The organism is Streptomyces sp. NPDC002328, from assembly GCF_042890065.1.
In the GTDB taxonomy this organism is placed as follows: Bacteria; Actinomycetota; Actinomycetes; order Streptomycetales; family Streptomycetaceae; genus Streptomyces.
Genome location: NZ_JBIARQ010000002.1, coordinates 534,703 through 592,373, shown reverse-complemented (window position 1 = coordinate 592,373; position 57,671 = coordinate 534,703). Strand labels below are relative to the sequence as shown.

Genomic DNA, 57,671 nt, shown 5'->3' with positions numbered 1-57,671 from the left:
GGGAGTGATGACCTTGGCACCCGAGCTGAAAGACACCAGCCCCGAGAAGCTGCTCGCACCCGTGCTGTCGGCCTTCTGGGACGAGGACGGGTCCTGGACTCTGGACGTCTACCGGAGGCACGAGGGGTACGAGGGGCTCCGCAAGGCGCTCGCCATGTCGCCGGACGACTTGATCGCGTACGTCAAGGACTCCGGTCTGCGCGGCCGCGGTGGCGCGGGATTCCCCACGGGAATGAAATGGCAGTTCATTCCCCAAGGGGATGGAAAACCGCACTATCTAGTTGTCAACGCCGACGAATCGGAACCGGGAACCTGCAAGGACATCCCGCTCCTCTTCGCGAACCCGCACAGCCTCATCGAGGGCATCGTCATCGCGTGTTACGCCATCAGGTCGTCTCATGCCTTCATCTATCTGCGGGGTGAAGTAGTCCCTGTTCTGCGGCGGTTGCACGAGGCCGTGCGCGAGGCCTACGCGGCGGGCTACCTCGGCGAGAACATCCTGGGCAGCGGACTCGACCTCCAACTCACCGTGCACGCCGGCGCCGGCGCGTACATCTGCGGTGAGGAGACCGCGCTGCTGGACTCGCTCGAAGGCCGCCGTGGACAACCGCGGCTCCGCCCTCCTTTCCCTGCTGTCGCGGGCCTCTATGCGTGCCCGACTGTGGTGAATAACGTCGAGTCCATCGCGTCGGTTCCCGCGATTCTGAACAACGGCAAAGAATGGTTCAGGTCGATGGGGAGCGAGAAGTCCCCGGGCTTCACGCTGTACTCGCTCAGCGGCCATGTCGCCGGCCCCGGCCAGTACGAGGCCCCGCTCGGCATCACCCTCCGTCAGCTCCTCGAGATGAGCGGCGGCATGCGACCGGGCCACCGCCTCAAGTTCTGGACGCCGGGCGGCTCCTCGACCCCGATGTTCACCGACGAGCACCTCGACGTCCCTCTTGACTACGAAGGAGTGGGCGCCGCGGGTTCCATGCTGGGTACGAAAGCACTCCAGTGCTTCGACGAGACGACCTGCGTCGTGCGGGCCGTCACACGCTGGACCGAGTTCTACGCCCACGAGTCCTGCGGCAAGTGCACCCCCTGCCGCGAAGGCACGTACTGGCTCGTGCAGTTGCTGCGGGACATCGAGGCCGGCAAGGGTGTGATGTCCGACCTCGACAAGCTCAACGACATCGCCGACAACATCAACGGCAAGTCCTTCTGTGCCCTCGGCGACGGTGCCGCCTCGCCGATCTTCTCCTCGCTCAAGTACTTCCGCGAGGAGTACGAGCAGCACATCACGGGCCGCGGCTGCCCCTTCGACCCGGCCAAGTCGACGGCCTGGGCCGACCGCACGGAGGTGAACGCATGACCGTGACCACCAACGCTCCCACCGGTGGGGGAGAGGCGGCGGTCCCGCCGGAGGATCTCGTGACGCTGACCATCGACGGCGCCGAGATCAGCGTGCCCAAGGGCACCCTGGTCATCCGGGCCGCCGAGCAGCTCGGCATCGAGATCCCGCGCTTCTGCGACCACCCCCTCCTCGACCCGGCCGGCGCCTGCCGCCAGTGCATCGTCGAGGTCGAGGGCCAGCGCAAGCCGATGGCGTCCTGCACCATCACCTGCACGGACGGGATGGTGGTGAAGACCCACCTCACCTCGCCCGCGGCCGAGAAGGCCCAGCACGGTGTGATGGAGCTGCTCCTCATCAACCACCCGCTGGACTGCCCGGTCTGCGACAAGGGCGGCGAGTGCCCCCTTCAGAACCAGGCCATGTCCCACGGCCAGGCCGAGTCCCGGTTCGAGGGCCGCAAACGGACCTACGAGAAGCCCGTCCCCATCTCCACGCAGGTGCTGCTCGACCGCGAGCGGTGCGTGCTGTGCGCCCGCTGCACCCGCTTCTCCAACCAGGTCGCGGGCGACCCCATGATCGAACTGGTCGAGCGGGGCGCGCTCCAGCAGGTCGGCACCGGCGAGGGCGACCCCTTCGAGTCGTACTTCTCCGGCAACACGATCCAGATCTGCCCGGTCGGCGCGCTGACCTCGGCGGCCTACCGGTTCCGCTCCCGGCCCTTCGACCTCGTCTCCTCGCCCTCCGTGTGCGAGCACTGCTCCGGCGGCTGCGCCACGCGCACCGACCACCGGCGCGGCAAGGTCATGCGGCGGCTCGCCGCGAACGAGCCCGAGGTCAACGAGGAGTGGATCTGCGACAAGGGGCGCTTCGCGTTCCGGTACGCGCAGCAGCGGGACCGGCTCGACACGCCGCTGGTGCGCAATGCCGAGGGCGTCCTGACGCCGGCGTCCTGGCCGGAGGCTCTCCAGATCGCGGCTCAGGGCCTGCTGGCCTCCCGGGGCCGCACCGGCGTCCTGACCGGCGGCCGGCTCACCATCGAGGACGCGTACGCGTACAGCAAGTTCGCGCGCGTGGCGCTCGACACCAACGACATCGACTTCCGCGCGCGCGTGCACAGCACCGAGGAAGCCGACTTCCTGGCCGCGCGGGTGGCCGGACACGGCCGCGACCTCGACGGCACGGGCGTCACGTACACCGCGCTGGAGAAGGCGCCCGCCGTCCTCCTGGCGGGCTTCGAGTCCGAGGAGGAGGCGCCCGGCGTCTTCCTGCGGCTGCGCAAGGCCTGGCGCAAGCACGGCCAGAAGGTGTTCTCCCTGGGCACGCACGCCACACGCGGCCTGGAGAAGACGGGAGGCACCCTGCTGCCGGCCGCTCCCGGCACCGAGACGGAGTGGCTGGACGCGCTGGCCGGCGGCGTCGGCCTGGAGGCCGACGGCAGCAGGGCCGCCGAGGCGCTGCGGGCCGAGGGCGCGGTGATCGTCGTCGGCGAGCGGCTGGCCGCCGTGGCCGGCGGTCTCACCGCCGCCGTACGGGCCGCGAACGCGACCGGGGCCGCGCTGGTGTGGATCCCGCGCCGGGCCGGGGAACGCGGCGCGGTCGAGGCGGGCGCGCTGCCCTCGTTGCTGCCGGGCGGACGTCCGGCGACCGACCCGCGCGCGCGGGAGCAGGTCGCGGCCGCCTGGGGCGTCGGGGAACTCCCGCACCGCCACGGGCGGGACACCGGGCAGATCATCGAGGCCGCCGCGGACGGCGAGCTCCAGGCGCTGCTCGTCGCGGGTGTGGAGGTCGCCGACCTGCCCGACCCGGCACGCGCGCGTGAGGCGCTCGCCGAGGTCGGGTTCGTGGTGTCGCTGGAGCTGCGGCCGGGCGAGGTCACCGAGCACGCCGACGTCGTCCTGCCGGTGGCCGCGGTCGCCGAGAAGACGGGGGCCTTCCTCAACTGGGAGGGCCGGGTGCGCTTCTTCGAGGCCGCGCTCAAGCCCGACCAGATGACCCGCCGCCCGGCGCCCTCCGACGCGCGTGTGCTCCAGATGCTCGCCGACGCCATGGACGTCCACCTGGGCCTGCCGGACCTGCGCACCGCGCGCGCGGAGCTGGACCGGCTGGGCGCCTGGGACGGACCGCGGGCCACCGAACCGCTCGACACCGCGGGCGTCCTGCCGCGGCCCGCCGCCGGTGAGGCCGTGCTCGCGGGTCACCGTCTGCTGCTCGACCGGGGCGTCCTCCAGCAGGGCGACGAGGCGCTCGCCGGGACGCGGCACGCCGCACGCGCACGCGTGTCGCCCGCGACGGCCGCAGAGGCGGGCGTCAAGGACGGTGACGCGCTCGCCGTGACCGGGCCGGCCGGGACCGTGGAGCTGCCGCTTCAGATCACCGACATGCCCGACCGGGTGGTGTGGCTCCCGCTGAACTCCGTCGGCGGGGGCGTCGCCTCCGACACCGGGGCGCGGCCCGGCTCCCTCGTCCGCATCGGCCCGGCGACGCTCACCGCCGAAGCCCCCCAGGAGGTGGAGGCATGAGCCCGTACTTCGCCGCTGAAGACCTCTCCATGTTCGGCCGCGACCCCTGGTGGCTCGTCGTCATCAAGGCGGTCTTCTGCTTCGCCTTCCTGATGGTGACCGTGCTGTTCTCCATCGTCTGGGAGCGCAAGGTCGTCGCCTGGATGCAGTTGCGCGTCGGCCCCAACCGGCACGGCCCCTGGGGCATGCTCCAGTCGCTCGCCGACGGCATCAAGCTGATGCTGAAGGAAGACCTCATCGTCAAGCGCGCCGACAAGGTGGTGTACGTCCTCGCGCCGATCGTCGCGGCCATCCCCGCCTTCATGGCGATCGCGGTGATCCCCTTCGGCCCGGCCGGCAACGAGATCTCGATCTTCGGCCAGCGCACCACGATGCAGCTGACCGACCTGCCGATCGCGATGCTCTACATCCTCGCGGTCGCCTCGGTCGGCATCTACGGCATCGTCCTGGCGGGTTGGAGCTCCGGATCCACCTACCCGCTCCTGGGCGGCCTGCGCTCCTGCGCGCAGATGATCTCCTACGAGATCGCGATGGGCGCCGCGTTCGCCTCCGTCTTCCTGTACTCGGGGTCGATGTCGACGTCGACGATCGTCGAACAGCAGCAGGACCGCTGGTACATCATCCTGCTGCCGGTCTCGTTCATCCTCTACATCGTCACGATGGTCGGCGAGACCAACCGCGCCCCGTTCGACATGCCGGAGTCCGAGGGCGACCTGGTCGGCGGCTTCAACACCGAGTACTCGTCGATCAAGTTCGCGATGTTCATGCTCGCCGAGTACGTGAACATGGTGACGGTCTCGGCCGTCTCGGTGACGCTCTTCCTCGGCGGCTGGCGCGCCCCATGGCCGATCAGCGGCTTCTGGGAGGGCGCGAACCACGGCTGGTGGCCGATGCTCTGGTTCACCATCAAGGTGCAGCTGCTGCTGTTCTTCTTCATCTGGCTGCGCGGCACGCTCCCACGCGTGCGTTACGACCAGCTGATGAAGCTCGGCTGGAAGGTCCTCATCCCGGTCTCGGTGACCTGGCTGATGCTCGTCGCGACCGTGCGGACCCTGCGCAACGAGAACTACGACTTCGCCGACATCGCCCTCTACGTCGGCGGCGCGGTCCTGGTCCTGCTGCTGCTCTCCTTCGTCGCCGACATGTTCCGCGACCGCGGCAAGCAGGCCGAAGCCCCCGCCGAGCCCGCCGCGTTCGACCCGATGGCGGGCGGGTTCCCTGTGCCGCCGCTGCCCGGACAGGAGCTGCCGCCGGTCCCGAGGCGCCTTCCGCGCCGGGAGCGGGAGCTGATTGTCAGTGGTGGGCCCAATACTCAGAGTGACGGATCTCTGGATGGAAAGGAGGCGTCCGATGGCTGAGGAGCCCAAGGAGGCCGGGCACACGACGCCCGGTTTCCAGAACCCGGTGGCCGGCTTCGGCGTGACGTTCAAGGCCATGTTCAAGAAGCGGCTGACCGAGCAGTACCCGGAGCAGCAGAAGACCACGGCTCCGCGGTTCCACGGACGGCACCAGCTCAACCGCCATCCGGACGGCCTGGAGAAGTGCGTCGGCTGCGAGCTGTGCGCCTGGGCCTGCCCCGCCGACGCCATCTACGTCGAGGGCGCGGACAACACCGAGGAGGAGCGCTACTCGCCGGGCGAGCGGTACGGCCGCGTCTACCAGATCAACTACGCCCGCTGCATCCTGTGCGGCCTGTGCATCGAGGCGTGCCCCACGCGCGCGTTGACGATGACCAACGAGTTCGAGCTCGCCGACTCCAGCCGCGCCAACCTGATCTACACCAAGGAGCAGCTGCTGGCGGGCCTCGACGAGGGCATGGTCGACTCGCCGCACGCGATCTACCCGGGGACGGACGAGCAGGACTACTACCGGGGGCTGGTGACCGAGGCCGCGCCCGGCACGGTCCAGCAGGTCGCGGTCTCCAAGGGCGAGAAGCCCGAGGACGAGGAGGTGGACGCATGAGCGCGCAGCTCGCCGCCTATTCCACCTCCACCGGCGAGGCGTTCCAGTTCTGGGTGCTGGGCACCGTCGCGGTGGCCGGCGCCCTGTGCACCGTCTTCATGAAGAAGGCCGTGCACAGCGCGCTCTGTCTCGCCGGCACCATGATCATCCTGGCGGTGTTCTACCTCGCCAACGGCGCCTACTTCCTGGGCATCGTGCAGATCGTCGTCTACACCGGCGCGATCATGATGCTGTTCCTGTTCGTGGTGATGCTCGTCGGCGTCACCGCGGCGGACTCCCTGAAGGAGACCATCAAGGGCCAGCGCTGGCTGGCCCTCCTGTGCGGCCTCGGCTTCGGCGTCCTGCTCGTCGCGGGCATCGGGAACGCCTCCCTGACGGAGTTCAACGGCCTCGCCCAGGCCAACGCGGGCGGCAACGTGGAGGGCCTCGCCGCCCTCATCTTCACGAAGTACGTCTTCGCCTTCGAGATCACCGGCGCCCTGCTCATCACGGCCGCCGTCGGCGCGATGGTGCTCACCCACCGCGAGCGCACCGAGCGGGCCAAGACCCAGCGCGAGCTGGCCGAGCAGCGCGTCCGCGAGGGCAAGCACCTCCCGCCGCTGCCGGCCCCCGGCGTGTACGCGCGGCACAACGCCGTGGACATCGCGGGCCTGCTGCCCGACGGCACCCCGTCGGAGCTCACCGTCAGCAAGACGCTGCGCGAGCGCGGCCAGATCCGTGACGTGTCCACCGAGGCGCTCAACGACCTCAAGGCGCTGGAACAGCGCGCCGAGGAACGCCTGGAGCGGGCCCCGATCGAACCGCCGACCTTCAAGCGGACCGAGGAGGCGTCGAAGTGAACCCGGTCAACTACCTCTACCTCGCCGCCCTGTTGTTCACGATCGGCGCGACGGGCGTGCTGATCCGGCGCAACGCGATCGTCGTGTTCATGTGCATCGAGCTGATGCTCAACGCCTGCAACCTCGCGCTCGTCGCCTTCTCCCGGATGCACGGCAATCTCGACGGCCAGATCATCGCCTTCTTCACGATGGTCGTCGCCGCCGCGGAGGTCGTGGTCGGACTCGCGATCATCGTGTCGCTGTTCCGTTCCCGCCACTCGGCCTCGGTCGACGACGCCAGCCTGATGAAGCTGTAAGGGGTCGGAAGAATCGTGGACAACCTGATTGCGCTGCTCGTCGCGGCGCCCCTGCTCGGAGCGGCCGTCCTGCTGCTCGGCGGACGCCGGCTCGACGCCGTCGGCCACTGGATCGGCACCCTGCTCTCGGCCGCCTCCTTCGTGATCGGTCTCGTCCTCTTCGCCGACATGCTCGGCAAGGGGGCCGACGACCGGACGCTGACGCAGCACCTGTTCAGCTGGATCCCGGTCGAGGGCTTCCAGGCGGACGTCGCCTTCCGCGTCGACCAGTTGTCGATGACCTTCGTGCTGCTGATCACGGGCGTGGGCTCGCTGATCCACCTGTACTCGGTCGGGTACATGGAGCACGACGAGCGGCGCCGCCGCTTCTTCGGCTACCTCAACCTGTTCCTTGCGGCGATGCTGCTGCTCGTCCTCGCGGACAACTACCTGCTGCTCTACGTCGGCTGGGAGGGCGTCGGTCTCGCCTCCTACCTGCTGATCGGCTTCTGGCAGCACAAGCCCAGCGCGGCGACGGCCGCGAAGAAGGCCTTCCTGGTCAACCGCGTCGGCGACGTGGGCCTGTCGATCGCCATCATGCTGATGTTCACCACCTTCGGCACCTTCGCCTTCGGCCCGCTGCTCGGCACGGAGCAGAAGGCGGGGATCGCCGGGGACGCCACCGAGGGCCAGCTCACCGCGATCGCCCTGATGCTGCTGCTCGCCGCCTGCGGCAAGTCCGCCCAGGTACCGCTCCAGTCCTGGCTCGGGGACGCCATGGAGGGCCCGACCCCGGTCTCGGCCCTGATCCACGCGGCGACCATGGTGACCGCGGGCGTCTACCTGATCGTCCGCTCCGCGGCGATCTTCAACGCGTCTCCCGACGCCCAGCTCGTCGTCACGATCGTCGGCGCCGTCACGCTCCTCTTCGGTGCGATCGTCGGTTGCGCGAAGGACGACATCAAGAAGGCGCTGGCCGGCTCGACCATGTCGCAGATCGGCTACATGGTCCTCGCCGCGGGCCTCGGCCCCATCGGCTACGCCTTCGCGATCATGCACCTGGTCACGCACGGCTTCTTCAAGGCCGGCCTGTTCCTCGGCGCCGGCTCGGTCATGCACGGCATGAACGACGAGGTCGACATGCGCAAGTACGGCGGCCTGCGCAAGTACATGCCGATCACCTTCGTCACCTTCGGCCTCGGCTACCTCGCCATCATCGGCTTCCCGGGTCTGTCCGGCTTCTTCTCCAAGGACAAGATCATCGAGGCGGCGTTCGCCAAGGGCGGCACCGAGGGCTGGATCCTCGGCGGCTGCGCGCTGCTGGGCGCGGCCATCACCGCGTACTACATGACGCGCGTGATGCTGATGACGTTCTTCGGCGAGGAGCGCTGGCGGAACCAGCCCACCCGCTCCCCGCAGGCGTCGAGCGCGGAGCCCGCCGCCGAGCACCACGGCGACACCGCGTCCGGCCATGCCGCCGGCGCGACGGGCGAACCGCATCCGCACGAGTCACCCAAGGTGATGACGATCCCGATGATCGTGCTGGCCTTCGGCTCGGTGTTCGCGGGCGCCTTCTTCAGCATCGGCGAGCGTTTCGTGCACTGGCTGGAGCCGGTCACCGGCTTCGAGCACGGACACCCGCCGGTCAGCGCCCTCACGGTCACGCTGTCCACGGTGGCGGTGATGGTGATCGGCGTCGGCGTCGCCTACGCCCAGTACGGCCGCCGCCCCGTCCCGGTCGTCGCCCCGCGCGGGTCGCTGCTCACCCGGGCCGCCCGGCGCGACCTGCTCCAGGACGACTTCAACCACGTCGTCCTGGTCCGCGGCGGCGAGCACCTCACGCGGTCCCTGGTCTACGTCGACCACACCCTGGTCGACGGCGTCGTCAACGGCACCGCGGCCTCGGTCGGCGGCCTCTCCGGGCGCATGCGCAAGCTCCAGAACGGCTTCGCGCGCTCCTACGCGGTCTCGATGTTCGGCGGTGCGGCGGTCCTCATCGCCGCGACCCTGCTGATGAGGGCGGTCTGATACCGATGTCCTTTCCTCTGCTGACAGCGACGGCCGCGCTCCCCGCGATCGGGGCGATCGCGACGGCCGCCGTGCCCGCGGCGCGGCGCAACGCCGCCAAATCCCTGGCACTGCTCTTCTCACTCGCCACGCTCGCCCTGGCGATCGTCGTCCTGGTCCGCTTCGACCCGGGCGGCGACCGCTACCAGCTCACCGAGTCCCACTCCTGGATCGCGGACTTCGGCGTCCGCTACGAGCTGGGTGTGGACGGCATCGCGGTGGCGCTCATCGCGCTCACGGCGCTGCTGATCCCGTTCATCATCCTGGCGGGCTGGCACGACGCCGACCCGCTGGAGACCGGCAGCGGGCGCTGGCGGCCGACGCAGGGCTTCTTCGCCCTCATCCTGGCCGTCGAGGCGATGGTGATCATCTCCTTCGAGGCCACCGACGTCTTCCTCTTCTACATCTTCTTCGAAGCCATGCTCATCCCGATGTACTTCCTCATCGGCGGCTTCGGGGACCGGGCTCATGAACACGGCGAGGAGACGGCGGCCACGCAACGGTCGTACGCGGCCGTGAAGTTCCTGCTCTACAACCTGGTCGGCGGACTGATCATGCTGGCCGCGGTGATCGGGCTCTACGTGGTCGCCGGGAACTTCTCGCTCACGGAGATCGCCGAAGCGCGGGCCAACGGCTCGCTCGACATGGCGACGAACACCGAGCGCTGGCTGTTCCTGGGCTTCTTCTTCGCCTTCGCGGTGAAGGCGCCCCTGTGGCCGCTGCACACCTGGCTGCCCAACGCCATGGGGGAGTCCACCGCCCCGGTCGCCGTCCTCATCACCGCGGTCGTCGACAAGGTCGGCACCTTCGCGATGCTCCGCTTCTGCCTCCAGCTCTTCCCGGAGGCGTCGAAGTGGGCGACGCCCGCCATCCTCGTCCTCGCCGTGATCAGCATCATCTACGGCGCGCTGCTCGCCGTCGGCCAGCGGGACATCAAGCGGCTGGTGGCGTACGCGTCGATCTCGCACTTCGGCTTCATCATCCTGGGCATCTTCGCGATGACCAGTCAGGGCCAGTCCGGCGCGACGCTCTACATGGTCAACCACGGCATCTCCACCGCCGCGCTCATGCTGGTCGCCGGCTTCCTGATCTCCCGGCGCGGCTCGCGGCTCATCGCCGACTACGGCGGGGTGCAGAAGGTCGCCCCGGTGCTCGCCGGCACGTTCCTGATCGGCGGTCTGGCGACGCTGTCGCTGCCCGGACTCGCCCCGTTCGTGAGCGAGTTCCTGGTCCTGGTCGGCACGTTCTCTCGCTACCCGGTGATCGGCGTCATCGCCACCCTCGGCATCGTCCTTGCCGCTCTTTACACCCTCGTCCTCTACCAGAGGACCATGACGGGCCCGGTGAAACCCGCGGTCTCCACGATGCCGGACCTCCGCGCGCGTGAGCTCGTGGTCGTCGCCCCGCTGATCGCTCTGCTGATCATCCTGGGCGTCTACCCGAAGCCCCTGACGGACATCGTCGACCCGGCGGTCAAACAGACCCTGTCCGACGTACAGAAGAAGGACCCCCAGCCCGAGGTGGAGGCGGCCAAGTGAGCACAGCAGTCGTCCACAGCCTGTGGACAACCGCGGCCGACCCGATCTCGAAGATCGACGCGCCGAAGATCGAATACGCGCAGTTGTCGCCCACCCTGATCGTCGTGGGCGCGGCGATCCTCGGGGTGCTGGTCGAGGCGCTCGTCCCGCGCAAGCACCGTTACTACGCCCAGCTCTTCGTGTCCGTCGTCGCCCTGACCGCCGCGTTCGCCGCGGTCGTGGCGCTCGCGGCGGACGGTTACGGCACCACCAAGGCGCGCATCGCGGCGATGGGCGCGATCGCCGTCGACGGGCCGGCCCTGTTCCTCCAGGGCACGATCCTGCTGGCCGCCCTCGTGGGCCTGTTCACCTTCGCCGAGCGGCGGCTCGACCCGGAGACGCACGGCAACCGCGTCGACTCCTTCGCCGCGCAGGCCGCCTCGGTGCCGGGCAGCGACAGCGAGAAGGCCGCGGTCAAGGCTGGATTCACGACCACCGAGGTCTTCCCGCTCCTGCTGTTCGCGGTCGCGGGCATGCTGGTCTTCCCGTCGGCCAACGACCTGCTGACCCTCTTCATCGCCCTGGAAGTCTTCTCGCTGCCGCTGTACCTGCTGTGCGCGCTGGCCCGCCGCAAGCGGCTCATGTCGCAGGAGGCCGCGGTCAAGTACTTCCTGCTCGGCGCGTTCGCCTCGGCGTTCACCCTGTTCGGCATCGCCCTGCTCTACGGGTACGCCGGCTCGGTGTCGTACGCGAAGGTCGCGCAGGTCGTCGACGGCACGGTCACCAACGTGAGCCCGGCGCTCGCGGACACCATGGGCAACGACGCGCTGCTGCTCATCGGCGCGGCCATGATCGTCATGGGGCTGCTGTTCAAGGTGGGCGCGGTGCCGTTCCACATGTGGACGCCCGACGTCTACCAGGGCGCGCCGACCCCGGTCACCGGCTTCATGGCCGCCGCGACCAAGGTGGCCGCCTTCGGCGCGCTGCTGCGGATCCTGTACGTCGTCCTGCCCGGCCTGCGCTGGGACTGGCGGCCGGTGATGTGGGGCGTCGCGATCGTCACCATGCTGGGCGGCGCGATCATCGCGATCACGCAGACCGACATCAAGCGGCTCCTGGCGTACTCGTCGATCGCGCACGCCGGATTCATCCTCGCGGGCGTCATTGCGACCACGCCGGACGGGGTCTCCTCCGTCCTCTTCTACCTGGCCGCGTACTCCTTCGTGACGATCGGCGCGTTCGCGGTGGTCACCCTGGTGCGGGACGCGGGCGGCGAGGCCACCCACCTGTCCAAGTGGGCGGGGCTGGGCCGTCGCTCGCCCCTGGTGGCGGCGGTGTTCGCGGTGTTCCTGCTGGCCTTCGCCGGCATCCCGCTGACCAGCGGGTTCGCCGGGAAGTTCGCCGTCTTCAAGGCGGCGGCGGAAGGCGGCGCGGCACCGCTGGTCGTGGTCGGCGTGATCTCCTCGGCGATCGCCGCGTTCTTCTACATCCGCGTCATCGTGCTGATGTTCTTCAGCGAGCCGCGCCCGGAGGGCCCGACGGTCGCCGTGCCGTCACCGCTGACGACGACGGCGATCGCGGTGGGCGTGGCGGTCACCGTGGTGCTCGGCGTGGCCCCGCAGTACTTCCTGGACCTGGCGGGGCAGGCGGGGGTGTTCGTGCGCTGAGGCCTTCCCCGGAAACGCGCGCGGCTCGGCCCGGCTCCCCCTCCTGGGGGCCGGGCCGAGCCGCGTGTCGGGAAGCGGCGGAAGGGAGGGGTTGCTCTCGGCGGTTCGTTCGAGGCTGGCGGTCGAACACGGGGGCGGAGCGGTGGCGGCCTGTGGATAACTCCGGCGCTGTCAGTTCTGGCACCTATGGTGGAGGCAGTGGTCGAGGGACGACGTACGGGGGGCCAGGCGATGGGCGGGACGGGCGGGATCAGGGAGATGACAGGAATCAGGGAGATGCCGGGGACGGACAGCGAGGCGATCGCCACGCTGAACCGGGTCTTCGGGTACGACGCCTTCCGCGGTGAGCAGGAAGCGGTCATCGAGCATGTGGTGGCCGGCGGAGACGCGGTCGTCCTCATGCCGACCGGCGGCGGCAAGTCGCTCTGCTACCAGATTCCGTCCCTGGTCAGGCCGGGTACGGGCATCGTCGTCTCGCCGCTGATCGCGCTCATGCAGGACCAGGTGGACGCGCTGCGGGCCCTGGGCGTGCGCGCCGGCTTCATGAACTCCACGCAGGACTTCGACGAGCGGCGCGTGGTGGAGGCCGAGTTCCTCGCCGGCGAGCTGGACCTGCTGTACCTGGCGCCGGAGCGGCTCCGCCTGGACTCCACGCTGGACCTCCTCTCCCGCGGCAAGATCGCCCTCTTCGCGATCGACGAGGCGCACTGCGTGTCCCAGTGGGGCCACGACTTCCGCCCCGACTACCTCGCCCTGTCCCTGCTCGGCGAGCGCTGGCCGGACGTCCCGAGGATCGCGCTCACGGCGACGGCCACGCGCGCGACGCACCAGGAGCTCACGCAGCGGCTGAACATGCCGACGGCCCGGCACTTCGTGGCCAGCTTCGACCGGCCCAACATCCAGTACCGGATCGTCCCGAAGGCCGACCCGAAGAAGCAGTTGCTGAGCTTCCTGCGGGACGAGCACGCCGGCGACGCGGGCATCGTGTACTGCCTCTCGCGCAACTCGGTGGAGAAGACAGCCGAGTTCCTCTCCCGCAACGGCGTCGAGGCGGTGCCGTACCACGCCGGCCTGGACGCGGGCACGCGCGCGGCGCACCAGTCGCGGTTCCTGCGCGAGGAGGGCCTGGTCGTGGTGGCGACCATCGCGTTCGGCATGGGCATCGACAAGCCGGACGTGCGGTTCGTCGCCCATCTCGACCTGCCGAAGTCCATCGAGGGCTACTACCAGGAGACCGGCCGCGCGGGGCGCGACGGGCTGCCGTCGACGGCCTGGATGGCCTACGGCCTCAACGACGTCATACAGCAGCGCAAGCTGATCCAGTCCGGGGTGGGCGACGAGGCGTTCCAGCGGCGGGCCGCCGCACACCTGGACTCGATGCTGGCGCTGTGTGAGACGGTCCGGTGCCGCCGGGGCCAGCTGCTCGCCTACTTCGGCCAGGACGCCGACACGGCGGCATGCGGCAACTGCGACACCTGCCTCACCTCGCCGGAGACCTGGGACGGCACCGTCGCCGCGCAGAAGGCGCTGTCGACGGTGGTACGGCTCCAGCGGGAACGCGGGCAGAAGTTCGGCGCGGTGCAGATCGTCGACATCCTGCTGGGCCGGCGCACGGCCAAGGTGATCCAGTTCGACCACGACCAGCTCTCCGTGTTCGGCATCGGCGAGGAGCTGACCGAGGGCGAATGGCGCGGAGTCATAAGGCAGTTGCTGGCGCAGGGGCTGCTCGCGGTCGAAGGGGAGTACGGCACGCTGGTGCTGACGGAGGACAGCGGGGCGGTGCTGCGGCGCGAGCGGGAGGTGCCGCTGCGCAAGGAGCCGAAGAAGCCGACGGCGTCGAAGTCGGGTTCGTCCTCCGGCGGACGCGGCGACCGCAAGGCGAAGACCGCCGCGTCCGAGCTGCCCGAGGAACTGCTCCCCGCTTTCGAGGCCCTGCGCGCCTGGCGCGCCGATCAGGCCCGCGAGCAGGGAGTCCCGGCGTACGTCATCTTCCACGACGCCACGCTGCGGGAGATCGCCACGGTGTGGCCGAAGTCGGTGCGCGAGCTCGGCGGGATCAGCGGAGTCGGTGAGAAGAAGCTGGCGACGTACGGGGAGGGCGTGATCGCGGTCCTGGACTCCCTGGGTGGCGCCCCCGGCTCGACGCCGAAGGCCGCTGTGGGAGGGGCCGGGACGACGGACGGCGCGGACGACTGGCCCGAGCTGGCGGAGGAGCCCGAGCCCGAGGACTGGATATGAGGTCTTGATCCAGGGCCTGAACGCTCCGCGGCCGGGACGGTTCCTCAGAGGCCTCGTGCCGCGTACGCCCTGACGTCCGCGTCCGTGTCCGCCGTGGCCGTGGCGAGGGCCGCTCGGGCGGCGTCGACGGCCCGGTGCCGGGTCAGCGCCAGCACGGCGGCCTTGCGGACGTCGGCGTTCGGGTCGGCCAGGGCCTTGGCGAGAACCGGGACCGCCGTGTCGGGGCCTGCGGCGGACAGGGCGGTGGCGGCGCCGGCGCGGACCTGCCAGGCCGGGTCGCCCAGGGCGGTGACGGCGCGGTCGGCGAGCGCTGCGGGGCAGCCGGTGGTGCCCAGCGCTCCGTAGGCGGCTGCGCGGACCAGGGCGTCGGGGTCGGTGGTGAGCGCGGTGAGGGCGGTGCGGACGGGGGTGACATCGAAGGTTGGGGTTGGAGCAGGGCCGTTGGGGCCGGTGCCGGAATTGGAACCGGTGTAGGCATTGGCCTTGGAGCCGGTCCCGGGGCCGGCGGCGGGACCGGTCGCTGAGGCTTCGTCCAGGCGGCCGGCGGCCACGGTGGCGAGGGCCTTGGCGAGGGTGACGCGGACCTCGCGGGACGGGTCGGCGGGTGCCGCGTGAGCCAGTTCGGTGGCGGCGTCCACGGAGACCAGGGCGCGCACGGCCTCGATGCGGACGGTGATGTCGGCGTCCGTGAGCGCGCCCGCGAACAGACCGGCGTCGCCCAGCCGCAGCGCGCGCAGCACGTCGAGCGCGGCGGCGCGGACGACGGGGTCGGGCTCGGCCAGGGCGGCGGCGAGGCCGTCGCGCAGGGCGGGTTCGGGCGGCAGGGTCTCCACGAGCTCGCGCAGTGACGCCGCGGCGGCGGCCCGCACCTCGGGGGCGGTGTCCCGCAGCGCCTCGGCGAGAGCGGTCCCGGTGCCGGGCGGCACCGTCTCCGTGAGCACGGACACGGCCTCGCGGCGGACGGCGGGGGCCGGGTCGGTCAGGTAGGGGCGCAGGGCGTCGAGGTCGGGCTGTTCCTCGGCGAGGGCGACGAGGGTGAGGAGGCGGGACGAGGACTGCGCGGGCTCGGGCTCGGGAGCGGGCTCGTGCGGCGGAGAAGCGGGGGAAGCGGGGCCGGTGTGCGCCGGCGCGGTCTCCCCGGCGTGGGTGGCGACCGGCGCCGTCTCGCGTGAGCCGGCCGTGGCCACATCCTCCGGGTGGACCTCGCCGAGATGCCGGGAGGGTCCGCCGACCGGGGTGAACTCCTCGACCGGAACCAGATACGGAGCCACGGGACGGGCCGTGAACTCCATCGCACCAGAGGGGGACTTGTGCAGATCGAGGTGATGGAACCAGGACGCGTCGTCGCGCCGAGGGTGGTCGAGGCGGTCGTGGTAGAGGCCCCAGCGGGACTCCGTACGGGCGAGGGAGGCGCGCGCGGCCATTTCCGCGCAGTCGCGGATGAAGGTCACCTCGGCGCAGCGCATCAGTTCGTGCGGGGTGCGGGCGCCCATCGCGGCGATGTCGTCGTGCATCCGCTCGAACGCCTCCAGGGCGAGGGAGAGCCGGGCGCCCGACTTCGGCGGGGCCACGTAGTCGTTCACGAAGCGGCGCAGCTTGTACTCGACCTGGGTCTGCGGAGCGCCGTCCGGGTTGCGCAGCGGGCGGTAGACCAGCTCGTGCGCCTCCCGCAGCTGCTCCGCCGGAAGCTCGCCCTCGTACGCGCGGTAGCGGGCGGCGTCGGCGCCCGCGAGGTCGCCGTACACGAACGCGCCGATCATGTAGTTGTGCGGGACGCAGGCCAGGTCGCCGGCGGCGTACAGACGCGGGACGGTCGTGCGGGCGTGGTCGTCGACGCGGACGCCGGAGGCGGAGTGGCCGCCGCACAGGCCGATCTCGGAGATGTGCATCTCGATGTCGTGGGTGCGGTAGTCGTGGCCCCGGCCGGAGTGGAAGGCACCGCGGGTGGGCCGCTCGGTGGAGTGCAGGATCGACTCCAGCGCCGAGATGGACTCCTCCGGGAGATGGCTCAGCTTCAGGTACACGGGCCCCCGGTCGGAGGCGACCTCGGCCGCGAACTCGGCCATCATCTGGCCCGACCAGTAGTCGGAGTCGACGAAGCGTTCGCCGTGCCGGTTGACCTGGTAGCCGCCGAAGGGGTTGGCGACGTAGGCGCAGGCCGGGCCGTTGTAGTCCTTGATCAGCGGGTTGATCTGGAAGCATTCGATGCCGGTCAGCTCGGCGCCCGCGTGGTAGGCCATGGCGTAGCCGTCGCCCGCGTTGGTCGGGTTCTCGTAGGTGCCGTACAGGTAGCCGGAGGCGGGCAGCCCGAGGCGTCCGCACGCGCCGGTCGCGAGGATCACCGCGCCCGCGCGGACCGACACGAACCGCCCCGTCCGCGTGTTGAAGCCCGCCGCCCCCACGGCCCGTCCCTCCGCCGTCAGCACGCGTACCGGCATCACCCGGTTCTCGATGCGGATCCGCTCCCGCATCTCCCGCCGCCGCAGCTGCCGGTACAGCACCTTCTTGACGTCCTTGCCCTCCGGCATCGGCAGGACGTAGGAGCCGGAGCGGTGGACCTGGCGGACGGCGTACTCGCCGTGCTCGTCCTTCTCGAACTTCACGCCGTACGACTCCAGGCGCTGCACCATGGAGAAGCCGCGGGTGGCGGTCTGGCGGACGGTGGACTGGTCGACGATGCCGTCGTTGGCGCGGGTGATCTCGGCGACGTAGTCGTCCGGTTCCGCGCGGCCGGGGATGACGGCGTTGTTGACGCCGTCCATGCCCATGGCGAGCGCGCCCGAGTGGCGCACGTGGGCCTTCTCCAGGAGCAGGACGTTCGCGCCGTGTTCGGCCGCGGTCAGCGCCGCCATGGTGCCGGCGGTGCCGCCGCCGATGACGAGGACGTCGCAGCTCAGCTCCTCGGCGTCGGCGAGCGCGGGGATCCGCGCGGGAGCCTCGGCGGGCGCGGCGTGGGCAGGGGTCGTGTTGACGGGGGTGGCCACCGGGGTGCCTTTCACGTGCCGAGGGGGGTGAGGACGTCGCGCCGCAGGGCCACGCGCGCGGGGTCGTCGTGGGCCGAGCGGTCGCGGGGGCGCGGGACGTCCCGGACGGCGACGAGGCCGCCGTTGCCGAGCAGGGCGACGCGGTCGCCGAGGAAGAGTGCCTCGTCCACGTCATGGGTGACGAAGACGACGGTCGCGCCCGTGCCGTGCAGCACCTCGACCAGCAGGTCCTGCATCCCCGCGCGGGTCTGGGCGTCGAGCGCGCCGAACGGTTCGTCCATGAGGACGGCGCGCGGGCGGCCGGCCAGGGCGCGGGCCAGCTGGGCGCGCTGGCGCTGCCCGCCGGAGACGCGGTGGGGCAACTGCCGGGTCAGGTCGGCCAGTCCGACGCGGCCGAGCCAGGACTCCGCCTGCTGCCTGCGCTGCGCGCGCGGCAACCCCTGGATGGCGAGCGGGAGTTCGACGTTGGCGCGCAGGCTGCGCCAGGGCAGGAGGGCGTCCTCCTGGAAGACCAGGGCACGGTCCGCGGCCGGGCCGGTGATCGGCCGGGCGTCCTGTTCCACGGTCCCGGCCAGGGTGGGCAGCAGCCCGGCCAGCGTGCGCAGCAGCGTCGACTTGCCGCAGCCCGAGGGGCCGACGACGGTGAGGATCTCGCCGGGTGCCACGTCGAGGTCGACGTCGGCCAGGGCCGGGGCGTCGGTGCGGCCGAGCGTGGCGGCGCGGAAGGTGAGCCGGGTGCCGCGGCCGGGCGCCGGCGCGGCCGTCTCCGGGACCTGCCGGACCTTCGCGTCGACGGTAGTTCCGTCCGCCGTGCGGCGCTCGGACGACTCGGTCTCGGACGGGGTGCCGGTCTCGGTCTCAGACGAGGTGCTCATCACGTGCCTCCTCGGCCTCGGATACGGATCCCTCGCGCACGGGGGCGGTCTGCGGCGGCGGTGCCGGTGCGGTGGCCCGGGGAGCCCGCGGCCTGGCTCCGGGGTCGTACGACGTCCGGGGGAGCCAGCGGGTCAGCCGGCGGCCGAGGAGTTCCACGGCGGTGGAGGTGAGCCAGCCGAGCACGCCGATGGTGACCATGCCGACGAAGACGCCCGGGTAGTTGACGATCGTGTAGTCCTGCCAGGTGCGGTAGCCGACGCCGTACTGGCCGGAGATCATCTCGGCGGAGATCACGCAGATCCACGACACGCCGATGCCGACCGACAGCCCGCCGAAGATGCCGGGCAGCGCTCCCGGCAGGACGACCGAGCCGAGGATCCGCAGGCGGCCGCCGCCCATGGTGCGCACGGCCTCCTCCCAGACGGGGGTGAGGGCCCGGACCGCGTGACGCGTGGACACCAGCACGGGGAAGAACGCGGCGGTGAAGGTGATGAAGACGATGCCCTGCTCGTTGGAGGGGAACAGGAGGATCGCGACGGGGACCAGGGCGATCGCCGGGATCGGGCGGACGACTTCCAGGACCGGGCCGAGCAGGTCCTCGGCGAGCCGCGAGCGCGCCACGAGCACCCCCGCGGCCACACCCAGGACGGCGGCCAGCAGGAAACCGGTGATGATCCGGGTCAGGCTGTCGGTGAGGTCGGTCCAGTAGTCGCCGCCGGCGAGCCGGTCGGCGAACGCGTGGGCCACCTCGGTGACCGTGGGGAACTGCGAGAAACGCAGCCACAGGTCGACGTCCAGGCCGGTCAGCACCTGCCACAGGCCGAGCGCGGCGGCGAGGGAGAGCAGCCGCAGCACGTAGCGGCCGGCGCGCGGGACGGGCCGGCTCACGCGGCACGCTCCAGGGCCTCCGCGTACGTGATGACGCGTGCGCCGCCGTGGGCGTCGATGTAGGCCTGCGCGGTCGCCGGGGCCACGAAGGGCGCCAGGGTCGCCCCGTCCGCCACCCAGACCGCCTTGTCGGCGAACCAGAGGGTGCCGGTGGTGGCGTCGGGGACGTAGGCGGCGCGGACGGTGTCGCGGTGCGCGGCCACGTAGGCGAGGAGCTGCGCGGGCGAGGTGAACGCACGGGTCTGCGCGGCGCCCTTGGGCCACACCTCGCTCGCGGCCGGCGCGGGCGTGGCGGCGAGTCGCTGGGCGTAGGAGGCGCCGAGGGCCTTCTTGACGTACTGGTCGTCGACGAAGGCGTCGACGTCCACGTCCCCGGTCAGCTTCGCAGCCTTGAGGATCGACACGTCCTCCTTCAGGGCCGAGACGAGCTGCGGCTTGACGGACGGGTCGAAGGTGGAGATGCCGTGGTCGCCGTTGTAGAGGTAGACGACCTCGGCGGGCAGACCGGTGGCCTTCGCGACGGACTCGGCGGCGGCCACGGGGTGTGCGTCGAGGTAGTCGGTCGCCTCGGCCTGCGCCTTCAGGAACGCCTCCAGCACGGCGGGGCGCTTCTTCGCGAAGTCCTCGCGGGCGGTGACGCCGTGGAAGGTCGGCAGGTTCAGCTGGGCGCCGTCGTACAGGGCCTTCGCCTTGCCCTGGAAGGCGAGCAGGCCGGGCCAGGCCACGAACTGCGAGAGGGCGTCCGCGCTGCCCGCGGAGAGCGCGGAAGCACCCACCGCCGGCTGCTGGTTGAGCTTCTCGATGCCGTCGTTCGGGTCGATGCCGGCGCGCTGGAGGGCCCGGACGAGGGTGCCGTCGGCGGCGGATCCCACGCTGGTGGAGACCTTCTTGCCCTTGAGGTCCGTCAGCGAGGTGAGCCGGGAGTCGGGGGCGGTGACGATGGTGTTGAGGCCGCCGCGGAGGTTGTAGCCGGTGACCGAGACCAGCCGGGTGGGCCGGTCGAGCTGCTTGCCGCGGGCCGCGTTGATGAGGAGGGGGAAGTCGCCCATCGAACCGATGTCGATCTTCCCCGCGGTCATCTGGGCGGTGATCGGCGCGCCGGTGGCGAAGTCCTGCCAGTTCACCTTGTAGGTGGTGCCGTCGCCGAGGGCGTTGAGCTGCTTCTCGAAGTAGCCGAGGGAGCGCAGGAGGGTGCCGGCGGTGACCGTGTTGATGGTCTTGGACTGGTAGCCGACGGTGACGGTGACCGTGGAGCCGTCGCCCGCCTCGGCGCTGCCGCCGCAGGCGGAGAGCGGCAGCAGGAGGGCGACGGCGGTGGCGGCGACGGCCGGGCGTTTCGCGGCGCTTGCGACGCGTTTCGTGGTGACTGCGTTGCGATGCGTGGTGACTGCGTTGCGGTTCATGGGAGTTCGACCTCTCACCGGAGCAGGTAGGGCATGTTGACCGTGACGGCTCCGGTGGGACAGCGGGCCGCGCACGGGCCGCAGTACCAGCACTCGTCCACGTGCATGTAGGCCTTGCCGTTGCTCTCGTCGATGGCCAGGGAGTCCAGCGGGCACATGTCCACGCAGAGGGTGCAGCCGTCGATGCACTTCGACTCGTCGATGGTCACGGGCACGTCGGCCCGCTGGGGCACCAAGGGCATGGCTGTCTCCAGAGAAAGGCTCGCGAAGAATCTCGCGCGGCGGTGAACCGATCGGACCTCGCCGAACGATGAAGGGATGAGAGGGTACGAGAGCGGGCGAAGGGAGCGAAAGTGGGCGGTACGGGGCGAGGGGGCGGTGTCAGCGGGAGCGGTGCAGCAGCCCGCTCATCGAGATGCGGTCGCCGCGGAAGCGGATGAACTCCAGGTCGACCGGGCGGCCGTGGGTGAGGCGTTCCAGCATCAGGACGGCCGCACCGCGCGGGGCCTCCAGGACGGCGGCGGAGTGGGCGTCGGCGTTGACCGCCTCCAAGGTGATCTCCGCGTGGCCGAGGGGGTGGCCGGTGACGGCTTCCAGGAGGCGGAAGACGTCGGTGTTCTCCAGGTCGGCGCCGAGCAGGGCGGTGCCGATGTCGAGCGGGATGTAGGTGAGGTCGAGAGAGAGGGGGACACCGCCCAGGCGGCGCAGACGCTCGATGTAGAGGACGTCGGCGCCGGGCGGGACGTGGAGCCGGTCGGCCACCGGGGCCGGCGCGGGGACGGGGCCCAGGTTGCGGACCTCGTTGGTGACCTGGCCGTGTTCGTGGAGGGTTTCCGCGAGGCCCATCAGCCGGTCGAGTCCGTGCGGGTACTTCTGGGCGACCACCACCGTGCCCACGCCGGGCAGGCGTTCCACGAGACCCTCGGCCCTCAGGAGGTCCAGGGCCTGGCGGACGGTGTTGCGGGAGGCGCGGTAGTCGGTGGCGAGCACGGATTCATGGGGCAGCGTGCCGGCCGGGAAGCCGCCGGTGAGGAGCTGGCGGCGGAGGATGTCGGCGAGCTGGCGGGCCTGGTCCGCGCGCAGCCGACGACGGGCCCGGTGGGCGGCGACGGTGGTCGCGCCCTGACCGGCGTGGTCGCGGATGCGGTCGGTGGAAGGCATGGTTCGGACCATACCTATCCGGTCGGAATAGTGGTGTTGCAGGACTGTTGCGCCACCTGACGAGGCGGAAGATGAGGTGATGACCTGGGGTTTTGTGACTCCGATGAGCAAGATCTGCCACCGGGGCGGGCCGCGCGAGGCGTCAGTCGAGTGCCGTCAGTCGAATGCCGTCAGCCGAGCGCCGTCAGGCCCGGGGCGAAAGTGATCAGCAGTGGCAGCAGGGGGATGAGGGCCGCCACCGTCGTGGTCAGGGCCCGCTGCCTGCGCAGCAGCCGGGGCGGCGGCTGGAGGAGACGGTCGACGCGTTCGCCCAGGAGACGGTGGCTGGACGCGCAGGACAGCACGCCTCGGTGCTGGTTCAGCTCGATCAGGGCCAGAGCCGTGGTCAGGTGGCCGCAGCGGCGGGAGGCCGTGTCGTCGGCGGCGAGTTCGACCAGGCGGTGCGTCTGGTCGCAGAAGTGGGCGAACAGCGGGATCCGCGGGAAGCCGGTGGCCAGCGCTGTCGACAAGTGCAGCAGCCAGTCGTGGTGGGCACGGGCGTGATCGCGCTCATGGGTGAGGACGGCGTCGAGTTGATGGGAGGTGAGGCGGTGCAAGGCGCCGGTGGTCACGATCAGTTGGGGAGGGCTGCCGGGCATCCACCAGGCGTCGGGGTACTCGTCCTCCAGCACGAGGAGCGGACCTCGCGCGGAGGGCAGGCCCGCGGGGAGGTCGGGGGCGCGTTCCCGCAGATGCGCGCGGGCCCGGCCGCGACGCCGACGCGCCTCGACCAGTTCGCGGGCCAGCATCGCGGTGGTCCAGGCGGCCCCGCAGGCCAGCAGCAGGGTGAGCGCGGTCGCCCACACCGGGGCGGTGGACAGGTCGTACGCCTCGGTCACCGCCGGCGGGGCGGGGGCGAACACCTGGGCGCGGACGGTGTTGAAGACGGCGGCGGCACCCAGGACCAGTGCCGTCAGACAGCAGAGCAGGACCGTGGCGACCAGGCACTGCCACACCCACAGCGCCACCACCGGCTCCCGCTCGGGCCACTCGGCCCGGGTCAGAGCACGGGGAACCGGAACGGCGGCCGTCAGGGCGACGACGCTCAGCAGGAGCAGGCAGAAGGTCATGCCGCGGGCTCCGGATCCTGGTCGGCGGGACAGAGGGCGAGGACGGGGGCGAGGGTGAGGGAGGGCGGACGTGCGGAGACGGTGGAGGCGACGGGCCGGGCGGCCCTGCGCCGGGTGCCCCGCTTCGGGGCCCCTGGTCGGGGCGGTCGTTGCTCGGGGTGTGTGCGGCGGGTCCGGTGCGGGGACCGTTCCCGCCGCCAGTATGACGGCGGGAACGGCCGGAGTCAGCCCGCGCGGAACTCTCGTCGGGCGACCGGCCCGCTCACCGGGAGACGACTCGTCCCGTCACCTCGCCCAGTCCCACCCGCAGGCCGTCCGGTCCCGGGGCCCAGGCCGAGAGGGTCACCTCGTCGCCGTCCTCCAGGTACGTCCGCTTGCCGTCGGGGAGGTCGAGGGGGTCGCGGCCGTTCCAGGTCAGTTCCAGGAGGGAGCCGCGCTGGTCGGCGGCCGGGCCGCTCACCGTGCCCGAGCCGTAGAGGTCGCCGGTGCGCAGGGAGGCGCCGTTGACCGTCAGATGGGCGAGCTGCTGGGCGGCCGTCCAGTACATGGTGGAGAAGGGGGGTTCGGAGACGACGTGACCGTTGACGGCGATGGAGACGCGCAGGTCGTAGCCGGCGGGCTCGGTGGCGGCGTCGTCCAGATAGGGGAGGAGGGGGTGGGTGCGCTCGGGGGGTGAGACGCGGGCCTCCTCCAGCGCCTCCAGCGGGGTGATCCACGCCGAGACCGAGGTGGCGAAGGACTTGCCGAGGAAGGGGCCGAGGGGGACGTACTCCCAGGCCTGGATGTCGCGGGCCGACCAGTCGTTGAGGAGGCACAGGCCGAAGACGTGCTCGCGGAAGTCGGTCAGCGGGACCGGCCGGCCGTGCTGCGAGGGCACGCCCACCACGAAGCCGACCTCGGCCTCGATGTCGAGCCGCACGGTGGGGCCGAAGACGGGCGCGGCGTCGGTGGGGGCCTTGCGCTGGCCCGACGGGCGGACGACGTCCGTGCCGGAGACGACGACCGTGCCGGCGCGGCCGTGGTAGCCGATGGGCAGGTGCTTCCAGTTCGGCAGGAGGGTGTCGGCGGCGTCCGGGCGGAAGATCGCGCCCGCGTTCCGGGCGTGGTGCTCGGAGGCGTAGAAGTCGACGTAGTCGGCGACCTCGAAGGGGAGGTGCAGATCCACCGAGGAGAGGGGGTGGAGCAGCGGGGTGAGGGTCGCTCGGTGGGCGGGGTCCGTGACCCAATCCCGCAGAGCGCCGCGCACCTCTGACCAGACGGTGCGGCCGGCCGACAGCAAGGGGCCGAGGGTCGGGCGGATGAGGAGGGAGGCATGGGGAGAGCCGAGGGCCCGGGCCGCCGCGCCCGCGTCCAGGACGTGGTCGCCGAGACGGACGCCGACGGTCCGCTGCTCGGAGCCGGGGAGGGAGAAGACGCCGTAGGGAAGGTTGTGCGGGCCGAAGGGGTCGCCCTCGGGGAGGTCGAAGGGGGCCAAGGGGGGCATCGGGTGCTGCCTCGCTTTCGCGCTCGCCGTGCATGCGCCGCGTGTGCGCCGCGCATGCGCCATCTGTGCACATGTGTTCGCCGTGACCGGGTGCTCGCCGTACGGGAGGGCGCCGGCGGGTGCTGCGCCGGTGCTCGGCCGGTGCGCCGAACGCCGCACACGTTACGGCTGACCTCGCGGAAGGGACACCGGAGCGACACGGGAGCGGCACCGGAGCAGCGCCCCGCTTCCGGGTGGACCCGGGGAGTCTTCCGTCGGAAGGACCGCATTCTTGACGGAGCGGTGCGAACAGGGAGACTCTGGGCGGGTGCTGGAAGGCCTCGGGGGAGGGGCTTTCCTCTGGCACACCAGGGGGGCGGATGGCCATAGGGGAGGCCGGCCTCGGGTCGGCGCGACATGGTTCACGGCCGAAGCGGCTGGAAGAGACCATGCGCGGCAGACTCGGCCGGGAATGCGTGTACGTGCCGTCGTGCCGGTTCGGGCTGTTCGTGGCCCTGCGCCACTGGTGCCCGCCGGGCGGACGGGTGTTGATGTCGCCCGTCAACGACGACGTGATCTTCTTCGTGGTGCTCGCGGCGGGACTGCGGCCGGTGCAGGCCCCGTTGAACCCGCTGGACGCGTCGATCGATGTGGACGCGGTGCCCGACGAGGTGTGGGGATCGCTGTCGGCGGTGCTCACCACGAACCTGTACGGCAATCCGGACGACGCGCCGCGGCTGCGGGAGAAGTGCGACGCGCTGACGATCCCGTTGTTCGAGGACGGGGCGCACGCCATCGGGAGCCGGGTGGGCGGCCGTCCCGTCGGCGCTTGGGGCGACGCCTCCGTCTTCAGCCTGTCCAAGCATGTGGGCGCCAAGGCCGGCGGGTTCCTGTCCTGTGCCGATCCGGGGCTGCGCGAGGCCCTGGAGAAGAGCTGCGAGGACCTGTTGCTGCCGGGGCGGCTCACGGCCGAACTCGCCTTCACGGTGCGGCCGTACGCGGAGGCGGCCGTGCGGGGGCTGCGGCTGCGGCGGGCCGCGTGGGCCACCATGCGGCTGCTCGGGCTGATGGAGCGCGAGGAGATCCGGATGTCGCTGCGCGGGGAGGAGTTGGCCCGGGCGGTCGACGCGGCGCCGGACCTCACCGCGTTCGACTCCTGGGTCCGCGTCGACATGCACGACTACCGGCTGCGTTCGGGACCGCGGCGACTGGGCCGGATCGGTCGCCGGCTCGACCGGCTGGACGAGGTGCTGGCCGCCTGCCGGGCGGGCGTCGAGACGCTGATGTCCACGCCGTGGGCGAGACCGGACGGGCGGAGTGCTCAACCCCTGTTCCGTGTCCCGTTGTTCGTCGCCGACCGGGATGCCGCGATCGCGGCGCTGGCGCGGCGGGGCATCGTCGTCGGGTATCTCTACGACCCGCCGCTGGACGACTACGCGGGTGCCGCCTTCACCGACCTCTCGCCCGACCCCGCCGGGGCCCGCTGGTTCGCGCGGCACGCGTTGCCGGTGGATCCGCTGCGGGCACGGCAGGTCGTCGAGGTGCTTCAGGAGTCCGGCGCACGGCCGGCCGAGGCGCCGGGAGGGCTGGAGCGGACGCGTGGCTGAGACACAGGCCGGGACACCCGCCGAGACCGAGACCGAGATCAAGGCCGAGGCCGATACCGGAGTCGAGGGTCGGGCCGAGGGGCGGGCCGGGGCCGTGACCGGGAGGCTGAGCCGACGGCCGATCGGGAGCGCCGGGGTGGGGGAGTCGGACGGGGGGCGGGCCGTGGGGGGCGGTACGTCGGGCGGCGGCTCCGGGGACTCCGAGTCGCTGTTCAAGAACGCCTACTTCCTCATGCTCAGCACCGGCGTCTCCGCCGTGCTCGGCCTGGGCTTCTGGCTCGTGGCCGCCCGCCACTACACGGAGGAGGCCGTCGGCCAGGGCTCCGCCGCGATCGCCGCGATGAGACTGCTCGCCAGCATCACGGCGACGACGATGATCGGCGCCGTCGTCCGCTTCGTGCCGCGCGCGGGACGGGCCACCGGCTCGCTGGTGTGGCGGACGTACGCGGCGAGTTCGGTCGTCGTGACCATCGCGGCGGTCGTCTTCCTGCTCACGCTCGACCTGTGGGGAGCGTCGTACGCGCCGCTCGGCACGCCGCTCGCGGGGGCCGCGTTCGTCGTCGCCTGCGTGGCGTGGGCGCTGCTCACGCTCCAGGACGGGGTGCTGACCGGGCTGCGCAGGTCGGGGTGGGTGCCGATCGGCAACGCGGTGTTCTCCACCGGCAAGCTGATCCTGCTGGTCGTCTTCGCCGGCACGGTGCCGGTGCTCGGCATCTTCGTGTCGTGGGCCGCCGCGATCGCCCTCTCCACCCTGCCGCTCGGCTGGTTGATCTTCCGCCGGCTCATCCCGCGCCAGGCCGCCGCCGACCGCGACCTGGAGCCGCCGCGGCTGTCGGACATGGGCCGCTTCCTGGCCGGCGACTCGCTGGGCGCGCTGTTCAGCCTGGCGATGATCAACCTGCTGCCGGTGATGGTCGCGGTCCGGTTCAGCGCGGCGGAGAACGGCTACTTCTACGTGGCCTACACCGTCGGCGGCACGATGGAGTTCATGGCCATCAACATGGCCTCCTCCCTCACCGCCCACGCCTCCCACGACCCCCGGCAACTCGCCGACGGGGTCCGCGGGGCGCTGCGCCGGATGATCGTGCTGCTGGTGCCGGTGGTGCTGGTGCTGGTGGTCTTCGCCCCCCAGATCCTGCTGCCGTTCAGCGAGGACTACGCCGAGCACGGCACCACCGTGCTGCGGCTGCTGGCCGCCGGCGCGCTGCCCCGGGTGGTGGTGGAGCTGTACATCGGGGTGCTGCGCGTGCAGGGGCGCACCGGGGTGCTCGCCGCGCTCCAGGGCGCGATGTGCACGCTGGTGCTGGGCAGCGCGGCCGTCCTGTTCACCCCGGCGGGCATCGCGGGGGCGGGCTGGGCGGTGCTGCTCAGCATGTCGCTGATCGCCGTCGTCTCCGTCGTCGGGCTGCGCTCCGCGCTGCGGCGGAACGAGACCGTGCCGGCCGACCGGCCCCCGTCCGTCCCGGCCTACGGCACCGGCTGGGCGCGGCTGAACGCGACCGCCGGGTACGACGGCACGAGCCTGGCGCGCCGGGGGACGCGCGAGCGCGAGGGGGCCGACCAGGACACGGTCACCCTGTTCATCGGGCGTCCCGGGTACGAGCGCGAGGCGCTCCAGGCGGACACGCTGGGGCTGATCGTGCGGCCGCAGCCGTCCGGCGCGGGGGAGGGGAGCGCGGGGGACGGGAGCGCGGGCGCGGGCGGCGAGGGGGCGTCGTCGGACGCGGTGGCACGCGAAGACCGGGGACAGGTGGTGGAAGGGCGGGAGCGGCAGGGGCCCCGGGAGCGGTGGCTCGCGGGTGGGCTGTGGGGGCTGCTCGGCGTGGCCACCGTGGTGTTCTGGGCGGCGCTGCGCGATCTGCCGTGGCTCGACGGCGCGTCGCGGGCGATGAGCGGCCGGCAGATGCTGGAGACGTCGCCGCTTCCGGCGCTCGTCGCGGTCGGCGTGCTGCTCGTGGTGTTCGTCGGCTCGGTGACGTTGCGCGCGGCGCGGGATGTGTGGCTGCCGGGTGCGGCGCTGGGCTCGGCGCTGCTCGCGCTGCACGCCGTACCGGTGGCCCTCGGCCGGGAACCCCGGCCGGTCGGCGGGACGTTGTACGTGCGGACGGCCGAGGTCCTCGCGCAGGGGGCGGGGCTCGACGGTCCCGAGTCGCTGCTGCGGTGGGCGCCGCCGGTCCTGCTGCTGTCGAGTCTCCTGCCGCTGTGGCTGCTCCTCGCGCGCCTGGGCGGACGGCTGACCTGGCCGGGGCGTTGGGGGGTGCTGTATCTCGTCGCGATGGGCGGCTGGGTGTGGCGGCAGGAGCTGGCGCCGCTGGCGCTGCCGCTGTGCGCGGTCCTCGTCGCGGCGGTCGCGGCCCCGGCCCTGCGCTTCGGCCGCGACACGTCGTACGGCCGCGACACGTCGTACGGTCGCGACACGTCGTAGGTCAGCGGGGCGGTACCGGCTGGTGGAAGTAGCCGTTCCGGCCCGCCTCCCGGTAACCCTCCAGTCCCGGGCCCTCGTTGACGGTCAGGTCGCACTCGGCCTTCTCGGAGGTCGGCCGGTTCCAGTGGACCAGCGCCCTCACCTCCGGGAGCTTCTTCACGGCGGCGGGGATCTGGGTGTACCAGTCGCGCTGGCGCAGCGGGGCGTCGGCGTCGGGCGCGGTGGCGAACTCGGCGAGCATCACGGGCTTGGAGTCGGTGACGTTCTCGCGCAGCCAGTCGTAGCTGGGCTGCTGGCTGCGCAGGAAGTCCTTCCAGTCGGTGGTGTCATGGCACTGGTAGTAGTTGTACTGGTCCATGGCGATCCAGTCGACGTACTCGTCCCCGGGGTAGAGCGCCTTCATGTCGGCGGCGCTGCCGAGGTAGCCCGAGACGGTCCACACCCATACGACGTTGTCGGCGCCCAGTTCGCGGAACCGTTCGTGGAGGTGGCGGTAGGCGGCGACGTACTCCGCCGGGGTGCCGGCGCCCTCCTTGATGCGGGCGTCGGTCTCCTGGTCGAAGGAGACGAAGACGCGCTTGCCGTAGGCCTTGATGCGCCGGATCTGCGGATCGAGGATCTCCTCGTCGTAGCGGCCCGAGGCGATGTTCTTCCAGCCGAGCTGGGTCTCGCTCCAGCCCTCGTGGTGCGGCTCGGTCCAGACGGTGGACTCCCAGGCCAGCATCAGCATCCGGTCCTTGCCGAGTTCCTGCTCGTCGGGGGTGAGGAGCTGTCCGTCGAGCTCGCTGCCCGACATGTCGTGGTAGTTGTAGACGAGGTCGAGCTTGCGCCCGATCCGTTTCTCGAAGCCGAGCACGGCGTCCTTGAGGGAGCCGTTGCCCGCGTACGGCACATACGCGCCCCACCACGCGCCGCACGGCGGAACCAGCGTGCCGGAGGGGGCGCAGGGGCCGTCGGGCAGTGCGCCGGAGGCCGCGTTAGCGGGCAGGGCGTCACCGGAGGGGCCCGGGTCGTCGGGACGACCGGCCCACAGCCCGAGCCCGGCGAGCAGGGCGGCCACCACCACCAGCACGACGGCGGCGTAGGCGCGCTTCGCACCCCCCGCGCGCTTCGCACCCCCCGCGCGCTCCGCACCCCCCGCGCGCTCCGCACCCCCCGCGCGCTCCGCACCCCCTGTGCCGCCTCCCGTACGGCCCCCGGTACGCAGGCCCTCCGTGCCGCCCCCCAGGTCGCCTCCCACGCCGTTCCCCACCCCGCTTCCCTCGCTGTTTCCCCTGCTCAGCCGGTGCCTGCCCGTCATGGGCCGCCGCCGCTGGAGGAGCGGCGTTCGGCGCGTTCGACGGCGCCGCGTCGCGCGGCGGGCAGCGGCAGCCCCGGCAGGGCCGCGACGACCGTCGTGAAACCGGCGAGCCAGAACAGGAACGCCGTCATCGAGAAGCTCTCCACCAGGAACAGCGAGGTGGCGGTGAGCACGCCGAGCGAGAGGCTGACGGGCGCGGCGAGCGCGAAGGCCTCCAGCCGGGCGCCGAGGGCCAGCCGTCCCGGCTGCGGGTACAGCGCGGCGCAGCCCGGCCCGAAGAGGACGAAGAGCAGCACCGGGATCCAGCGCAGCGGGGCGGGCCCGGGGACGAGGGTGGCGGCGGCCAGCGCGAGCCAGCCCGAGGCCGCGACGAGGAGTCTGAGGTGCGTGGAGGCGACCCGGAGACCACCGGCACCATCTGTGCCACTGGCACCACCGGCACCACCAGTGCCACCGGCCTCACCGGCACCACCGGTGCCCGGAACCTGATCGGGAGTGTCGACGTCGTCGGAGCGGGTGCTGGAGTTCATGGGCTCACCTGACCGATCGCGATGACGGGGCCGTGTCCGGGCGATACTCCAGTACGACGCCGTACGGGTGGCTCTCCACGGTCCGGAAGAGCGGTGAGGCGGACAGCTCGGACCGCAGGGTCTGGAAGCCGCCGGCCGGGAGCAGGCCCTCCCCGGCGGCGTAGACGTCCTGGGTGCGGGTGAGGATGACGTACGCCCTTGTCCCCGGCGGGATGCCGTCGGCGAGGTAGCGGGCCGGGTCCCTCAGCATCTTCTCGTTCTCCGGCAGCTCCTGTTCGGCGAAGAACCAGTGCTCGACGCGGTCGTAGCGGTGGAGCGCCTGCGGGAAGGACCCGCTGGTGGCGAGGATGAGCGAGCCGTCGGGCGCGTTGTCGAGGGTCCGGGTGACGAGCGCGGTCTCCTCGGGCGGCGTGTAGAACATCCTCTCTTTGCCGTAGTACGACGGCAGGAAGCCGGCCAGCAGCACCAGCAGGACCGCCAGCAGGACGAAGGCCGACGTCCTGCGCCACAGCGCCTTCACCCGGCTGCGCCGGGATCCCGCGACGGCCGGCACGAGCGCGGCGGCGGCGAAGAAGGCCGCCCCGGGCAGGGCGAACAGATAGACGCGGAAGAGCATTTCGCCGCCGTAGTCGTTGACGGCGAACAGCGGCACCGGGGCGACGGACACCAGCAGCAGGGGCAGCGCGCCGCGGGTGAGCCGGCGCCGCAGCACGACGGCGGCGCCGGCGAGGGCGGCGACGGTGAGCACCATCAATACGTTGGCGGTGCCCGCGAGTTCGGGGCCGGGGCCGGTGAGCTGTCCGGCGTAGCCGGCGCGGGAGTTCTGCGTCAGCTCGCCGATCGACTCCTTGAGGGTGGCGAGCGTCTCCACGAACAGCGGCCGGCCCATGGTGAGGTCCCAGGTGAGCATCAGCAGCGCGGCGACGGCCAGCAGCCCGTAATTGCGGTAGCGGCGGGTGAGGTTGAGCGCGAGCAGACAGATGCAGAGCATCACCGGGGTGAGCTGGTGCGTGGCGTTGACGGCGGCGATCATCGGGGCCAGGATCACCACGCAGATCGCGCGCTGCCCCTTCCCCGTGGGCGGCGGCACGGCGGCGGCGGCCGGGTCGAGGAACGTACGGTCGCGCAGTCGTCCGGCGGAACCGGGCCGCACGAAGTGCCGCAGCACGACCGCGATGACGGTGAGGTGCAGCAGGTAGGCCAGGCCCTGCGGCGAGAAGTAGTCCTGGCCCACCCAGTTGGCGAGCTGGAAGATCCAGACGGCGGTCCAGATCAGCCGCCAGTCGTCGCAGAAGGTGCGGTAGATCAGGACCAGCACCGGCATCAGCAGCAGGCCGAAGACGATCGGCGCCCAGTTTGCGTACGCGGCGGCGCTCTCCACGCCGAAGGCGCGCACCAGGCCCGCGTTGAGCGTGAAGAAGCCCGGCCACTGGTCGTAGGCCGACATGTTGCCCGACAGCGCCGCGCCCGGCCGGAGTTCACCGTTGGCGAGCAGCGTGTCGACGACGGCGTCGTGCTTGGAGGCCCAGGGGTAGCGCACCGCGTCGTACAGCACCGCCGGCGGCGCCTTGAGGGCGAACAGCAGCGCGGCGCAGTGCGCGGCCGGCCACCAGGGCGCGGTGCCCGCCCGCCGCAGACTGACGACGAAGCCGGCGGTGAGGACCAGCAACGACAGGTAGTAGACGGCCGGGAGGCGGTCCAGCAACCCGTAGTCGCCCATCTCCCGGAAGCCGATGCGGGGCAGGGAGTACACCCACAGCCCGGCGGCGAGGAGCAGTGCGAGCGGGGCGGGGCCGGGCGGGCGGCGCGGGAACCGCACGGATCTTCGGCCGTCGTCGACGCCGCGTGCGGGCTCGGGGGCGGGCGGCGGCGGCACGCTGCTCTCCGTGGCCGGTACGGGCACATGTGATGGCACGCTGTGGCTCCCTCCCCCGGGCCGAGTATAGGAATTTCCTCTTCTTTTCACATCAATCGCGCCAAAACTGCCCGCCTGTCCCCACGGCCGGCCGGCCCCGACCCCGGCCCATGCGGGTTCAGCCGGCGAAGACCGGGCCCCGTACGACCGCGCGGGCACGCCGGTACCACCGCCAGCCGACCGTCTTGGGCCCGTCGCGGTACGGGGCGACCCGGGCGCCGCCGCCCGCCAGCCAGGTCTCCACGTCGGCGACGGTGTGGCCGCGGCGCACGATGAGCCGGGCGATGCGGTAGTGCTCGTCGCGGTCCGAACTGAGCGCGTGGCGCACGGCGGTGGCCGTCTCGTAGCCGGCGGCGGCGGCCGTGCGGCGGACCCGGGTGCTGTTGTAGCCGTGCGGGTAGGCGAGATGACGGATCCGGTGCCCCAACGCGTCCTCCAACACCGCGCGCGAATCGCGGAGTTCGTGAGCCAGCGCCTTGGGCGCGAGGGTGTCCAGCTGGGCATGGGTGACCGTGTGGCTGCCGATCTCCATGCCGGACTGCTCCAGCCGTGCCGCGCTCGCCAGCGTCATCATCGGCGCGGGCGGCAGCAGGCTGCGGCCGCCCGGGGCGATGGCGCCGGTGGTGAGATAGGCGGTGGCGGGCAGGCCACGTCCGGCCAGCGCCTCGGCGGTCGGGCCGGGCAGGTCGGCGAAGCCGTCGTCGAAGGTCAGCAGCACCGGCCGGGGCGGCAGCGACGCCCGCCCCGCGAGGTGGTCGGCCAGCGCGCTGATGGTGACGGGCGTACGGCCGCTGTCGACGACGGCGTCGAGATGCCGGCCGAACTCCTTCGGGCTGACCGTGAACTCGGCGATCCAGTCCGGCGGGTCGTCCATCACGGCGTGGTACAGGAACACCGGGATGGCCCCGAGGCGGCCCGCGGCGGCGGTCATTCCGTGCCTCCGGACGCCCCGTAGGGGACCCGTCGGCGGGCGGCGCCGAGCGCTCGCCGGGCACGGGCGCGGAGATAGCCGACAGGCCCGTAGAGCATCCCCCGGCGCTGCAAGCGCGACAGCCGCCGGGGCCAGACGTGCGTCCGCTCGTCGTGCCCCCCGGGCGCGCTGCGCGCGCCTGCTCCCGCCCCCCGGCTGGCCGTCAGCGTCCGCGCGTGGGCGAGTCCGCGGGGCAGCCGGGCGAGGAACGCCGGCAGCAGGGCGGGCCGGTTGACCAGGATCGCGGTGAGGTAGGCGGTGAGGCCGGCGCCGTAGCCGTACGCCTGGGTCTCCAGGTCGTGCCAGGTCTCCCGGTGGTGGTGCCAGACCAGAGCCCGCGGGGTGTAGCGCAGGCGGTGTCCCTGGGCGAGGACGCGGACGAAACCGTAGAGGTCGTCGCCGCCGCGGGCCGGCGTGCCGACGCCGGTCGCCGGGTCGAAGCCGCCGATCGCGCGCAGCACGTCCGTCCGGAACGCCATGTTCGCGCCGGAGCCGAACCGGCCCGCGGTGAACGGGAACAACGGCTCGTCGGCGGGCGGGTCGTACGGGTCGTACGTCCGTGCCGTGAAGCCCTTCGCGAAGCCGCCGTGGCTCTCCAGCAGCACCTGGGCCGGGGTGCGCAGCCGGGCGGGCAGGATCAGCCCGGTGGCGCAGCCGAGGCCGGGGTCGGCGGCGAAGGGCGCGGTGAGCTCGGTGAGCCAGCGCGGGTCGGCGACCACGTCGTCGTCGGTGAAGGCGATCACCTCGCCGTGCGCGGCCTCCACGCCCCGGTTGTGCGCGACGGCGAGACCGGGCACCGGCTCGACGACATGGCGCACCCGTTCGGCGTACTTGCGTTCGATCAGGTCCCGGGTCGCGTCCGTGGCCGGCGCGTTGTCGACGACGACGATCTCGAAGTCGGGGTGGTCCTGGGCGAGCAGCGAGTCGAGCGCGCGGGCGAGCTGGTCGGCACGGTCCCGGGTGGCGATGACGACGGTGGTGGAGGGGACGGTGGCGGAGGGGACGGGGGCGGAGCGGACGGAGGGCACGGAGGGCGTTTCGGCACGAGCCCCGTCGCCGCCCCTGTCGCCCTCCCCGCGCTCTTCTGCGATCAGCTGCTGGGCCAGGCCGACGAGCACGGCCCTGGGATCGGCGCCCTCCGGGACCGTCCCGAGCAGGGTGCCGACCGGCAGGCCGCCCCTCCTGACCAGGACGAACACCTCGCCGTGCGTGACGGGCGGGCTGCCCGGCCCGGGGCTGAGCGCCGCCACGCCACTGGCGTCTCGGCCGGGCAGGTCCAGCTCGGCGACCTGGACCGGCCCGATGTCGAGGAACCGCCGTATCTCCTCCTGCACACGTGCTGCGTCGCGCGACACGAATCCCTCCCCGCTCATGGTTCGTCCTTCACCTCTCTCATGGTTCGCCCCTCACCTCCCCCGCAGCCGGCCCGCGCTCTTCAACGCCCGGTTCGCCGCCGCGGCGAGCCTCGGCCGGCTGCGTACGAAGTGGTGGGCGCGGCGGGACGGCTCGCGGCTCAGCCAGTGCAGCGCGGCGCCCGTCCCCGGACGCGTCCACGCCCCCTCGTACACGGGCAGTTCGCCCGTCCGCAGCGAGTCCTTGTACTCGGCCGCTCCGCGCCCCAGATCGAGCAGCCCGATGCCTTCGGCGGCGGCGGCCTCCGCCATCCGCAGATGCAGCACCAGCCCCGGCGAGTACTTCGCGAACTCCGGGTCGTACGCGGGGAACCAGCAGGCCAGGACGGTCGTCGACCGCAGCCCGAAGTGGGCGGCGACGGGCCGGTCGCCGGCGTAGAGGACGGACAGGGTGCCGGAGCAGTCGGGGGCGCGCGTCCCGGACGCGAGCCGGTGCACGAGCCGGGTGATCCACTGCTGCGCGAACCGGTCCCGGCGTCCGGTCCGCCGGTACTGGGCGGACTTCCACGCCATGAGCGTGCGCAGCGCGGCCGGTTCGCGTTCGTCGAACACGAACCGCAGCGGCCCGGCCTGACGTCCGAGCCTGCGCTCCTTGGCCAGCGTCGTCTTGAGGAACTTGGGCGACTGCGCGCGCAGGACGGACTCGTACGTCTCGTACCCCTTCTCCACGTCGATGACGAAGGAGGCGTACTCGGCGGCCGCGTACCGCGTGAACAGCCCCTGCTCCGCCTCCAGGTTGTCGAAGGCGAAGCTCGACAGCGAGCAGGCGCGCATCAGTTCGTCCGGCCCGAGCCCGATTCCCGGGCTCAGTACGGCGCCCTGCGCGTCCGAGACGCCGTACGCGAGGGCGTGCCCCTGTCCCAGCAGGCCCCGCTCATGGGGCAGGAAGCCGACCGGTTCGCGCCCCTCGTAGACCACCGCCACGCGCGTGCGCGGCCTGACGCGCCCCACGGCGTCGGCGAACTCCGGTTCCATGAAGGGGTTCCGCGGAGCGGGTGACGCGGCGCGCAGCGCACGCCACCGCTCCCTTTCCCCCTCGCCGAGATCCTCCGGACTCGACACACGAATACGTCCACTGCTCAACCTGACCCCCCGATCAAGTCCCCCCTGGACACTCTGGACGGTACCGCTCAAGACAGTTCGGGCGGTAGGTAGCGGACCATGTTGTTGCCAACCGGTGCAGACCGCCCCTTTCCCTCCGTCACCGTATAAAGGTGAGGCGGGGCCAGAGCGGGGGGCCGGCGAGGGGGGCGGCAGGGGGCCGGAGCGGGGCCTTGGCGGGGCTGAACCGGCGGTGAGTTGGGGGCCGTCGGAATCCGTATTCTCTGATCATGGCCGCACCCCTCGCATATGCCCCGCGTTCCGCGTACTCCCTCATCGCCACCGACCTGGACGGAACGCTGCTCCGCGGCGACGACACGTTCTCCGACCGGTCGCTCGACGCGCTCGCGCGGGTGGCCGCCGCCGGCGCCCGGCACCTCGTGGTGACGGGCCGCCCGGCGCCCCGGGTACGGCCGCTGCTGCACATCCTGCGGAACCGGGGGCTCGCGGTGTGCGGACAGGGCGCGCAGGTGTACGACGCCGGCGCGGACCGCCTGCTGTGGTCGGTCACCCTGGACCGGGAGCTGGCCGAGACGGCGATCGGCAAGATCGAGGCCGAGGTCGGGCAGGTGTTCGCGGCCGTCGACCAGGACGGGGTCGACGGGCTGACGCTCATCGAACCGGGCTACCTGATGCCGCACCCGACCCTGCCCGCCCTGCGCGTCGGCTCGCGCGAGGACCTGTGGTGCGAGCCGATCAGCAAGGTGCTGCTGCGCCATCCCACCCTGACCGACGACGAGTTGGCGTCGACAGCCCGCTCGGTGGTCGGCTCGCTCGCCACGGTCACCATGTCGGGGCCGGGCACGGTGGAGCTCCAGCCGTCCGGCGTCACCAAGGCGACGGGCCTGGCCCTGGCCGCCGAGCACCTCGGGCTGCGGCCCGAGGACACGCTCGCCTTCGGCGACATGCCCAACGACATCCCGATGTTCGACTGGGCGGCGCGCGGTGTGGCGATGGCCGACGCCCATCCCGAGCTCAAGGCGGTGGCCGACGAGGTGACGACGTCGAACGAGGACGACGGCGTGGCCGTCGTCCTCGAACGTCTCTTTCCCTGATCGACCTGACCGGCCTGGTCGAAGAAGTGATCAGTACGCGCCGAAGACGTTGTCGATCGAGCCGTAGCGGTCGGCCGCGTAGTTGCAGGCGGCGGTGATGTTGGCGACCGGGTCGTACGGGTCGTACGCGGTGCCGGCGACGTGGTACGCGGCGAAGGTCGGGTCGATGACCTGGAGCAGGCCCTTGGACGGGGTGCCCTTGACCGCGTTGGAGTCCCACAGGTTGATGGCGTTCGGGTTGCCCGACGACTCACGGATGATGTTGCGGTAGATGCCGTTGTAGGTGCCCGGGATGCCCTTCTCGGCCATGATCGCGAGCGACTGGCGGATCCACCCGTCGAGGTTGTTGGGGTAGCCGGCCAGCGTGGTCGCCGGGGGAGCGGCGGCCGTGGAGGCGGTGGTCGCGGAGGCGGTGGTCGCTCCGACGAAGGGGAGGGCGAGCACGGCGGCGCCGGTGCAGGCGACGGCGATGGCGCGGGCGAAGCGGCGGCGGGGCTGAGCGGCAGCGGGCATGGGGAAGTTCCTCTCCGGCGCCTGCGAGGTGAGCTGTCGGGTTCGGGCGGGGAGGTGCCCGGTCGGCCGCCGTACGGATACGGCGGCACGACTTCACCCCTAGCCGTGCCGATACGTGCGTGACGTACGGTCCGGCGGTCTTTCTGGGTCCCCCGCTCCTGCCGTGCGAGATGTTCGTCGATGGATGACGTCGGGCGGCGGCAGGATGAGGCGTCTGCCCGACTGGCCGGGAACGTATGCGAGAGCACATGTCCGGAACAAGTACCGGATTCGGGGAACACCCCTATTGACCTTGGTCTGGTGTTTTTGGGATGCTTGATCCTTTGCTTTCGGCAAGTGTCAACTCGGGTGCCGGGCTGAGGGATCCGGGGGTCGGTACGGGGTCGGTGGTTCCGTGACGAAGTGAGCCAACTCACCCGTGATGACAAGAGTGGGTAAATCGGGCAATGGGCGTGAAGTCGCTTTTAAAGGGGTGGGGGCGGAATCCAGGAATTCAAATGGAGGGAATGTCTGATTTGATGCCGTTTATCGAAGGCTTCGTGAGATACGGCACACCTCCGGGCATGTATCGGCGCTTCCGGGTGAGTCGATGGGGGTGGACAGGTGTCCGACCGGATCATCGGATCGGATGATCGGAAAGTCGGCGGTCGTGATCCGGTGCCTCCCGGGCCGAACGCGGCACCTCCCGGTCGAGCGACGTGGGGGCCGGGTGACGTGGGGGCTTATCGGTGATCGAAACGTGACCGGATACGCTGACTTGAGTGATGGCAGCGACGTATCGACAAACCGTGTAACGCCACTAGACACCAGCAGACAGGAGACCCCTCGTGACCGTCGTCGGGCCGTTTGGGCTGAGCGTGCGGGACCAGGCTCTGGAAGCCGATGTCCAGGCCGGATTGGCGGCTGTCGAGGAAGGCTTGCTCGAGGCCACCAAGAGTGAGGTTCCCTTCATCACCGGTGCCGCGCAGCATCTGGTCCGGGCGGGCGGGAAGCGGTTCCGGCCGCTGCTCGTGATGCTGGCGGCGCAGTTCGGCGACCGGCACGCGCCGGGCATCGTGCCGTCGGCCGTGGTGGTGGAGCTGACCCACCTGGCCACGCTGTACCACGACGACGTGATGGACGAGGCAGAGGTGCGGCGCGGGGTGTCCAGCGCGAACACGCGGTGGGGGAACTCGGTCGCCGTGCTGACCGGCGACTTCCTCTTCGCGAGGGCCTCCCACATCCTCGCCGACCTCGGGCCCGAGGCGGTCCGGGTGCAGGCGGAGGCGTTCGAGCGGCTGGTCACCGGGCAGATCCTGGAGACGGCGGGGCCGACGGACGGGCGGGACCCGGTCGAGCACTACCTCGACGTGCTGGGCGGGAAGACCGGGTCGCTGGTGGCGGTGTCGTGCCGCTTCGGCGCGATGATGTCCGGCGCCGACGAGACGGTCGTCGACGTGCTCACCCAGTACGGGGAGCGGCTCGGGGTCGCTTTCCAGCTCGCGGACGACGTCCTGGACATCGCGTCGGACTCGCACGAGTCGGGGAAGACGCCGGGGACGGATCTGCGGGAAGGGATCCCCACGCTGCCGGTGCTGCGGTTGCGGGAGCGGGCGGCTCGGCTGTCGTTGCCGGAGGACGTCGCGCTCTGTGAGCTGCTGGACTCCGACCTCAGTGACGACGCTCGGCACGCGGAGGCGCTGGCCGCGCTTCGGGCGCACCCGGCGTTGGAGCAGGCTCGGGCGGACACCGTGCGGTACGCCAAGGAGGCGCGGGCCGCGTTGGTGCCGTTGCGGGAGTGTGAGGCCAAGAGGGCGTTGATGGAGCTGTGTGATGCGGTGGTGCACCGGGCTGGGTGAGGGCGCCTGCCCACCCACCCGCCCGACTCGGCTCCTCGAGAGGTCCCCTCGACCCCCCGGGGCTCCGCCCCGGACCCCCTTTTCCCACCCACCCGCCCCTCTCGGCTTCTTGAGGAGCGGGCCTCGAACCGCCCCGGGGCTCCGCCCCGCACCCCGGCGGGGACGCCGTCCCCTGCACCCCTGACACCCCGCCACCTGCACCCCCTGCCCCCCACCTGCACCCCCGCCACCCCGCCACCTACACCCCTGCGGGCGCTCCACCCCCCACCCCCTACGGGTCCCTCCACCCCTCCGACCCCCGCGTCATACCCCAGGCGTACGCGGAGTTGCGTCCTCGGGTTGACGTATCGGGGGCGGTTGTTTGGTCATATGGAAACCACGGAAATCACCACCCCTCACCGATTCGGGTGAGAATGGCGGCTTGTGGTGGAGAACAGCGCACCCGAGATGACCAGCCGCCGCCGACGACGGAGGTAAGGCACACATGGCACCGTTCGCATCCGACGACAGTACGCACGCCGGGGAGGCCGACGACGTTCGCGTCGGGCGGCGCAGGGCCGTGCGGTACGTCGTCCCGGTCACCGTGGCGGGTGTCGCGGCGGCGACGATCGGGCTCGTCCCGGCGCTCGCCGACTCGGGCGACCCCGACCTGCCGAAGATCAGCGCGCAGCAGCTCATCGAGAAGATCGCCGCCTCGGACGTGCAGCAGCTCTCCGGCACCGTGAAGATCACCACCGACCTCGGCCTGCCCGACCTGGGCGGTCTGGAGAGCGGTCTGCTCTCCGGGGCCGCGGGGCAGGGCGGTGACGGATCGTCCGCCGACCCGTCCGCCAAGCTCACCGAGCTCGCCGCCGGCACGCACACCCTGCGTGTCGCCGCCGACGGCCCCGACCGGCAGAAGCTGTCGCTGCTGGAGAACGCCGCCGAGTACAGCGTCATCCACAACGGCAAGGACCTGTGGGGATACGACAGCGCCTCCAACGAGGTCTACCACTCCACCGTCGACGAGGGGCAGCACGGCGAGGACGCCGCGCCCGCCACGCCCAAGGACTTCGCCGACGAGGCCCTGAAGTCCGTCGACGACACCACCTCCGTGACCGTGGACGGCACCGCGCGGGTCGCCGGCCGCGACGCCTACAAGCTGGTGGTCAAGCCCAAGCAGTCCGGGTCGACCGTCGGCGCGATCAGCGTGGCCGTGGACGCGAAGACCGGCCTGCCGCTGAAGTTCACGCTGACCCCGGCGGCCGGCGGCGCCGCCGTCGTGGACGTCGGCTTCACCCAGGTGACCTTCGCCAAGCCCGCCGCCTCCACCTTCGCCTTCACCCCGCCCAAGGGCGCGAAGGTCACCGAAGAGGGCGCGGACGGCCCGGCCGCGGGCCAGGGCAAGGCGGACGGCAAGACGGACGGCAAGGCGCACGGCGGAGAGGCCTGGAAGCCGGGCAAGTCCCCCGAGGAGGACTTCGGGCAGGACTTCGCCGGGCTGAACGTCCTCGGCGAGGGCTGGACCTCCATCGCCACCTTCGACACCGGCGGCGAGGGCGTGCCCTCCGGCGCGGCCGACACCTCCGAGGCGGGCGCCTTCGGCGGCTTCCTGGACTCCTTCGGCGACAAGGTCATCGGCAAGTTCGGCTCCGGCACCGTCTTCTCCACCCGTCTGATCAACGCCCTCGTCACGGACGACGGCAAGGTCTACGTCGGGGCCGTCACCAAGGACGCGCTCGTCAAGGCGGCGAACGCGGGGCGGTAAGTACCCTGGCGTGAACCGACGATCGGGGGAGCCGATGGACGAGGCCACGGACGATACGGCGAAGGCGGTGCCCGGGACACCGGGCACCGCCGACACCGCCGACACCGCCGACACCGCCGACACCGCCGACACCGCCGACACCGCCGACACCGCCGACACCGCCGATACCGGCGGCGAAGGCGCCGGCATCCGTGACGACGACGCCGTCATCCGCACCCGCGCCCTCACCAAGCGCTACCGCGGCGGTCAGCTCGCCGTCGACGGCCTCGACCTGGCCGTCCCGGCGGGCAGCGTCTTCGGCTTCCTCGGTCCGAACGGCTCCGGCAAGACCACCACGATCCGCATGCTGATGGGCCTGATCGAGCCCACCTCCGGCACGGCGCGAGTGCTCGGGCGGCCCATGCCGCGCGCGTCCCGCGCCGTCCTGCCGCACGTCGGGGCCCTCATCGAGGGCCCCGCCCTCTACGGTCACCTCTCCGGCCGCGACAACCTCCTGCGCTACGACGCCGCCGACCCGACCGCCGACCCCCGCACCCGGCGCGCCCGGGTCGGGGAGGCGCTGGAGCGGGTGGGGCTGACCGCGGCCGCCGGCAAGCGGGCCAAGGCCTACTCGCTCGGCATGAAGCAGCGGCTGGGCCTGGCCGCCGCCCTGCTCCAGCCCCGCAGACTGCTCGTCCTCGACGAGCCGACCAACGGGCTCGACCCGCAGGGCATGCGCGAGATCCGCGTCCTCGTCCGGGAACTCGCCGCCGACGGCACCACCGTCTTTCTCTCCTCCCACCTCCTCGACGAGATCGAGCAGGTCTGCACGCACGCCGCCGTGATGGCCCGCGGACGCCTCCTCACCCAGGGCCCGGTCGCCGACCTCGCGGCACGGGCGCGCGGCCGGCTCGTCGTCACCACCCCGGACACGGCGGACGCGGCCCGGGTGCTGAAGGAACAGGGCGTCGTGGACGTCGTCGCCGCCGAGGACCGGGTCACGGGCGAGCCCGCCGACCTCGAACCGGCCGATCTCAACGCCGCGTTGGTGAACGCGGGCGTCCGCGTCCGCGGCTTCGGCGTGGAACGCGCCTCCCTGGAGGACGCGTTCATGGCACTCACGGGGGAGGGCTTCGATGTCGCGGGCTGAACCGGCGTCGAGCCAGGCGGAGATGCAGGCGGATATGCAGACGGACGTGCGGGCGGAGATGCAGACGGACGTGCGGGCGGACATGGGCGACGCGGGCGCTCCGCGCCGGCCCCGTCCGCTGTGGACGCTGGGCCTCTTCCGCAGCGAGTTCGTCACCACCCTGCGCCGCTGGCGCACCCTCGCCCTGCTGGGCGTGCTGGCCGCCGTGCCGGTCCTCGTCGGCATCGCCGTGAAGATGGAGACCGGCGACGGCGGCGGGGGAGGCGGGGGCGGTGGCGGCGAGGGGCCCGCGTTCGTCGCGCAGATCACCAACAACGGCCTGTTCCTGGTGTTCACCGCGCTGGCGGCGACGCTGCCCTTCTTCCTGCCGATGGCCGTCGGCGTCATCGCGGGCGACGCGGTCGCGGGCGAGGCCAACGCGGGCACCCTGCGCTATCTCCTCGTCGCCCCCGCCGGCCGCACCCGTCTCCTGCTCGCCAAGTACGCCACCACCATGGCCTTCTGCCTGCTCGCCACCCTCGTCGTCGCCGTCTCGGCGCTCGCCGTCGGCGCGCTGCTGTTCCCGCTCGGCGAGCTGACCACCATCTCCGGCACCCGCATCAGCTTCGCCGACGGCCTGGTCAGAGCCCTGCTGATCGCCCTCGTCGTCGCCGCGTCACTGCTCGGGGTGGCGGCGCTCGGGCTGTTCGTGTCCACGCTCACCAACAGCGGCATCGCGGCGATGGCGACGACCGTGGGACTGCTGATCACCGTCCAGATCCTGGACCAGATCCCGCAGCTGCACGCCGTCCACCCGTATCTGTTCTCCCACTACTGGCTGTCCTTCTCCGACCTGATGCGCGATCCGGTCTACTGGGAGGAACTGCGGAAGAACCTCGGGCTCCAGGCGCTGTACGCGGCGGTGTTCGGCACGGCGGCCTGGGCGCGCTTCACGACGAAGGACATCACCGCCTAGGACAGCCGCTCATTCCGTGTCGTACGGGAAGCGCGCGAGCGGCGGCTCCTGCGCGAAGAACGTCTTCGCGCGCGCCAGCGCCTCGGTGTCCTTGAGGACGTCCCCGGGCTTGCTGCCGTTGCCGAACAGCACCCCGCCGAACCGCATCTCCATGTACGCGGCCGAGTTGCTCAACGCGCCGACCAGCGGATCGGCGACCACCGTCTCCTCGTGGGCGAGCGCGGTCACCCCCCACAGGGTGCGTCCGGCGAGCGTCGCCTTGAAGTCGAGGCCGGGGGTGCGCAGCCAGCCCGACCAGTGGTCCAGATAGCGCTTGGTCTGGGCGGAGAGCGAGTACCAGTACAGCGGCGAGGCGATCACGAGGTCCGTGGCCGCGAGCGTGGCGTCGAGCAGCAGCGCCGTGCTGCCCTCGGTGGGGCGGACGTGGTCGCTGTCGTGGCGCAGGTCCTCGAAGTCGGGCAGCGGATGTTCGACGAGGCTGATCCACTCCTGCTCGACGTCGGCGGGCAGCTGTTCGGCGGCCCGGCGGGCCAGCAGCTCGGTGTTGCCCTCGTCGCGGGCACTGCCCAGCACGAACAGGAAACGGCGCGTGCTCATGAGGATCCCCCAGGTGATCGACGTCGATGTTCGGCGTGCGACGGTAACTGCACATGCATCATATGTGCGTGCAATTAGATGTGCCAGTGGTTCCCGTCGACGGTCCTGTCCGGTGGTCCTGACCGGCCGCCCTGTCCTGGCGTCCGTCAGTGACCCTGCCGGGAGTCCTCCGCGGCCGCCGCCACGGCGAGCAGGGCCGCCTCCCGGCCGTGCGCCGCGACCACCTGGAGTCCCCGCGGACAGCCGTCCGAGCCGATCCCCGCCGGGATGCTGATCGCGGGGTGCCCGCTGAGGTTGAACGCCCAGGTCAGCGCCGTCGAGTAGCGGTCGCCTGGGCCTTCGTGGCCGTGCGGGGCGTTCGGGGTCGTAGGGGTGAGCAGGAGGTCGGCGCGGGCGAAGAGCCCCGCCAGCCGACGGTCGTTGACGCTCCGGGCGCGCAGGGCGTCTTGGGTACTACGGGTGCTCCCGGCACTACGGGTGCTACGGGTACTACGGCGGAGGGCCAGCCAGGCGGGTGCGGGGTCCTCCAGCCGCATCGGGGGAGTGCCGAGCGGTTCGAGTCGTACACCGGCGGCGGCGAGGCGCGCGGCGGCGGCCCGCGCGAGGGCCGACGACTCGGGCTCGGTGTCGGCGAAGCCGAGATCGGGGGAGAAGACGGCGCTGAAGGGGCCGCTGACGGGCGGCCCGGGGTCGGCCGCACCCGTCATCGCCCTCCAGTACGCCTCCACGTCCGCCGCGTGCCGGGCGAGCGCCCCCGGCGCGGCCAGCCCCGTCCGGTCCACGGAGGGAAAGCGTCCGTTCGTGGCCTTCAGGCCGACGATCCCGCACCAGGCCGCCGGGATCCGCACCGAGCCCGCCCCGTCGCTGCCCGTCGCCAGCGGCACCAGTCCCGCCGCGACCGCCGCCGCGGACCCGGCCGACGAACCGCCCGGCGTACGGTCGGCGCGCCAGGGGTTGACGGTACGGCCGTGGGCCCCGATGCCCCAGGTCTGCCAGGGCGTCCCGGGCCCGGGCACGGCGGTCGCCCCCACCGGCACGCACCCCGCGTCGATCAGCGCGCCCGCCGTGCGCAGCCCGTGCCGCCCCTTGACCCCGATCGGCACCCCGGCCAACGGCAGCCGCCGCTCACCCGCGGCGACATGTGCGTCGATCTCCCGCGCCCGGTCCCGCGCCGCCTCCTCCCACACCTCGGCGAACGCCCCCAACGCGCGATCGACCCGCCGGATCCGCTCCAACGCCCCGTCCACCGCGTCGACGGCCCGGAGCCGCCCCTCCCGGACGGCTGCCGCGATCTCGACGGCCGAGGGGAGCGCCGGATCCGCGACGAAGGGAGGCGCTGGTCCTCGCCCGTCCTCGGTCAGCGGAGCCGCCCCGTCTCCATGCCGGTGAGGCGGGTCAGGGGCGCCGTCTCCCGGGGCGGGTCGCCGGACAGGTCGCCCAGACGCCAGGCAGTGACCCAGGGGACGCGGTGCACGTCCACGACCGACTCGATCAGCCGCAGCCGGTGCGCGAGCGGGCGCGGCAGCCGGCCGGGGGCGTCCGCGACCAGGACCACCGCGCCGAGGTCGAGGCCGGGCGGAGTCTCCCCGCGGCGGAACGTCTCCAGGGCGCGCAGGGCGCACTCCAGCCCGCTCGCGTGCGTCCGGGCGACGAGCAGGACGGACGGCGGGGCATCGGGGCCGGGCCAGTCGCGTCCGCAGTCGTGGCCGCCGTAGACGGCGGCGAGCGTGGAGGCCCCGGCCCCGCCGTGCGCGGCCAGCCAGGAGAACCGACGAGGCCCGCCCGCCGACCCGTAGGGATCCGACCCGTACGACCCTGAATCCGGTGGGGCGTACAACCCTGAATCCGGTGGGGCCACCGGCCCGCGGAGCCAGATCTCCGGCCCGCGCCGCACGTCCGTCACCCGCATGCCCCCTGCCCCCTCCTCGTCCCCGTCGCGCCCGCCGTCGCTGTCGCCGTCGCCCCGGCACGGGTCCTTGGAACGAGGCTGTGACGTCGCGGTGACGTGAGGACCGGGGGCGAGCAGAGAGACTCAACAGTACGTGTACGCGTGCGTGCACGGGTTAGGAGCACGACGTACGTGCCCGGGTGACGAGTCCGAGTGAGGAACCGATGTCTCGACTCAGCCGCGAGAAGAAGCGGGAAGAGAAGCACGCCGGTCGGCCGGCCGTCGCGGTGGCGCCGCTCGACGTGCACGTCCCCGGGGGCGGCCCGGCGACGATCGGCGGCGTCCAGGTCGTGCCGGGCGACGACGAGGAGTTGCAGCACGCCGTGCTGCGCCACCTCCACCGCATCGCCCTCGCCACCGGCCAGTCCGTCGTCGCCACCGTCCACGACGAGCGCATCGGCTACGTCGTCCCGCTGCGCGTCGAGCCGAACGGTTCCAGCCATTTCACCGGGCAACCCCTACGGGTGCCCGCGCCCGCCGACGCGTCGCCGACGCCCGCCCCTCCCGCGCAGGACGCGCCCTCGCACTCCGGCCGTGACAAGCAGACGCATCTGCTGCGGTCCGTGCCCGACCAGGGGAGCGAGTCGACCCCCACGTTCCGCCTGCGCCCGGTGCCCGAGCAGCCGCAATCACAGCCGGAATCACAACCGCGGCCGAACGACGAACCGACGCCGACGCCGACGCCGACGCAGTCGCAGTCGCAGGCGCCCAGTGCGGACGGCGCGGAGCCGCAGGACGCCGTTCCGTCGTCCCCCGGCACGGTCACCGCCCCGACCGGCGTGTTCGGACCGCCGCCGGCGATGGCCACGCAGTGGCCGGACGCCGCGACCGGCGACGATCACACGGCCACCGCCACCGCTGCCGCTGCCGGCGCCACTGCCGCCGAGACCCTGACCCGCCGCCCCCTCGTCCCGGAGCTCGACCCCGAGGCCGACGCGGATCCCGATCCCAAGCCGACCCCCGCCCGCGGCTTCGACGCCGTGGCGGAAGCGGTCCTCGGGGACGACCCCCGCACCCTCCCCGGCGACGGCGGCGCCCCCGCCCTCCTCGGGGAGCCGATGGCGCAGATCAACGAGGCGGTGCGGGCCGGCCGCATAGACACGGCCGCGGCGCTCGCCGAGCGGACCGTGACCGAGGCCTCCGCGGCCCTGGGGCCGGAGCACCCCGAGGTGCTGCGACTGCGTGAACTCACCGCGTACATCGCCTACTTGGCGGGCGACCCGCTCCGCTCCTTCCATCTCTCCCTCGACCTCGCCCGGATCCGCCGCCACGGCCGGGACGCGGAGGCCGCGTACGGCAACGTCCAGAGCGCGGCGACGGCCTGGCGTGCCGTGCGCGACCCCTTGCAGGGCCTCAACCTCGGCACCGAACTCCTCGGCCTGTGGACGGAGTTGACCACCGAGGAGGGTCCGGCGGCCGACGATGTCGAGGAGTTGGAGTCGGCCCGCGCCCGGATGCTCCGCCTGGCCGAGCGGGCCCGCAAGGCGGACGCCGCTCAGCGCGGTTGAGCGGGAGGCGGTCGACGACTTTCGGACCGCCTACTGCGACAACGTCCAGACCGCGTACGCGAGCGCGTCCGCGTTGCGGTTCAGGGCCGTGTCGTTGACGTTGGCGGTGGTGTCGCAGGAGGAGTGGTAGCAGCGGTCGAAGGCCTGGCCCGCCGTACCGCCCCACTTGGTCGCCTGCGCCGTCGTCTTGGCGCGGCTGGCCCCGGTGAAGAGCCCGCCGACCGGGACGCCCGCGCTCTTGAAGGGCGCGTGGTCGGAACGGCCGTCGCCCTCGGTCTCGATCTCCGTCGGCACGCCGATGCCGGTGAAGTAGTCCTTGAAGGTCTTTTCGATCGCCGGGTTGTCGTCGTAGACGAAGTAACCGGGGTTCGGGGAGCCGATCATGTCGAAGTTGAGGTAGCCGGTGATCCGGGCGCGGTTCGCGGCCGACAGGTTGTTGACGTAGTACCGCGAGCCGACCAGGCCCAGTTCTTCCGCGCCCCACCAGGCGAACCGCAGGTGCTTGGTGGGCTGGTAGCCGGTGCGGGCGACGGTCAGCGCGGCCTCCAGGACGGCCGCCGAGCCGGTGCCGTTGTCGTTGATGCCGGCGCCGGTGCTGACGCTGTCCAGGTGCGAGCCCGCCATGACGACCTGGTTGGCGTCGCCGCCGGGCCAGTCGGCGATCAGGTTGTAGCCGGTGCGGCCGGAGGCGGTGAACTGCTGGATGGCCGTGGTGAATCCGGCGGCGTCCAGCTTGGCCTTGACGTAGTCGAGCGAGGCTCTGTACCCGGTGCGGCCGTGGGCGCGGTTGCCGCCGTTGGCCGTGGCGATGGACTGGAACTGGGTGAGGTGCGCCTTGACGTTGGCCACCGGGATGTCGGGCGCGGCGGCGAGGGCGAGGGAGGGGTGGGCGCCGTTCTTCTGGGCGACGGGTTCGGGGGCGGGCGCCGCGCCGGCTATGGATCCGGTGGCGACGAGCGTGACGGCGGCGACGACGGCGACCGCCGACGCCCGCCCGGAAACGGAGAGCTTCATGGTGGGGGGCTCCGGATTCCAGCGGGGCTCCCCGTGGGATGGCCACAGGGAACCCTCGGTGAATGGGGTGCCTGGATGGTGAAGCTGTGGCCAACTCTCCGTCAAGAGTGCTAAATAGACAGCGAGTTCGGGTATCGGGATGTCCCGGGCGACTTTGTTTCCCTGAGTTTCAGGGGGCGTTCGAGCGTCCGGGGCGCCCCGAGCGCCCTCCTCACTGCACGCAGAACTCGTTGCCCTCCGGATCCGTCATCACGACCCAGTGGCCGCCCGGCTCCCGCACCTCCCGCAGCACGCTCGCGCCGAGTGCCGTCAGCCGCTGGACCTCCGCCTCCCGCCGGTCCGGGCCGGCGTGCAGGTCGAGGTGGAGCCGGTTCTTGACCGTCTTCGCCTCGGGCACGCGCTGGAAGAGCAGCCGCCGGCCCAGCCCCGTCCCGCTGTCCTTGTCGAACGGGTCCGCCGGATGCCGTACGGCGATCAGGTCCCGGAAGGCGGGCCGCCCGTGGAACTCCACCGTGGCCTCGCCCGGCAGCACCCCGGACTCCAGCAACCGCTCGATGAACGCGCCGTTGTCCTCGGCCGTGTAGTGCAGCGCCGCGGCCCAGAAGTCGGCCTGCGCGTGCGGGTCGGCGGCGTCGATGACGAGCTTCCACCGCAGGGGGTCGGGCGCCGGAGCGGATGTCTCACTCTCGCTGATGCTCATGAGCCCACTCATACACGAGGAACCCCCCAGAACACGGCACCCTCGCCCCCCACCCCGCCCCGGCGCGGGTGCCGTCCCCTGCCCGATGTGCGTGCCGCCCCCGGCCCGACGTGGGTGCCACCCCTGACTCGACATGGGCACCGCCCCTGACCCGAGGTGGGTGCCGCGCCCCGCCCCAACGCCGGCATCGCCCCCGCTCTACGTTGGTGCCACCCCAGCCCCGACAGGGGCACCGCCCCGGCCCAACGCCGGCACCACCCCGCCCCCGGCGTCTCCCGTGTCCCGTGTTCCCTCAGACGTCCAGCGTGGCCGGGGAAGTTTCCGGGCGGGTGGTCGGTCGGAGGTTTGTGGAGCGGGTGCGTAGGCGGTGGGCTGTGCGCCAGGCGTCGGTGGTCAGGAGCATGAGGGCCAGCCAGACCAGGGCGAAGCCCGCCCAGCGTTCAGGCGGCATGGCCTCGTGGAAGTAGAGGATGCCCAGGAGGAACTGGAAGACCGGCGCCAGGTACTGGAGCAGCCCCAGCGTGGACAGCGGCACCCGGATCGCCGCCGCGCCGAAGCAGACCAGCGGCAGGGCGGTCACGATGCCGGTCGCGGCGAGCAGCGCGGCGTGGCCGGCGCCCTCGTCGGCGAAGGTGGAGCCGCCCTGCGCGGACAGCCACAGCAGATAGCCGAGCGCGGGCAGGAACTGGATCGCGGTCTCCGCGGCCAGCGACTCCACCCCGCCGAGGTTGACCTTCTTCTTCACCAGCCCGTACACGGCGAACGAGAAGGCGAGGCAGAGGGAGATCCACGGCGGACGGCCGTACCCGACGGTCAGCACGACCACGGCCGCCGCGCCCACGCCCACCGCAGCCCACTGCACCGGCCGCAGCCGCTCCTTCAGCAGCAGCACGCCCATCGCGATGGTGACCAGCGGATTGATGAAGTACCCGAGGGACGCCTCGACCACGTGCCCGCTGTTCACGGACCAGATGTAGACGCCCCAGTTCACGGTGATCACGGCCGCGGCGATCGCGACGAGCCCCAGCCGCCGCGGCTGCCGCAGCAGCTCGCCCGCCCAGGCCCAGCGCCGGACGACGACCAGCGCGACGGCGACGAACGCGAGCGACCACACCATGCGGTGGGCGAGGATCTCCACCGCCCCGGCGGGCTTGAGCAGCGGCCAGAAGAGCGGGACCAGGCCCCACATCCCGTAGGCGGCGAGGCCGTTCAGCAGGCCTATCCGGCCCTCACCCTTCGACGTCCCGGCCACGGGTCCTCCTTCTCACGTCAGGCACGCGCAGGCATGCGGCCCCGCGTGGAGAAGGTAACGCCGAGCACCCCCGCCTGTCATGCCCGTATCGCCATACGGTCATGACAGGCGAGGGTGACGGCCCACCCGGGGCCCCGCAACGGCACGCCCAAGACCCCCGCGCCGCACTCAGCCCTTGAGCGCGGCCGTGATCGCCTCCGACAGCGGCGTGGTCGGACGGCCCGCCAGCCGGGACAGATCGCCGGAGGACACGACCAGCTCGCCCTTCGCGATCGACACGTCCACGCCGGCGAGGATCGCGGCGAACTGCTCGGGCAGCCCGGCGCCGGTCAGGATGCCGACGAGCGCCTCGGCCGGCACGGAGTTGTAGACGATCTCCTTGCCGGTCTGCCGGCTCAGCTCGGCCGCGTACTCGGCGAAGCCCCACGCCTCGTCGCCGCCCAGCTCGTACGTCTTGCCCTCGTGGCCCTCGCCGGTGAGGACGGCGACCGCGGCGGCCGCGTAGTCGGCGCGCGAGGCGGAGGAGACCCGGCCCTCGCCAGCGGCGGCGACGACAGCGTTGTGCTCCAGCACCGGGGCGAGCTGCTCGGTGTAGTTCTCGTGGTACCAGCCGTTGCGCAGCAGCGCGTACGGCACGCCGGACGCGGTCAGCGCCTGCTCGGTGGCGCGGTGGTCGTCGGCGAGGGCGGCGGTGAGGCTGCCCGGCGCGCTGGTGTAGGCGAGCAGCGCGACACCGGCCGCCTTCGCGGCGTCGATGACGACCTGGTGCTGCTGCGGGCGGCCCTTGTCGAACTCGTTGCCCGAGATCAGCAGCACCTTGTCCCCGGCGGCGAACAGCCCGTCGAACGTCTCGCGCGCGTTGTAGTCGGCGGTCGCGAGCTTCACCCCGCGCGCCGCGAAGTCCGCGGCCTTGGCCTCGTCCCGTACGACGGCGGTGATCTGCTCCGCCGGAACCTTCTCCAGCAGCTGCTCCACGACGTGACGGCCGAGGTGTCCGGTGGCTCCGGTGACGACGATGCTCATGATTCAGAACTCCTAGGGGGGTGAAGGAGGGTGGGCGGTTCCCGTTCCTGCACTAACTCTAGGGGGTGCGCTAACTCTGAGAAAGTACCCACTTTGAAGTAAGGTACTGGCATGGCAGTAAGTGACACGAACGAGACGGCAGCCGTCGAGAGCCAGGCGAGAGCCGCCGAGAACGGGACCGCAGCCGCCAAGTACGACAGGGACGCCGGGCTGTGCCCGTACCGCCTCGTCCTGGAGCACGTCACCAGCCGCTGGGGCGTCCTGGTGCTGATGGAGCTGCTGGAGCGCCCCTACCGCTTCAGTGAGTTGCGCCGGGCGATCGGCCGGGTCAGCGAGAAGATGCTCACCCAGACCCTCCAGACCCTGGAGCGCGACGGTCTGGTCCATCGTGACGCCAGACCCGTGATCCCGCCGCGCGTCGACTACTCGCTCACCGACCTGGGGCGCGAGGCCGCCGCGCAGGTCAAGGCGCTGGCGACCTGGACCACGGAGCGCATGGCCGACGTGGAGGAGGCCCGCCGTACATACGACGAGGCCCGGGAGGCGCGCTCCCGGGCCTCGTGAGACGCCGGCTCAGCCGACGACGGTCCAGGTGTCCCCGCCGGCCAGCAGCGCGGCGAGGTCGCCCTTGCCGTGCTGGTCGATCGCCGCGTCCAGCTGGTCCGCCATCTGGGTGTCGTAGACCGGCCGCTCCACGGCCCGCAGGACGCCGATCGGCGTCTGGTGCAGGGTGTCCGGGTCGGCCAGCCGGGACAGGGCGAAGGCGGTGGTCGGGGACGCCGCGTGCGCGTCGTGGACCAGGATCTCGGACTCGTTCTCCGCGGTCACGGCCACCACCTTCAGATCACCGGTCGCCGCGTCCCGTACGACGCCCTTCGCGGAGTCGGCTCCGAAACGGATCGGCTGCCCGTGTTCCAGCCGGATCACCGTCTCCTCGGCCGACTGGTTGTCCTTGAGGGCATCGAACGCGCCGTCGTTGAAGATGTTGCAGTTCTGGTAGATCTCGACCAGCGCCGTGCCCGGGTGGGCGGCGGCCTGGCGCAGCACCTCCGTCAGATGTCTGCGGTCGGAGTCGACGGTGCGGGCCACGAAGGACGCCTCGGCGCCCAGGGCCAGCGAGACCGGGTTGAAGGGCGCGTCCAGCGAGCCCATCGGCGTCGACTTGGTGACCTTGCCGACCTCGGAGGTCGGCGAGTACTGGCCCTTGGTGAGCCCGTAGATCCGGTTGTTGAACAACAGGATCTTGAGGTTGACGTTGCGCCGCAGCGCGTGGATGAGGTGGTTGCCCCCGATGGACAGCGCGTCCCCGTCGCCGGTCACGACCCACACGCTCAGGTCCCGCCGGGAGGCGGCGAGCCCCGTCGCGATCGCGGGCGCGCGGCCGTGGATGGAGTGCATGCCGTAGGTGTTCATGTAGTACGGGAACCGCGAGGAGCAGCCGATGCCCGACACGAAGACGATGTTCTCCCTGGCCAGCCCGAGCTCCGGCATGAAGCCCTGGACGGCCGCCAGGATCGCGTAGTCACCGCAGCCGGGGCACCAGCGCACTTCCTGATCCGACTTGAAGTCCTTCATGGACTGCCGGGCCTCGGCCTTGGGGACGAGCGACAGCGCCTCGATCGTGGTGCCCGTGCGTTCCGCCGCGCGGCCGGCGGCGCGTGCGGCCGTCACCGCCCCGGAGGAACCGGTCGTCTCAGTCATCGATGGCCTCCTTGAGTGCCGCGGCGAGCTGCTCCGCCTTGAACGGCATACCGTTGACCTGGGTGTACGAACGCGCGTCGACCAGGTACTTCGCCCGGATCAGGGTGGCGAGCTGGCCGAGGTTCATCTCGGGGATCACGACCTTGTCGTACGCCCGCAGCACCGCGCCGAGGTTGCCCGGGAACGGGTTCAGATGCCGCAGATGGACCTGCGCGACCGCCTCCCCGGCCGCCCGCAGCCGCCGTACCGCCGCCGTGATCGGCCCGTACGTCGAGCCCCAGCCGAGCACCAGCGTGCGCGCGCCGTGCGGGTCGTCGACCTCCGCGTCCGGGACGTCGATCCCGTCGATCTTGGCCTGCCGGGTGCGGACCATCAGATCGTGGTTGGCCGGGGCGTAGGAGATGTTCCCCGTCCCGTCCTCCTTCTCGATGCCGCCGATGCGGTGCTCCAGACCCGGCGTCCCCGGCACCGCCCAGGGCCGGGCGAGGGTCTGCGGATCCCGCTTGTACGGCCAGAAGACGTCCGTGCCGTCCGCCAGGGTGTGGTTCGGGCCCTGCGCGAACTGCACGCTCAGGTCGGGCAGTTCGTCCAGCTCCGGGATCCGCCAGGGCTCGGAGCCGTTGGCGAGGTAGCCGTCGGAGAGCAGCATCACCGGCGTGCGGTAGGCGAGGGCGATGCGGGCGGCCTCCAGGGCGGCGTCGAAGCAGTCGGCCGGAGTGCGCGGGGCCACGATCGGGACCGGGGCCTCGCCGTTGCGCCCGAACATCGCCTGGAGCAGATCGGCCTGCTCGGTCTTGGTCGGCAGCCCGGTGGACGGGCCGCCCCGCTGGATGTCGACGATCAGCAGCGGCAGCTCCAGGGAGACCGCGAGCCCGATGGTCTCGCTCTTCAGCGCGACGCCCGGCCCGGACGTGGTCGTCACCGCCAGCGAGCCGCCGAAGGCCGCGCCCAGCGCCGCCCCGATGCCCGCGATCTCGTCCTCGGCCTGGAAGGTCCGCACACCGAAGTTCTTGTGCTTGCTCAGCTCGTGCAGGATGTCCGACGCCGGGGTGATCGGGTACGAGCCGAGGAACAGCGGCAGATCGGCCTGGCGGGAGGCGGCGACGAGGCCGTACGCCAGCGCCAGGTTCCCGGAGATGTTCCGGTACGTGCCCACCGGGAACGCCCTGGCCGCCGGCGCCACCTCGTAGCTGACGGCGAAGTCCTCCGTCGTCTCCCCGAAGTTCCACCCGGCGCGGAACGCGGCGATGTTGGCGGCCGCGATGTCGGGCTTCTTCGCGAACTTCGACTTCAGGAATCTCTCGGTTCCCTCCGTCGGCCGGTGGTACATCCATGACAAGAGGCCGAGCGCGAACATGTTCTTGCTGCGCTCGGCCTCTTTGCGGGTGAGGTCGAATTCCTTGAGTGCCTCGACGGTCAGGGTGGTCAGGGGGACCGGATGGAGCTGGTAACCGTCGAGGGACCCGTCCTCCAGCGGCGAGGCCGCGTACCCCACCTTCTGCATCGCCCGTTTGGTGAACTCGTCCGTGTTGACGATGATCTCCGCGCCCCGCGGCACATCGCCGATGTTGGCTTTCAGCGCGGCCGGGTTCATCGCGACCAGCACATTGGGCGCATCACCCGGCGTGAGGATGTCGTGGTCGGCGAAGTGCAGCTGGAACGAGGAGACGCCGGGGAGGGTGCCTGCGGGCGCACGGATCTCGGCGGGGAAGTTGGGCAGCGTCGACAGGTCGTTGCCGAACGACGCCGTCTCCGAGGTGAAGCGGTCGCCGGTGAGCTGCATGCCGTCACCGGAGTCCCCGGCGAACCTGATGATGACCCGGTCGAGGCGGCGGACGTCCTTCGCCCCGTCCGGTTTGCGCTGCTCTCCCACGACGGACCCGTCGGTGTGTTCCGCTGGGCTGCTGACCTGACTGGTCACTGACTGGACCTCCCTCGAGGTGGCTGTCCAGAGGGGCCTTCCCGAAGGCCCTCCCTGGATCAACCCTACGTCGGTAGAGGGCGCCTCCCTCGGCCTTCCACATGGCGGACATCGCCGCGAGACGGCCGGGGTGCGCCCCGACTTGCCATGATTTCCCGAGTTCTCCCGGCTGTCACGAATTGAGATAGGTGAGCACGGCGAGTACACGCCGATGATCCCCGTCGCTGGGCGACAGACCCAGCTTCAGAAAGATGTTGCTGACGTGCTTCTCGACCGCGCCGTCGCTGACCACCAGCTGCCGGGCGATCGCCGAGTTCGTCCGCCCTTCGGCCATCAGCCCGAGCACCTCCCGCTCGCGCGGGGTGAGCCCGGCCAGAACGTCCTGCTTACGGCTGCGTCCGAGCAGCTGAGCGACCACCTCGGGGTCGAGCGCGGTGCCCCCTCGCGCCACCCGCACCACCGCGTCCACGAACTCCCGCACCTCGGCCACCCGGTCCTTCAGCAGATAGCCCACACCATGGCTGGAACCGGCCAACAGTTCGGTGGCGTACCTCTCCTCCACGTACTGCGACAGCACCAGCACCCCCAGCCCCGGATGCGCCTTCCTCAGCCGGACGGCCGCCCGCACTCCCTCGTCGGTGTGCGTCGGCGGCATCCGCACGTCCGCGACGACCACGTCCGGCAGCGCCCCCTCGGCGTCCAGCTCGGTCACCGTCTTCACCAACGCCTCGCCGTCCCCGACCCCCGCGACGACGTCGTGCCCCCGGTCGGTCAGCAGCCGGGTCAGCCCCTCCCGCAGCAACACCGAATCCTCGGCGATGACCACCCGCACCCTGTCCTCCACGATCCCGGCCCCCCAGCGCACATCCCTGTCCCACCCGTCTGGTTGAACGCGTCCAGCATTCCAGCAAACGGTCGCGACGCGCTCGGGCGTCGAGAGGTTGTCGAGCGCTTTCGGCCGAGCGGGTGAACTCTGCAGCCCGTCTGGGGGTGCCCCCTCTGGGGGAGTTTGAGGACGAGGCCCGTTCAGGGCCGAAAGCGGGGGTCCGGGGGCGGCAGCCCCCGGGGGGACGGGAAGGGGCGGCGGGGGCGAAATCCCCCACCGCCCCACGACGGATCGCCGAACTGCACACGAAGCCACGCACGAACCACGCCGAACTACGCCCGCCAGGGCAACTCCGCGGTCACCCGAGTGGGCCCACCCGCAGGCGAATCCACCACCAGAATCCCGTCCACCGCATCCAACCGCCCGGCCAACCCCGCAAGCCCCGACCCGCCGGAGGCATCCGCACCGCCCACCCCGTCATCCACCACCTGAAGCATCAACCGGTTCTCCACCCGCCACACATCCACCGACGCCGACCGCGCCCCACTGTGCTTGCTGACGTTCTGAAGCAGCTCCGACACCGTGAAGTAGGCGATCCCCTCGATCGCCGCCGTGGGCCGCGAGGTCAGATCCACCTCCACCCGCACCGGCACCGTGCACCGCGACGCCACCGACGACAGCGCCGCGTCGAGCCCCCGGTCCGTCAGCACCGCCGGATGGATGCCCCGCGCCAGATCCCGCAGCTCCTGGAGCGCCGTCTTCACCTCGCCGTGCGCCTCGTCCACCATCCGCGCCGCCGCCCGCGGGTCCTCCCGCAGCTTCTCCTTCGCCAGCCCCAGATCCATCGCCAGCGCCACCAGCCGCGCCTGCGCCCCGTCGTGCAGATCCCGCTCGATGCGCCGCAGGTCCGCCGCCGCCGTGTCGACCACGACCCCCCGGTCGGACTCCAGCTCCACCACCCGCGAGGCCAGCCGCGACGGCCCGAGCAGCCCGTGCACCATCACCCGGTCCACCGTCGTCAGCGCCCGCACGATCCACGGCGTCGCCATCGTGAACAGCAGCCCCACCAGCGCCGTCATCGTGATCTCGAACGGGTTGTCGAGGTAGATCCGGTGGTGCTCGTCGCCGTACAGCTGGAGCCCGCCCTGCCCGCCGTACAGCGGGAAGACCCAGAACCACAGCGGATACATCAGCATCGCCCAGCCGTACGTCCAGAAGACGACCGCGACGGAGAACGAGAACACCGCCCACGGCAGATGCAGCACCGCGTACAGCACGTGCCGCCACGACGTGCCGCTCTTCAGCACCGCGACCGTCCAGGCCATCACGCCCCGCCCGCGCGGCCGCAGCGGCTCCGGCGCGGCCACGTCCAGGCCGAGCAGCCCGCGCGCCCGCGCCCGCTCCAGCGCCCCGAGCCCCCGGCAGCCGGCCAGCCCCGCCGCCAGCACCGGAATGCCGAGGAACGTCACCAGCAGCCCCGCGCCCACCGACAGCATGACCACCGCGTACGTGAACAGGACGATGCTGATCGGCAGGCTCAGCAGGACGAAGAAGAACTCCCGCCAGGCCCGCGCCTCCACCGGCGCCCGCAGCGCCAACGGCACCCGTCGCCGCCGCTCCCCGGCCCCGTACCCGGAGTTTCCGTACCCCGAGTCGCGCCCGTAGGACCCGTACCCCCCGTGGTCCCCGTACTCCCCGAACTGCGTGGTCATCGGCGTCGTCCGTTCTACTCGTCTCGTCGTCTCGTCTGCGGGCGTCGTCCCCTACCTCCACCCTCCCGTCCGGCGGGGCCGCGGACCATGGAGTCCGTCGGCCTCTTGAACGGGGGGTTTTCCCTACCCCACCGCCCCGCCCACCCCACCGCCCCGCGCCGCCGCGCGCCCCCTACCGGTCCCGCCAGGGCAGCTCCGCCGTCACCGTCGTCGGCCCGCCCGGCGGCGAGTCCACGACGAACAGACCGTCCACGGCGTTCAGCCGCTCCGCCAGCCCCCGCATCCCCGTGCCGCCGTCGAGCCGCGCGCCGCCCCGGCCGTCGTCCCACACCTGGATGAGCAGCCGGTCCTCCACCCGCCACACGTCCACCGACGCCGACCGCGCCCCGCTGTGCTTGCTGACGTTCTGGAGCAGCTCCGAGACGGTGAAGTAGGCGATCCCCTCGATGGCCTGCGCCGGCCGGGCCGTCAGCTCGGCCGTCACCTGCACCGGCACCGTGCACCGCGAGGCCACGGACGACAGCGCCGCGTCGAGCCCCCGGTCCGTCAGCACGGCCGGATGGATGCCCCGCGCCAGGTCGCGCAGCTCCTGGAGCGCGAGCTTCACCTCGCCGTGCGCCTCCTCGACCATCGCCGAGGCCGCGTCGGGGTCCTCCAGCAGCTTCTCCT

At 72.0% G+C, this 57,671-nt stretch carries 47 protein-coding genes and 1 riboswitch (2 of these 48 only partly in view); of the genes, 20 read left to right on the top strand and 27 right to left on the bottom strand.

From position 1 onward, the window contains the following. The 11 genes from nuoE to recQ all read left to right on the top strand — a co-directional run. Positions 1–8, top strand: partial view of an NADH-quinone oxidoreductase subunit NuoE gene (gene nuoE / locus ACFYX4_RS09070; protein WP_389328683.1) — the 3' portion only. The gene continues 826 nt to the left of window position 1, outside the view; only the last 8 of its 834 coding nucleotides appear in the window; its start codon lies beyond the left edge, outside the window; it ends in the stop codon at positions 6–8. After that, positions 8–1,354 carry an NADH-quinone oxidoreductase subunit NuoF gene (gene nuoF / locus ACFYX4_RS09065; RefSeq protein ID WP_389328258.1) on the top strand — a complete coding sequence of 449 codons (1,347 nt, stop codon included), beginning with the start codon at positions 8–10 and terminating at the stop codon, positions 1,352–1,354. Before nuoE ends, nuoF begins: the two co-directional genes overlap by 1 nt. Beyond that, positions 1,351–3,855 (top strand): NADH-quinone oxidoreductase subunit G, encoded by a 2,505-nt coding sequence (locus ACFYX4_RS09060; RefSeq protein WP_389328255.1) that lies wholly within the window; start codon positions 1,351–1,353, stop codon positions 3,853–3,855. Before nuoF ends, ACFYX4_RS09060 begins: the two co-directional genes overlap by 4 nt. Next, entirely contained in the window at positions 3,852–5,213 is a 1,362-nt protein-coding gene (nuoH, locus tag ACFYX4_RS09055; RefSeq protein ID WP_389328252.1) for an NADH-quinone oxidoreductase subunit NuoH, read from the top strand. The genes ACFYX4_RS09060 and nuoH overlap by 4 nt, the downstream gene beginning before the upstream one ends. Next, complete coding sequence (nuoI, locus tag ACFYX4_RS09050; protein ID WP_389328249.1) at positions 5,206–5,817, top strand: NADH-quinone oxidoreductase subunit NuoI; 612 nt, start codon at positions 5,206–5,208, stop codon at positions 5,815–5,817. Before nuoH ends, nuoI begins: the two co-directional genes overlap by 8 nt. Further along, positions 5,814–6,656 carry an NADH-quinone oxidoreductase subunit J gene (locus ACFYX4_RS09045; protein WP_389328246.1) on the top strand — a complete coding sequence of 281 codons (843 nt, stop codon included), beginning with the start codon at positions 5,814–5,816 and terminating at the stop codon, positions 6,654–6,656. The genes nuoI and ACFYX4_RS09045 overlap by 4 nt, the downstream gene beginning before the upstream one ends. Beyond that, positions 6,653–6,952, top strand: a complete 300-nt coding sequence (nuoK, locus tag ACFYX4_RS09040) for an NADH-quinone oxidoreductase subunit NuoK (protein ID WP_019756142.1) — start codon at positions 6,653–6,655, stop codon at positions 6,950–6,952. Before ACFYX4_RS09045 ends, nuoK begins: the two co-directional genes overlap by 4 nt. 15 nt (positions 6,953–6,967) lie before the next feature. Further along, positions 6,968–8,959, top strand: a complete 1,992-nt coding sequence (nuoL, locus tag ACFYX4_RS09035) for an NADH-quinone oxidoreductase subunit L (RefSeq protein ID WP_389328242.1) — start codon at positions 6,968–6,970, stop codon at positions 8,957–8,959. A 5-nt stretch (positions 8,960–8,964) separates the two neighbouring features. Then, complete coding sequence (locus ACFYX4_RS09030; RefSeq protein WP_389328239.1) at positions 8,965–10,536, top strand: NADH-quinone oxidoreductase subunit M; 1,572 nt, start codon at positions 8,965–8,967, stop codon at positions 10,534–10,536. Beyond that, entirely contained in the window at positions 10,533–12,182 is a 1,650-nt protein-coding gene (gene nuoN / locus ACFYX4_RS09025) for an NADH-quinone oxidoreductase subunit NuoN (protein WP_389328236.1), read from the top strand. The genes ACFYX4_RS09030 and nuoN overlap by 4 nt, the downstream gene beginning before the upstream one ends. Positions 12,183–12,413: 231 nt before the next feature. Beyond that, entirely contained in the window at positions 12,414–14,420 is a 2,007-nt protein-coding gene (gene recQ / locus ACFYX4_RS09020) for a DNA helicase RecQ (protein WP_389328680.1), read from the top strand. A 44-nt stretch (positions 14,421–14,464) separates the two neighbouring features. Here recQ and ACFYX4_RS09015 read toward each other — a convergent pair whose 3' ends face one another. The 8 genes from ACFYX4_RS09015 to fahA all read right to left on the bottom strand — a co-directional run bounded on the left by ACFYX4_RS09015 (position 14,465) and on the right by fahA (position 24,315). Next, complete coding sequence (locus ACFYX4_RS09015) at positions 14,465–17,404, bottom strand: fumarate reductase/succinate dehydrogenase flavoprotein subunit (RefSeq protein WP_389328677.1); 2,940 nt, start codon at positions 17,402–17,404, stop codon at positions 14,465–14,467. A gap of 11 nt (positions 17,405–17,415) precedes the next feature. Continuing rightward, positions 17,416–18,279, bottom strand: a complete 864-nt coding sequence (locus ACFYX4_RS09010; protein ID WP_389328233.1) for an ABC transporter ATP-binding protein — start codon at positions 18,277–18,279, stop codon at positions 17,416–17,418. Continuing rightward, positions 18,263–19,168, bottom strand: a complete 906-nt coding sequence (locus ACFYX4_RS09005) for an ABC transporter permease (RefSeq protein ID WP_389328229.1) — start codon at positions 19,166–19,168, stop codon at positions 18,263–18,265. The genes ACFYX4_RS09010 and ACFYX4_RS09005 overlap by 17 nt, the downstream gene beginning before the upstream one ends. Further along, positions 19,165–20,571: an ABC transporter substrate-binding protein gene (locus ACFYX4_RS09000; protein ID WP_389328226.1), complete on the bottom strand. Its 1,407-nt coding sequence runs from the start codon at positions 20,569–20,571 to the stop codon at positions 19,165–19,167. The genes ACFYX4_RS09005 and ACFYX4_RS09000 overlap by 4 nt, the downstream gene beginning before the upstream one ends. 14 nt (positions 20,572–20,585) lie before the next feature. Further along, positions 20,586–20,813, bottom strand: a complete 228-nt coding sequence (locus tag ACFYX4_RS08995) for a ferredoxin family protein (protein ID WP_030790138.1) — start codon at positions 20,811–20,813, stop codon at positions 20,586–20,588. A gap of 139 nt (positions 20,814–20,952) precedes the next feature. Next, the gene (locus ACFYX4_RS08990; RefSeq protein ID WP_389328223.1) at positions 20,953–21,732 is read right to left on the bottom strand and encodes a GntR family transcriptional regulator; all 780 of its coding nucleotides are present in this window, start codon (positions 21,730–21,732) and stop codon (positions 20,953–20,955) included. 170 nt (positions 21,733–21,902) lie between these two features. After that, positions 21,903–22,841 (bottom strand): M56 family metallopeptidase, encoded by a 939-nt coding sequence (locus ACFYX4_RS08985; RefSeq protein WP_389328220.1) that lies wholly within the window; start codon positions 22,839–22,841, stop codon positions 21,903–21,905. Between the two features lie 262 nt (positions 22,842–23,103). Then, on the bottom strand, positions 23,104–24,315 hold the full coding sequence (fahA, locus tag ACFYX4_RS08980; protein WP_389328675.1) for a fumarylacetoacetase: 1,212 nt from the start codon (positions 24,313–24,315) through the stop codon (positions 23,104–23,106). A 368-nt stretch (positions 24,316–24,683) separates the two neighbouring features. Between fahA and ACFYX4_RS08975 the strand changes: the two genes are divergently transcribed. Together ACFYX4_RS08975 and ACFYX4_RS08970 are read left to right on the top strand one after the other, a co-directional pair. Then, positions 24,684–25,910 carry a DegT/DnrJ/EryC1/StrS family aminotransferase gene (locus tag ACFYX4_RS08975; RefSeq protein ID WP_389328217.1) on the top strand — a complete coding sequence of 409 codons (1,227 nt, stop codon included), beginning with the start codon at positions 24,684–24,686 and terminating at the stop codon, positions 25,908–25,910. A gap of 232 nt (positions 25,911–26,142) precedes the next feature. Further along, entirely contained in the window at positions 26,143–28,335 is a 2,193-nt protein-coding gene (locus ACFYX4_RS08970) for a lipopolysaccharide biosynthesis protein (protein ID WP_389328673.1), read from the top strand. Position 28,336: 1 nt separating this feature from the next. Here ACFYX4_RS08970 and ACFYX4_RS08965 read toward each other — a convergent pair whose 3' ends face one another. The 6 genes from ACFYX4_RS08965 to ACFYX4_RS08940 form a co-directional block, all read right to left on the bottom strand. Then, complete coding sequence (locus tag ACFYX4_RS08965) at positions 28,337–29,407, bottom strand: glycoside hydrolase family 26 protein (RefSeq protein ID WP_389328214.1); 1,071 nt, start codon at positions 29,405–29,407, stop codon at positions 28,337–28,339. Positions 29,408–29,631: 224 nt separating this feature from the next. After that, complete coding sequence (locus ACFYX4_RS08960; protein WP_389328211.1) at positions 29,632–30,165, bottom strand: hypothetical protein; 534 nt, start codon at positions 30,163–30,165, stop codon at positions 29,632–29,634. A gap of 4 nt (positions 30,166–30,169) precedes the next feature. Then, entirely contained in the window at positions 30,170–32,080 is a 1,911-nt protein-coding gene (locus tag ACFYX4_RS08955) for a hypothetical protein (RefSeq protein WP_389328208.1), read from the bottom strand. 118 nt (positions 32,081–32,198) lie between these two features. Further along, on the bottom strand, positions 32,199–33,011 hold the full coding sequence (locus tag ACFYX4_RS08950; RefSeq protein ID WP_389328205.1) for a polysaccharide deacetylase family protein: 813 nt from the start codon (positions 33,009–33,011) through the stop codon (positions 32,199–32,201). Next, on the bottom strand, positions 33,008–34,423 hold the full coding sequence (locus ACFYX4_RS08945; RefSeq protein ID WP_389328201.1) for a glycosyltransferase: 1,416 nt from the start codon (positions 34,421–34,423) through the stop codon (positions 33,008–33,010). The genes ACFYX4_RS08950 and ACFYX4_RS08945 overlap by 4 nt, the downstream gene beginning before the upstream one ends. Positions 34,424–34,456: 33 nt before the next feature. Continuing rightward, entirely contained in the window at positions 34,457–35,545 is a 1,089-nt protein-coding gene (locus tag ACFYX4_RS08940; protein ID WP_389328198.1) for a GNAT family N-acetyltransferase, read from the bottom strand. A gap of 248 nt (positions 35,546–35,793) precedes the next feature. Here ACFYX4_RS08940 and ACFYX4_RS08935 point away from each other — a divergent pair, with 248 nt between their 5' ends. Further along, a complete protein-coding gene (locus ACFYX4_RS08935; protein WP_389328195.1) occupies positions 35,794–36,618 on the top strand; it encodes an HAD family hydrolase in 825 nt (274 codons plus the stop codon). 30 nt (positions 36,619–36,648) lie between these two features. Here ACFYX4_RS08935 and ACFYX4_RS08930 read toward each other — a convergent pair whose 3' ends face one another. Beyond that, positions 36,649–37,131, bottom strand: a complete 483-nt coding sequence (locus tag ACFYX4_RS08930; RefSeq protein ID WP_389328192.1) for a transglycosylase SLT domain-containing protein — start codon at positions 37,129–37,131, stop codon at positions 36,649–36,651. A 3-nt stretch (positions 37,132–37,134) separates the two neighbouring features. Then, positions 37,135–37,321, bottom strand: a riboswitch (cyclic di-AMP (ydaO/yuaA leader). A 637-nt stretch (positions 37,322–37,958) separates the two neighbouring features. Here ACFYX4_RS08930 and ACFYX4_RS08925 point away from each other — a divergent pair. The 4 genes from ACFYX4_RS08925 (at position 37,959) to ACFYX4_RS08910 (ending at position 42,800) form a co-directional block, all read left to right on the top strand. Next, positions 37,959–38,969, top strand: a complete 1,011-nt coding sequence (locus tag ACFYX4_RS08925; protein WP_389328189.1) for a polyprenyl synthetase family protein — start codon at positions 37,959–37,961, stop codon at positions 38,967–38,969. 484 nt (positions 38,970–39,453) lie between these two features. Beyond that, the gene (locus ACFYX4_RS08920) at positions 39,454–40,716 is read left to right on the top strand and encodes an outer membrane lipoprotein carrier protein LolA (RefSeq protein ID WP_389328186.1); all 1,263 of its coding nucleotides are present in this window, start codon (positions 39,454–39,456) and stop codon (positions 40,714–40,716) included. A 10-nt stretch (positions 40,717–40,726) separates the two neighbouring features. Further along, the gene (locus ACFYX4_RS08915) at positions 40,727–41,845 is read left to right on the top strand and encodes an ATP-binding cassette domain-containing protein (RefSeq protein ID WP_389328183.1); all 1,119 of its coding nucleotides are present in this window, start codon (positions 40,727–40,729) and stop codon (positions 41,843–41,845) included. 82 nt (positions 41,846–41,927) lie between these two features. Continuing rightward, positions 41,928–42,800, top strand: coding sequence for an ABC transporter permease (locus ACFYX4_RS08910; protein WP_389328670.1), 873 nt, complete (start codon positions 41,928–41,930; stop codon positions 42,798–42,800). A 9-nt stretch (positions 42,801–42,809) separates the two neighbouring features. Here ACFYX4_RS08910 and ACFYX4_RS08905 read toward each other — a convergent pair whose 3' ends face one another. The 3 genes from ACFYX4_RS08905 to ACFYX4_RS08895 form a co-directional block, all read right to left on the bottom strand. Continuing rightward, entirely contained in the window at positions 42,810–43,397 is a 588-nt protein-coding gene (locus tag ACFYX4_RS08905; RefSeq protein ID WP_389328180.1) for a flavodoxin family protein, read from the bottom strand. A gap of 146 nt (positions 43,398–43,543) precedes the next feature. Beyond that, on the bottom strand, positions 43,544–44,689 hold the full coding sequence (locus ACFYX4_RS08900; RefSeq protein WP_389328667.1) for an amidase: 1,146 nt from the start codon (positions 44,687–44,689) through the stop codon (positions 43,544–43,546). A gap of 65 nt (positions 44,690–44,754) precedes the next feature. Further along, positions 44,755–45,306, bottom strand: coding sequence for a hypothetical protein (locus ACFYX4_RS08895; protein WP_389328177.1), 552 nt, complete (start codon positions 45,304–45,306; stop codon positions 44,755–44,757). 203 nt (positions 45,307–45,509) lie between these two features. On the opposite strand from ACFYX4_RS08895, the gene ACFYX4_RS08890 reads away from it, so the two are divergent. Beyond that, on the top strand, positions 45,510–46,853 hold the full coding sequence (locus tag ACFYX4_RS08890; protein ID WP_389328175.1) for a tetratricopeptide repeat protein: 1,344 nt from the start codon (positions 45,510–45,512) through the stop codon (positions 46,851–46,853). A gap of 30 nt (positions 46,854–46,883) precedes the next feature. On the opposite strand, the gene ACFYX4_RS08885 is transcribed toward ACFYX4_RS08890, so the two are convergent. From ACFYX4_RS08885 to ACFYX4_RS08870, 4 genes are all read right to left on the bottom strand, one after another. After that, positions 46,884–47,867 (bottom strand): M28 family metallopeptidase, encoded by a 984-nt coding sequence (locus tag ACFYX4_RS08885; RefSeq protein WP_389328172.1) that lies wholly within the window; start codon positions 47,865–47,867, stop codon positions 46,884–46,886. Positions 47,868–48,078: 211 nt separating this feature from the next. Beyond that, complete coding sequence (locus ACFYX4_RS08880; protein ID WP_389328169.1) at positions 48,079–48,567, bottom strand: VOC family protein; 489 nt, start codon at positions 48,565–48,567, stop codon at positions 48,079–48,081. 292 nt (positions 48,568–48,859) lie between these two features. Continuing rightward, positions 48,860–49,819: an EamA family transporter RarD gene (gene rarD, locus ACFYX4_RS08875; RefSeq protein ID WP_389328166.1), complete on the bottom strand. Its 960-nt coding sequence runs from the start codon at positions 49,817–49,819 to the stop codon at positions 48,860–48,862. A 168-nt stretch (positions 49,820–49,987) separates the two neighbouring features. Then, a complete protein-coding gene (locus tag ACFYX4_RS08870; RefSeq protein ID WP_389328163.1) occupies positions 49,988–50,842 on the bottom strand; it encodes an SDR family oxidoreductase in 855 nt (284 codons plus the stop codon). Positions 50,843–50,953: 111 nt separating this feature from the next. Between ACFYX4_RS08870 and ACFYX4_RS08865 the strand changes: the two genes are divergently transcribed. Continuing rightward, positions 50,954–51,406 (top strand): winged helix-turn-helix transcriptional regulator, encoded by a 453-nt coding sequence (locus ACFYX4_RS08865; protein ID WP_389328160.1) that lies wholly within the window; start codon positions 50,954–50,956, stop codon positions 51,404–51,406. A 9-nt stretch (positions 51,407–51,415) separates the two neighbouring features. Here ACFYX4_RS08865 and ACFYX4_RS08860 read toward each other — a convergent pair whose 3' ends face one another. From ACFYX4_RS08860 to ACFYX4_RS08840, 5 genes are all read right to left on the bottom strand, one after another. Then, positions 51,416–52,417: a 2-oxoacid:ferredoxin oxidoreductase subunit beta gene (locus ACFYX4_RS08860; protein ID WP_389328664.1), complete on the bottom strand. Its 1,002-nt coding sequence runs from the start codon at positions 52,415–52,417 to the stop codon at positions 51,416–51,418. 118 nt (positions 52,418–52,535) lie between these two features. Continuing rightward, a complete protein-coding gene (locus tag ACFYX4_RS08855; RefSeq protein ID WP_389328157.1) occupies positions 52,536–54,464 on the bottom strand; it encodes a 2-oxoacid:acceptor oxidoreductase subunit alpha in 1,929 nt (642 codons plus the stop codon). Between the two features lie 172 nt (positions 54,465–54,636). Next, positions 54,637–55,296 carry a LuxR C-terminal-related transcriptional regulator gene (locus ACFYX4_RS08850; protein ID WP_389328661.1) on the bottom strand — a complete coding sequence of 220 codons (660 nt, stop codon included), beginning with the start codon at positions 55,294–55,296 and terminating at the stop codon, positions 54,637–54,639. A 326-nt stretch (positions 55,297–55,622) separates the two neighbouring features. Next, entirely contained in the window at positions 55,623–57,002 is a 1,380-nt protein-coding gene (locus tag ACFYX4_RS08845) for a sensor histidine kinase (protein ID WP_389328154.1), read from the bottom strand. A gap of 172 nt (positions 57,003–57,174) precedes the next feature. Continuing rightward, a protein-coding gene (locus ACFYX4_RS08840; RefSeq protein ID WP_389328658.1) for a sensor histidine kinase crosses the window boundary here: on the bottom strand, positions 57,175–57,671 show its end. The gene runs 667 nt beyond the window's last position; 497 of the gene's 1,164 nt are visible here — the last part of the coding sequence; its start codon lies off the right edge, out of view; the stop codon is at positions 57,175–57,177.

What these genes read in the sequence shown, in the direction of transcription:
- ACFYX4_RS09060 (WP_389328255.1), top strand. Translation starts at nt 1,351, where the DNA reads ATGACCGTGACCACCAACGCTCCCACCGGTGGGGGAGAGGCGGCGGTC.
- ACFYX4_RS08960 (WP_389328211.1), bottom strand. Translation starts at nt 30,165, where the DNA reads ATGAACTCCAGCACCCGCTCCGACGACGTCGACACTCCCGATCAGGTT.
- ACFYX4_RS08945 (WP_389328201.1), bottom strand. Translation starts at nt 34,423, where the DNA reads ATGAGCGGGGAGGGATTCGTGTCGCGCGACGCAGCACGTGTGCAGGAG.
- ACFYX4_RS08870 (WP_389328163.1), bottom strand. Translation starts at nt 50,842, where the DNA reads ATGAGCATCGTCGTCACCGGAGCCACCGGACACCTCGGCCGTCACGTC.
- ACFYX4_RS08920 (WP_389328186.1), top strand. Translation starts at nt 39,454, where the DNA reads ATGGCACCGTTCGCATCCGACGACAGTACGCACGCCGGGGAGGCCGAC.
- nuoF (WP_389328258.1), top strand. Translation starts at nt 8, where the DNA reads ATGACCTTGGCACCCGAGCTGAAAGACACCAGCCCCGAGAAGCTGCTC.
- ACFYX4_RS08935 (WP_389328195.1), top strand. Translation starts at nt 35,794, where the DNA reads ATGGCCGCACCCCTCGCATATGCCCCGCGTTCCGCGTACTCCCTCATC.
- ACFYX4_RS08845 (WP_389328154.1), bottom strand. Translation starts at nt 57,002, where the DNA reads ATGACCACGCAGTTCGGGGAGTACGGGGACCACGGGGGGTACGGGTCC.
- ACFYX4_RS08910 (WP_389328670.1), top strand. Translation starts at nt 41,928, where the DNA reads ATGGGCGACGCGGGCGCTCCGCGCCGGCCCCGTCCGCTGTGGACGCTG.
- ACFYX4_RS09045 (WP_389328246.1), top strand. Translation starts at nt 5,814, where the DNA reads ATGAGCGCGCAGCTCGCCGCCTATTCCACCTCCACCGGCGAGGCGTTC.
- ACFYX4_RS08885 (WP_389328172.1), bottom strand. Translation starts at nt 47,867, where the DNA reads ATGAAGCTCTCCGTTTCCGGGCGGGCGTCGGCGGTCGCCGTCGTCGCC.
- ACFYX4_RS08860 (WP_389328664.1), bottom strand. Translation starts at nt 52,417, where the DNA reads ATGAAGGACTTCAAGTCGGATCAGGAAGTGCGCTGGTGCCCCGGCTGC.
- ACFYX4_RS08880 (WP_389328169.1), bottom strand. Translation starts at nt 48,567, where the DNA reads ATGAGCATCAGCGAGAGTGAGACATCCGCTCCGGCGCCCGACCCCCTG.
- ACFYX4_RS09010 (WP_389328233.1), bottom strand. Translation starts at nt 18,279, where the DNA reads ATGAGCACCTCGTCTGAGACCGAGACCGGCACCCCGTCCGAGACCGAG.
- ACFYX4_RS08950 (WP_389328205.1), bottom strand. Translation starts at nt 33,011, where the DNA reads ATGACCGCCGCCGCGGGCCGCCTCGGGGCCATCCCGGTGTTCCTGTAC.
- recQ (WP_389328680.1), top strand. Translation starts at nt 12,414, where the DNA reads ATGGGCGGGACGGGCGGGATCAGGGAGATGACAGGAATCAGGGAGATG.
- ACFYX4_RS08905 (WP_389328180.1), bottom strand. Translation starts at nt 43,397, where the DNA reads ATGAGCACGCGCCGTTTCCTGTTCGTGCTGGGCAGTGCCCGCGACGAG.
- ACFYX4_RS08985 (WP_389328220.1), bottom strand. Translation starts at nt 22,841, where the DNA reads ATGACCTTCTGCCTGCTCCTGCTGAGCGTCGTCGCCCTGACGGCCGCC.
- ACFYX4_RS08975 (WP_389328217.1), top strand. Translation starts at nt 24,684, where the DNA reads ATGGCCATAGGGGAGGCCGGCCTCGGGTCGGCGCGACATGGTTCACGG.
- ACFYX4_RS08990 (WP_389328223.1), bottom strand. Translation starts at nt 21,732, where the DNA reads ATGCCTTCCACCGACCGCATCCGCGACCACGCCGGTCAGGGCGCGACC.
- ACFYX4_RS08865 (WP_389328160.1), top strand. Translation starts at nt 50,954, where the DNA reads ATGGCAGTAAGTGACACGAACGAGACGGCAGCCGTCGAGAGCCAGGCG.
- nuoH (WP_389328252.1), top strand. Translation starts at nt 3,852, where the DNA reads ATGAGCCCGTACTTCGCCGCTGAAGACCTCTCCATGTTCGGCCGCGAC.
- ACFYX4_RS09030 (WP_389328239.1), top strand. Translation starts at nt 8,965, where the DNA reads ATGTCCTTTCCTCTGCTGACAGCGACGGCCGCGCTCCCCGCGATCGGG.
- ACFYX4_RS08970 (WP_389328673.1), top strand. Translation starts at nt 26,143, where the DNA reads ATGCTCAGCACCGGCGTCTCCGCCGTGCTCGGCCTGGGCTTCTGGCTC.
- ACFYX4_RS09000 (WP_389328226.1), bottom strand. Translation starts at nt 20,571, where the DNA reads ATGAACCGCAACGCAGTCACCACGCATCGCAACGCAGTCACCACGAAA.
- ACFYX4_RS08890 (WP_389328175.1), top strand. Translation starts at nt 45,510, where the DNA reads ATGTCTCGACTCAGCCGCGAGAAGAAGCGGGAAGAGAAGCACGCCGGT.
- ACFYX4_RS08995 (WP_030790138.1), bottom strand. Translation starts at nt 20,813, where the DNA reads ATGCCCTTGGTGCCCCAGCGGGCCGACGTGCCCGTGACCATCGACGAG.
- ACFYX4_RS08930 (WP_389328192.1), bottom strand. Translation starts at nt 37,131, where the DNA reads ATGCCCGCTGCCGCTCAGCCCCGCCGCCGCTTCGCCCGCGCCATCGCC.
- ACFYX4_RS08895 (WP_389328177.1), bottom strand. Translation starts at nt 45,306, where the DNA reads ATGCGGGTGACGGACGTGCGGCGCGGGCCGGAGATCTGGCTCCGCGGG.
- nuoI (WP_389328249.1), top strand. Translation starts at nt 5,206, where the DNA reads ATGGCTGAGGAGCCCAAGGAGGCCGGGCACACGACGCCCGGTTTCCAG.